The sequence below is a fragment of the Nocardia sp. NPDC060259 genome (assembly GCF_042728775.1).
In the GTDB taxonomy this organism is placed as follows: domain Bacteria; phylum Actinomycetota; class Actinomycetes; order Mycobacteriales; family Mycobacteriaceae; genus Nocardia.
Window position 1 is genome coordinate 1 of record NZ_JBHXAY010000063.1, and the last position, 40857, is coordinate 40857.

Annotated in this window: 45 protein-coding genes; 21 read left to right on the forward strand and 24 right to left on the reverse strand. The window is 69.1% G+C overall.

Annotated elements, in window-relative coordinates; genetic code table 11:
• Positions 1-1320: MFS transporter (locus tag ACFWF2_RS21785; protein WP_379309261.1), on the reverse strand; the 1320-nt coding region annotated here is incomplete at its 3' end.
• Positions 1321-1397: 77 nt separating this feature from the next.
• Between ACFWF2_RS21785 and ACFWF2_RS21790 the strand changes: the two genes are divergently transcribed.
• Positions 1398-2024 (forward strand): helix-turn-helix domain-containing protein, encoded by a 627-nt coding sequence (locus ACFWF2_RS21790; RefSeq protein WP_379309263.1) that lies wholly within the window; start codon positions 1398-1400, stop codon positions 2022-2024.
• A gap of 9 nt (positions 2025-2033) precedes the next feature.
• On the opposite strand, the gene ACFWF2_RS21795 is transcribed toward ACFWF2_RS21790, so the two are convergent.
• The 7 genes from ACFWF2_RS21795 to ACFWF2_RS21825 form a co-directional block, all read right to left on the reverse strand.
• Positions 2034-2654, reverse strand: a complete 621-nt coding sequence (locus ACFWF2_RS21795) for a YitT family protein (RefSeq protein WP_379309264.1) — start codon at positions 2652-2654, stop codon at positions 2034-2036.
• Between the two features lie 88 nt (positions 2655-2742).
• Complete coding sequence (locus tag ACFWF2_RS21800; RefSeq protein WP_379309265.1) at positions 2743-3255, reverse strand: methylated-DNA--[protein]-cysteine S-methyltransferase; 513 nt, start codon at positions 3253-3255, stop codon at positions 2743-2745.
• 25 nt (positions 3256-3280) lie between these two features.
• Complete coding sequence (locus ACFWF2_RS21805) at positions 3281-4915, reverse strand: DNA-3-methyladenine glycosylase 2 family protein (RefSeq protein WP_379309303.1); 1635 nt, start codon at positions 4913-4915, stop codon at positions 3281-3283.
• A gap of 181 nt (positions 4916-5096) precedes the next feature.
• Complete coding sequence (locus tag ACFWF2_RS21810) at positions 5097-5267, reverse strand: YbdD/YjiX family protein (RefSeq protein ID WP_355276576.1); 171 nt, start codon at positions 5265-5267, stop codon at positions 5097-5099.
• A gap of 101 nt (positions 5268-5368) precedes the next feature.
• Positions 5369-7621 (reverse strand): carbon starvation CstA family protein, encoded by a 2253-nt coding sequence (locus tag ACFWF2_RS21815; RefSeq protein ID WP_379309266.1) that lies wholly within the window; start codon positions 7619-7621, stop codon positions 5369-5371.
• A 124-nt stretch (positions 7622-7745) separates the two neighbouring features.
• Entirely contained in the window at positions 7746-8156 is a 411-nt protein-coding gene (locus tag ACFWF2_RS21820; RefSeq protein WP_379309267.1) for a VOC family protein, read from the reverse strand.
• A gap of 4 nt (positions 8157-8160) precedes the next feature.
• Positions 8161-9003, reverse strand: coding sequence for a helix-turn-helix domain-containing protein (locus ACFWF2_RS21825; protein WP_379309268.1), 843 nt, complete (start codon positions 9001-9003; stop codon positions 8161-8163).
• Positions 9004-9378: 375 nt separating this feature from the next.
• Between ACFWF2_RS21825 and ACFWF2_RS21830 the strand changes: the two genes are divergently transcribed.
• From ACFWF2_RS21830 to ACFWF2_RS21845, 4 genes are all read left to right on the forward strand, one after another.
• Positions 9379-10290 (forward strand): zinc-binding alcohol dehydrogenase family protein, encoded by a 912-nt coding sequence (locus ACFWF2_RS21830; protein WP_379309269.1) that lies wholly within the window; start codon positions 9379-9381, stop codon positions 10288-10290.
• Positions 10291-10370: 80 nt separating this feature from the next.
• On the forward strand, positions 10371-11450 hold the full coding sequence (ychF, locus tag ACFWF2_RS21835; protein ID WP_379309270.1) for a redox-regulated ATPase YchF: 1080 nt from the start codon (positions 10371-10373) through the stop codon (positions 11448-11450).
• A 555-nt stretch (positions 11451-12005) separates the two neighbouring features.
• Positions 12006-12218, forward strand: a complete 213-nt coding sequence (locus ACFWF2_RS21840) for a hypothetical protein (RefSeq protein ID WP_379309271.1) — start codon at positions 12006-12008, stop codon at positions 12216-12218.
• A 71-nt stretch (positions 12219-12289) separates the two neighbouring features.
• The gene (locus ACFWF2_RS21845; RefSeq protein ID WP_379309272.1) at positions 12290-12538 is read left to right on the forward strand and encodes a hypothetical protein; all 249 of its coding nucleotides are present in this window, start codon (positions 12290-12292) and stop codon (positions 12536-12538) included.
• Here the strand turns inward: ACFWF2_RS21845 and ACFWF2_RS21850 are convergent.
• A complete protein-coding gene (locus tag ACFWF2_RS21850; RefSeq protein ID WP_379309273.1) occupies positions 12518-13096 on the reverse strand; it encodes a TetR/AcrR family transcriptional regulator in 579 nt (192 codons plus the stop codon). The two genes, ACFWF2_RS21845 and ACFWF2_RS21850, sit on opposite strands and share 21 nt — an antisense overlap.
• Positions 13097-13138: 42 nt before the next feature.
• On the opposite strand from ACFWF2_RS21850, the gene ACFWF2_RS21855 reads away from it, so the two are divergent.
• Positions 13139-13993: a phytanoyl-CoA dioxygenase family protein gene (locus tag ACFWF2_RS21855; protein WP_379309274.1), complete on the forward strand. Its 855-nt coding sequence runs from the start codon at positions 13139-13141 to the stop codon at positions 13991-13993.
• A gap of 25 nt (positions 13994-14018) precedes the next feature.
• On the opposite strand, the gene ACFWF2_RS21860 is transcribed toward ACFWF2_RS21855, so the two are convergent.
• The gene (locus ACFWF2_RS21860; protein WP_379309275.1) at positions 14019-14579 is read right to left on the reverse strand and encodes a TetR/AcrR family transcriptional regulator; all 561 of its coding nucleotides are present in this window, start codon (positions 14577-14579) and stop codon (positions 14019-14021) included.
• A 51-nt stretch (positions 14580-14630) separates the two neighbouring features.
• On the reverse strand, positions 14631-15734 hold the full coding sequence (locus ACFWF2_RS21865) for an agmatine/peptidylarginine deiminase (RefSeq protein WP_379309276.1): 1104 nt from the start codon (positions 15732-15734) through the stop codon (positions 14631-14633).
• A gap of 181 nt (positions 15735-15915) precedes the next feature.
• Between ACFWF2_RS21865 and ACFWF2_RS21870 the strand changes: the two genes are divergently transcribed.
• Positions 15916-16869 (forward strand): alpha/beta fold hydrolase, encoded by a 954-nt coding sequence (locus ACFWF2_RS21870; protein WP_379309277.1) that lies wholly within the window; start codon positions 15916-15918, stop codon positions 16867-16869.
• On the opposite strand, the gene ACFWF2_RS21875 is transcribed toward ACFWF2_RS21870, so the two are convergent.
• Both ACFWF2_RS21875 and ACFWF2_RS21880 read right to left on the reverse strand, forming a co-directional pair.
• Complete coding sequence (locus ACFWF2_RS21875) at positions 16870-18006, reverse strand: zinc-binding dehydrogenase (RefSeq protein WP_379309278.1); 1137 nt, start codon at positions 18004-18006, stop codon at positions 16870-16872.
• Positions 18003-18428, reverse strand: a complete 426-nt coding sequence (locus ACFWF2_RS21880) for a 4-oxalocrotonate tautomerase family protein (protein ID WP_379309279.1) — start codon at positions 18426-18428, stop codon at positions 18003-18005. The genes ACFWF2_RS21875 and ACFWF2_RS21880 overlap by 4 nt, the downstream gene beginning before the upstream one ends.
• An 80-nt stretch (positions 18429-18508) precedes the next feature.
• Between ACFWF2_RS21880 and ACFWF2_RS21885 the strand changes: the two genes are divergently transcribed.
• Positions 18509-19093 carry a TetR/AcrR family transcriptional regulator gene (locus ACFWF2_RS21885; RefSeq protein WP_379309280.1) on the forward strand — a complete coding sequence of 195 codons (585 nt, stop codon included), beginning with the start codon at positions 18509-18511 and terminating at the stop codon, positions 19091-19093.
• 10 nt (positions 19094-19103) lie between these two features.
• Here ACFWF2_RS21885 and ACFWF2_RS21890 read toward each other — a convergent pair whose 3' ends face one another.
• Positions 19104-19712: a class I SAM-dependent methyltransferase gene (locus ACFWF2_RS21890; protein WP_379309281.1), complete on the reverse strand. Its 609-nt coding sequence runs from the start codon at positions 19710-19712 to the stop codon at positions 19104-19106.
• A 146-nt stretch (positions 19713-19858) separates the two neighbouring features.
• Here ACFWF2_RS21890 and ACFWF2_RS21895 point away from each other — a divergent pair, with 146 nt between their 5' ends.
• Positions 19859-20710: a DoxX family membrane protein gene (locus ACFWF2_RS21895; protein WP_379309282.1), complete on the forward strand. Its 852-nt coding sequence runs from the start codon at positions 19859-19861 to the stop codon at positions 20708-20710.
• A gap of 199 nt (positions 20711-20909) precedes the next feature.
• Positions 20910-21200, forward strand: coding sequence for a hypothetical protein (locus ACFWF2_RS21900; RefSeq protein ID WP_379309283.1), 291 nt, complete (start codon positions 20910-20912; stop codon positions 21198-21200).
• Between the two features lie 5 nt (positions 21201-21205).
• Here ACFWF2_RS21900 and ACFWF2_RS21905 read toward each other — a convergent pair whose 3' ends face one another.
• Positions 21206-21529, reverse strand: a complete 324-nt coding sequence (locus tag ACFWF2_RS21905; protein WP_379309284.1) for a hypothetical protein — start codon at positions 21527-21529, stop codon at positions 21206-21208.
• Between the two features lie 19 nt (positions 21530-21548).
• Positions 21549-22034 (reverse strand): MarR family winged helix-turn-helix transcriptional regulator, encoded by a 486-nt coding sequence (locus ACFWF2_RS21910; RefSeq protein WP_379309285.1) that lies wholly within the window; start codon positions 22032-22034, stop codon positions 21549-21551.
• Between the two features lie 74 nt (positions 22035-22108).
• On the opposite strand from ACFWF2_RS21910, the gene ACFWF2_RS21915 reads away from it, so the two are divergent.
• Positions 22109-23539, forward strand: a complete 1431-nt coding sequence (locus ACFWF2_RS21915) for an MFS transporter (RefSeq protein WP_379309286.1) — start codon at positions 22109-22111, stop codon at positions 23537-23539.
• Positions 23540-23546: 7 nt separating this feature from the next.
• Here ACFWF2_RS21915 and ACFWF2_RS21920 read toward each other — a convergent pair whose 3' ends face one another.
• Together ACFWF2_RS21920 and ACFWF2_RS21925 are read right to left on the reverse strand one after the other, a co-directional pair.
• On the reverse strand, positions 23547-24278 hold the full coding sequence (locus ACFWF2_RS21920) for a helix-turn-helix domain-containing protein (RefSeq protein WP_379309287.1): 732 nt from the start codon (positions 24276-24278) through the stop codon (positions 23547-23549).
• A 62-nt stretch (positions 24279-24340) separates the two neighbouring features.
• Positions 24341-25075: a helix-turn-helix domain-containing protein gene (locus tag ACFWF2_RS21925; RefSeq protein ID WP_379309288.1), complete on the reverse strand. Its 735-nt coding sequence runs from the start codon at positions 25073-25075 to the stop codon at positions 24341-24343.
• Positions 25076-25496: 421 nt separating this feature from the next.
• On the opposite strand from ACFWF2_RS21925, the gene ACFWF2_RS21930 reads away from it, so the two are divergent.
• The 3 genes from ACFWF2_RS21930 (at position 25497) to ACFWF2_RS21940 (ending at position 28290) form a co-directional block, all read left to right on the forward strand.
• On the forward strand, positions 25497-26081 hold the full coding sequence (locus ACFWF2_RS21930; protein ID WP_379309289.1) for a CHAP domain-containing protein: 585 nt from the start codon (positions 25497-25499) through the stop codon (positions 26079-26081).
• A 188-nt stretch (positions 26082-26269) separates the two neighbouring features.
• Positions 26270-27418, forward strand: coding sequence for a hypothetical protein (locus ACFWF2_RS21935; RefSeq protein WP_379309290.1), 1149 nt, complete (start codon positions 26270-26272; stop codon positions 27416-27418).
• Between the two features lie 161 nt (positions 27419-27579).
• Positions 27580-28290, forward strand: a complete 711-nt coding sequence (locus ACFWF2_RS21940; RefSeq protein WP_379309291.1) for a DUF1906 domain-containing protein — start codon at positions 27580-27582, stop codon at positions 28288-28290.
• 43 nt (positions 28291-28333) lie between these two features.
• Here ACFWF2_RS21940 and ACFWF2_RS21945 read toward each other — a convergent pair whose 3' ends face one another.
• Positions 28334-28729 (reverse strand): RidA family protein, encoded by a 396-nt coding sequence (locus ACFWF2_RS21945; RefSeq protein WP_379309292.1) that lies wholly within the window; start codon positions 28727-28729, stop codon positions 28334-28336.
• Positions 28730-28820: 91 nt separating this feature from the next.
• Between ACFWF2_RS21945 and ACFWF2_RS21950 the strand changes: the two genes are divergently transcribed.
• Positions 28821-29786, forward strand: coding sequence for a helix-turn-helix transcriptional regulator (locus ACFWF2_RS21950; protein ID WP_379309293.1), 966 nt, complete (start codon positions 28821-28823; stop codon positions 29784-29786).
• Here ACFWF2_RS21950 and ACFWF2_RS21955 read toward each other — a convergent pair.
• Together ACFWF2_RS21955 and ACFWF2_RS21960 are read right to left on the reverse strand one after the other, a co-directional pair.
• Entirely contained in the window at positions 29783-30142 is a 360-nt protein-coding gene (locus tag ACFWF2_RS21955; RefSeq protein WP_379309294.1) for a hypothetical protein, read from the reverse strand. The two genes, ACFWF2_RS21950 and ACFWF2_RS21955, sit on opposite strands and share 4 nt — an antisense overlap.
• Before the next feature lie 103 nt (positions 30143-30245).
• Positions 30246-31025, reverse strand: coding sequence for a hypothetical protein (locus tag ACFWF2_RS21960; RefSeq protein ID WP_379309295.1), 780 nt, complete (start codon positions 31023-31025; stop codon positions 30246-30248).
• Between the two features lie 195 nt (positions 31026-31220).
• Between ACFWF2_RS21960 and ACFWF2_RS21965 the strand changes: the two genes are divergently transcribed.
• Positions 31221-32564, forward strand: a complete 1344-nt coding sequence (locus ACFWF2_RS21965) for a mannosyltransferase (protein ID WP_379309304.1) — start codon at positions 31221-31223, stop codon at positions 32562-32564.
• A 3-nt stretch (positions 32565-32567) separates the two neighbouring features.
• Here the strand turns inward: ACFWF2_RS21965 and ACFWF2_RS21970 are convergent, their stop codons facing one another.
• Complete coding sequence (locus tag ACFWF2_RS21970) at positions 32568-32861, reverse strand: 4a-hydroxytetrahydrobiopterin dehydratase (protein ID WP_379309297.1); 294 nt, start codon at positions 32859-32861, stop codon at positions 32568-32570.
• A 55-nt stretch (positions 32862-32916) separates the two neighbouring features.
• A complete protein-coding gene (locus tag ACFWF2_RS21975; protein WP_302872448.1) occupies positions 32917-33093 on the reverse strand; it encodes a hypothetical protein in 177 nt (58 codons plus the stop codon).
• Between the two features lie 124 nt (positions 33094-33217).
• Between ACFWF2_RS21975 and typA the strand changes: the two genes are divergently transcribed.
• The 4 genes from typA (at position 33218) to ACFWF2_RS21995 (ending at position 38341) form a co-directional block, all read left to right on the forward strand.
• Positions 33218-35122, forward strand: coding sequence for a translational GTPase TypA (gene typA / locus ACFWF2_RS21980; protein WP_379309298.1), 1905 nt, complete (start codon positions 33218-33220; stop codon positions 35120-35122).
• Positions 35123-35265: 143 nt separating this feature from the next.
• The gene (locus tag ACFWF2_RS21985; RefSeq protein ID WP_379309305.1) at positions 35266-36993 is read left to right on the forward strand and encodes an ABC transporter family substrate-binding protein; all 1728 of its coding nucleotides are present in this window, start codon (positions 35266-35268) and stop codon (positions 36991-36993) included.
• Complete coding sequence (mshB, locus tag ACFWF2_RS21990) at positions 36975-37883, forward strand: N-acetyl-1-D-myo-inositol-2-amino-2-deoxy-alpha-D-glucopyranoside deacetylase (RefSeq protein WP_379309299.1); 909 nt, start codon at positions 36975-36977, stop codon at positions 37881-37883. The genes ACFWF2_RS21985 and mshB overlap by 19 nt, the downstream gene beginning before the upstream one ends.
• Before the next feature lie 14 nt (positions 37884-37897).
• Positions 37898-38341, forward strand: coding sequence for a hypothetical protein (locus ACFWF2_RS21995; RefSeq protein ID WP_379309300.1), 444 nt, complete (start codon positions 37898-37900; stop codon positions 38339-38341).
• 1 nt (position 38342) lies between these two features.
• Here the strand turns inward: ACFWF2_RS21995 and ACFWF2_RS22000 are convergent, their stop codons facing one another.
• Positions 38343-39086 (reverse strand): TetR/AcrR family transcriptional regulator, encoded by a 744-nt coding sequence (locus ACFWF2_RS22000; protein WP_379309301.1) that lies wholly within the window; start codon positions 39084-39086, stop codon positions 38343-38345.
• A gap of 137 nt (positions 39087-39223) precedes the next feature.
• Between ACFWF2_RS22000 and ACFWF2_RS22005 the strand changes: the two genes are divergently transcribed.
• Entirely contained in the window at positions 39224-40741 is a 1518-nt protein-coding gene (locus ACFWF2_RS22005) for an MFS transporter (RefSeq protein WP_379309302.1), read from the forward strand.
• Positions 40742-40857: the final 116 nt, after the last annotated feature.

Here is a 40857-nt window from a genome sequence, read left to right on the forward strand (position 1 = left end):
GGCCAGCCCCGTTCGATAGGCGATGTCGGGTGCGGCCGCCGACGATTCGGTCACCTTCTGGGCCAGCAGCAACAGCGCCGTGACACCGATCCCGGACCCGATCCGGCCCGCCGTGTTCACGATCCCGGCCGCGGTGCCCGCCACCGTCGGCCCGACCGCGGTGACGGCGGGCTGGGTGACCCCGACGAACGCCGCGGGCAGTCCGATGCCGAGCAGAATCGCCCCCGGCAGCACATCGACGACATAGCCCGCGTGCTCGGGCATGCGGGTGAACAACAGCATGGCCAGCGCCTGCAGCCCGAGCCCCGCCGCGAGCACCCATCGCGCGCCGAATCGGTCGAGCATCGCGGGCAGGACCGTGCGCGACACGATGATGTTGACCACCGCGACCGGCAGCACCGCGAGCCCGGACAGGGTGGGGCTGTAGTGCTGCGTGTGCTGCAGGTAGAGCGCGAGCAGCGCGAACACCGGCACATGCGCTGCCCCGACCAGGAAGTTGACGACCGCGGACCCGCTCACCTGCCGCACACCGAACATCGACACCGGCATCAACGGATGCGGGCTCCGCAGCTGGATCAGCACGAAAACCACCAGCAGCGCGACGCCCGCGCCGAGCAAGGCGATCGGACGTACACCCTGATCGGGAGCGCCCAGTGCGCCGATCCCGTAGCCGATCAGCAGCAACGACACGGTGCCGGTGACCGCGCCGGGCAGATCGAGCTGCCGTAGGGCGGCTGCCGCACGCTGAGTGTCGTTGGGCAGCAACCGGATTCCGGCGAGCGCGAGCACCCCGACGGGCACATTGATCAGGAAGATCGACGGCCAGCCGAAGACATCGGTGAGTGGTCCGCCGAGCGCGGTACCGAGGGCCGCGCCCGCCGCGCCCATGGCACTCCACATGCCGAACGCCCGGTTGCGGGCGGCCGGTGTGGTGAAAACGGCGGTGAGCAGCGCGAGCTGGGCCGGGATGAGCAGCGCGGCGCCGACCCCCTGCGCGGCGCGGGCGGCGATGAGCACCGCGGCCGACGGCGCCAGCCCGGCCAGCCCCGAGGCCAGCGTGAACAAGCAGAGCCCGAGCGTGAACATGCGCCGCGCGCCGAGCAGGTCGGTGGTGCGGCCGCCGAGCAGCAGGCAGCCGCCGAAGGCGAGCAGATAGGCGTTGGTCACCCAGCCCAGCCCGGACTCGGTCAGGCCGAGCTCGGCGCCGATGGTCGGTAGCGCCACATTGAGCACCGTCGTGTCGAGGAAGACGACGAGTTCGACGGTGGTGATGAGCAGCAGGATCAACCGCTCGCGCGGCGACAGAAGGGAACCTGACATGGCCGAACCTCTCGCTAGAGCAATACTCTAGCGAGAATGTCACTGGAGTGAAGCTCTAGTCAAGTACGATCGAGGACATGACGGAACGCACCGCCGGAGTCCGCGCGGCCAAGACCATCGCCAATCGCGCCCGGATGCTCGCCGCGGCCAAGGAGTTGTTCATCGACCGTGGGTACGCGGCCACCACGATGAAAGCCATCGCCGAGCGGGCGGGGATGGCGGTGCAGACCCTGTACTTCACCTTCGCCACCAAGCGCGCGATCCTGCTCGAGTTGCTCGACACGGAGATCGCGGGCGACGCCGAACCGATCGCGACGATGGACCGCCCGTGGTTCGCCGAGGCGGTCGCCGCGCCGCCCGCCGAGCAGATCCGGCTGCAGGTGGCCGCGGCGGCGCGGATCCACGCCAGGGTCGCGGCCATGCTCGAGGTGGTGCGCTCCGCCGCCGCCACCGATCCGGAACTGGCCGAGATCTGGCAGACCAATCTCGCCCAGCGGCTGACCGTACAGCAGCGGCTCGTGACGGAGCTGGCGGCGAAAATCAGGCTGCGAGAAGGTGTTTCGGTGGATCGCGGTGCCGATATCGCACTCGCGCTCACCGCGCCGGAGACCTACCGGCTACTGGTCGGAGAGCGGGGATGGTCGGCCGAGGAGTGGCAGGAATGGGTCACCGGCGCACTGACCGATCAGCTCATCGGCAGATAGCGGCCGAGGTTACGCGGCGATCGGCTCTGGTTGCGGCTTCGGGGCGAAACCGGGCAACCATCCATCGACGTACGGAATCATCACCTGGATCAGCGGCCCGATGCCGAAGGCGTAGACCAGGGTGCCGATTCCCACACTGCCGCCGAGCAGCCAGCCGGTGATCAGCACCGTGGCCTCGATGCCGGTGCGGACGGACCAGACCGGCCAGCCGGTGCGGGCGACCAGTCCAGTCATCAGTCCATCGCGGGGTCCTGGACCCATGCCCGCACCGATGTAGAGCACGGTCGCGGCGGCATTCACGATCACCGCGACGACCATCGCCAGCACCCGGACCCACAGGGCCTCGGCCGCCGGGATCAGCCACAGGCCCGCGTCGACCGCGATCGCGATCACGACCACATTGCTGACCGTGCCGAGCCCCGGCTTCTGCCGCAACGGAATCCACGCGAGCAGCACGGCGAGGCCGGTCACCGCGGTCACCGCGCCGAAACTCAGTGGCACGTGCGCGGCGACACCCTGATGGAAGACGTCCCACGGATCGAGCCCGAGCCCGGCCCGGATCATCACCGCCATCGACGTCCCGTACAACCACAGACCGGTGTAGAGCGCGATCAGGCGACGAGTGAGCATGGGTATCAGCATCCGGTCCCACTGGACCTCATAAAAGAGCCACTCGCGGGATACTGGCCTGATCTATGCCGACGTCGGCCGCGGACTTTCAGCTCTCGTGCGCGAGCAGCCACCGCTTCGCTTCGAGCCCCCACCGGAACCCGCCCAGCTGACCACCGATCCGCAACACCCGATGGCACGGCACGAACAGCGCCGCCGCATTACGCGCACACGCGTTCGCGGCAGCCCGGGTCGCGGCGGGCCGACCGGACAGCCCGGCGAACTCGGTATACGTGACCGGCTCACCCGCGGGCACCTTGCGCAGGATTTCCCAAGCGTGGGTGAGGAATTCACCCGAGTGCTGACGCACCGGGATCGGGTCGATCGCCGTCAGATCGCCTGCGTGATAGTCGATCACCGCCTGGGTGACCGCACCGAGGGAATCCCGCAGGCGCAGTTCGGTGGGGCGCAACGAGGAGTGGACGACGCGAGTCAGCTCGGTCGGATCGCCGGTCCAGCCCGAGGCGAGCACCGCGCCGTCGGTATCGACGATGGCCGTGAACGGCCCGATCGGCGTCGGCACCGTGGCGACGTCGGCGCGGCGAGTGATGGTGGCAGTCATGATGTTTCGCTTCCGGTCGAAGAATTCACGAGTAGGTGGGCGTCGGCACGGCGCCACGCTGCACGAGTGCCGTTTTCCACAGGTGCATGGACAGATAGGAGCGCCACGGCGCCCATCGGGTGGTGTGCCCGAGATCCACACCCGCCAGCGCCGCACCTTGGCGGACAACAAGATCGGTGCCGAGCAGGACGTCGGGGTCGGCCAGCGATCGCATGGTGACGTAATCGGCCGTCCACGGCCCGACGCCGTCGAGTGCGAGCAGGTCGTGGCGAAGCTCGGCGGCGGTGCGGCCAGAGTGCAAGACCAGATCGCCGTCCGCGATGGCGCGCGCCGCGGACACGATAGCCGCGACGCGACGCGCCGGTCCCGTCAACACTTCGGCACCGCGTTCGGCCACCACGGCAGGCGTCGGGAACAGTCGCGGGACCGGTCCCTCGATGCGCTCGCCGAGCGCATCGACCAGGCGCGCGGTATGCGTCGCCGCCGCCTGTACCGAGATCTGCTGGCCGATCATGGTGCGCAGCAACAATTCCGGGCCGTCCAGGCAGCCTGGCACGCGGATCCCCGGCGTGAATCCGTGCCCCGCGCGGGCGCGGTCGTCATCCCCCGTAGCCGGGGGCGGTGTCAACCCGGCGGGGGCGCGACGGTGGCCGTCGCCCGGCCGGGCGATTCCGTTACCGCCCCCCGGCATGCCCGAATCGACAGCGGTGACCGATGATTCGCCGTCGACGCCGTGGTCGGCGCTGCTGCCGTCACCGATAGTCCGCTGCGCGATCCGCAGCGCGTCATCGATCCCGAGGGGATCGGCATCGAGATCGAGCAGATGCCGCACTCGCGCGACGGTCGGCGCGAGGTCACGCATGTCGCGCAGCGCCAGCTCGGCCCGCACATGTCCCGGCTGGAACGACAGCCGGATCGTCGCGTGCCCGTGCGGTGTGCGCAGACTGCGCGTGTAGACGCCGTCTTCCCACACCTCCATGCCGGGCACGGTGTGCGCCGAGAGGAACCAGGCCAGCCAGCCGGTATCGAGCGGTTCCCGATAAGGCAGCCGCAAGGTCAGCAGACCGGGCGTGGCCGGGGCGACGACATCCGAGCGCGGGGAACGGCGCGATTCGGTCCGCATGGTCGTCGGGCTCACCGCGAAGACCTCGCGCACGGTGTCGTTGAACTGGCGGATACTCGCGAACCCGGCCGCGAAGGCGATATCGGACATCGGCATCTCGGTGGTCTGGATGAGCAGCCGCGCGGTGTGCGCGCGATGCGCCCTGGCCAGCGCGAGCGGCCCCGCGCCGAGCTCGGTGGTGAGCACCCGGGTGAGCTGACGCTGCGAGTAACCCAACGTCGCGGCCAGTGCCGGAACACCACCCCGCTCGATCACGCCGTCCCCGATCAACCGCATGGCCCGCGCGGCCAGATCGGCCCGCACATTCCACAGCGGTGACCCGGGCGCGGCGTCGGGCAGACACCGGCGGCAGGCGCGATAGCCGGCCTGCTGCGCCGCCGCCGCGGTCGGTAAGAACGAGACGTTGGCGCGCTTGGGCGTGATCGCCGGGCACGAGGGCCTGCAGTAGATACCGGTCGTGCGCACCGCCGTGAAGAACTGCCCGTCGAAGCGGGAGTCCCGGGTCGACACCGCTCGGTAGCAGCGCTCGAAGTCCATCGCCGTGATCGTCACGGGTTCCACAATGCCCGCATCCACAGCGGGGTGCTAGCGGGAATCGGCCACTTATCCCCCGGGGCTCCGCTACGGATTTCCGTCGCTGATGAGGTCGCCCGGTTTGCATTGCGGCTCCCGGCGCGGCGCGGTGAGCGTGGGCACGCGAACCGCCCGGCGCCGACTCTCAGCAGCAGCGGGTGGTCGGATTCCGCTCGGCTTCGGCGTAGCGGTCCCGCCAGTACTGGCGCTCGCTCGGCACCGGACATCCGGGGTGCGTGCGCCGCAGGTGATCGACGTAGCGCTGATAGTCCTGACCACCGTTGATCGCGCTGTACCACCGGGCGACCCCGCGCACGCCGCCCCACAGCCGGGCCAGCAGCGCGCGGGCATCGGGGCGGGACGCAGGGGCGCGGACGGCCGATCCGATGAACCGGCCGTCCACATCCCGTGACGCACTCACGACACGTGCGCCGATCCGGGCGCGGTCACCTTGCCCTCGGCGATCAGCACGTCCCACTCCTTCTGCACGTCCTTCTCCGCGGCGGTCGCGAGGAAACCGCTGGGCGCGAAGATCTTCGACGGCTGCTCCTCGGATTCGGTGCTCGACACCGTGCCCGAGCGGATCGCCCGCGCACAGACGATCGCGCCGACCGCGGCGACGATCAGCACCAGCACCGCGAACACGATCGAGAGCGTGCCCTGGATGAAGGTGTTGCGGATCGCGATGTCGACCTGTTCGGGTGTCTTCGCCGTCAAACAGCCCTTCCCCGCGTCCTTGGCCGCCTGGCACAGGCTGTGCTGCTTCCAGTATCCGAGCTTGGGATCCTCGGAGAAGATCTTCTGCCACGACGCGGTCATCGTGACGAGCAGATCCCACGCCAGCGGAACACCGGGAATCCACGCCCACTTCCATTGGCCGCGCTTGACGATGATCGTCAGCACGATCGTCAGCGCGATCGCGGCGAGCAGCTGGTTGGCGATGCCGAACAGCGGGAAGAGCGCGTTGATGCCGCCGAACGGGTCGTTGACGCCCATCAGCAGCACGCCGCCCCAGCCAGCGACGACCAGCAGCGAGCACAGCCACGCGCCGACCCGCCATGACGGATCACGGAACTTCTTGAACCCGCCGCCGAAGTTGCCCAGCGCGTCCGAGACCAGGAACCGCGCGACCCGGGTGCCCGCGTCGATCGTGGTGAGGATGAACAGCGCCTCGAACATGATCGCGAAGTGGTACCAGAACGCCTTCATGGACTCGCCGCCGAGGAACTTGTGGAAGACCTCGGAGATACCGACCGCCAGGGTCGGCGCGCCACCGGTGCGCGAGATAATCGAGTTCTCACCCACGTCGGAGGCCGCGTCGGCGAACAGCTCCGGCGTGGCCGGCGGGCCGGACAGGCCGAGCGTATTCGTGTAAGCCGCAGCCTTTTCCGGGGTGCCGCCGGTGAGGCCGACCGGCGCGTTCATGCCGAAGTACAGGTGCTGATCGATGATCGAGGCCGTGATGATCGCCATCACCGCGACGAACGACTCCATCAGCATGCCGCCGTAGCCGATCATCCTGGCATTGGATTCCTTGGCCAGCAGCTTGGGCGTCGTCCCCGAGGACACCAGGGCGTGGAACCCCGACAGCGCGCCACAGGCGATGGTGATGAACAGGAACGGGAACAGACTGCCCGCGAAGGCCGGACCCGTTCCGCTGTACGCGAATTCGGAGACCGCGGGCGCCTTCAGCACCGGCATCGTGATCAGGATGCCCGCCGCCAGCAGCACGATGGTGCCGACCTTCATGAACGTCGACAGGTAGTCGCGCGGGGCGAGCAGCAGCCACACCGGCAGCACCGAGGCGAAGAAGCCGTAGGCGATCAGGCACCAGGCGATGGTGGTGCGCGAGAGGGTGAACCAGTCGGCGCCCCACTCGGTTTCCGACACCCAGCCACCACCGACGATTGCCGCGAGCAGCAGCACGATGCCGATCGCGGAGACCTCGCCGACCTTGCCAGGGCGCAGGAACCGCAGGTAGACGCCCATGAACAGGGCGATCGGGATGGTCATCGCGATGGAGAACACGCCCCACGGGCTCTCGCCGAGGGCATTGACGACGACCAGCGCGAGCACCGCGAGCAGGATCGTCATGATGGCCAGGATCGCCACGATCGCGGCGACACCGCCGACCGCGCCGAGCTCGTCGCGGGCCATCTGCCCGAGGCTGCGGCCGCGCCTGCGCGTGGATGCCCACAGCACCAGGTAGTCCTGCACCGCGCCGGCGAACACGACGCCGACCACGATCCAGATCGTGCCGGGCAGATAACCCATCTGCGCGGCGAGCACCGGGCCGACCAGCGGCCCGGCGCCCGCGATGGCGGCGAAGTGGTGACCGTAGAGCACCCGCCGGTCCATCGGCATGAAATCTTTGCCGTTGTCGTAGATCTCGGCGGGCGTGGCGACGTCGTCGCGCGGCTTGGTGATCTTCCATTCGATGAACCGCGCGTAGAACCGGTACGCGATGATGTAGGTACAGACCGCCGCGACGACGATCCACACCGCGTTGACCGACTCACCTCGGACGAACGCGATGATCGTCCACGCGATGGCGCCGAGCACGGCGATCCCCGCGAACACGGCCTTCTTGGCGGGCGTGATCGGCGTGCGATCGACGACACCGACCGGAGGTAAGTCCGGGTCGGTCCGCAGATATTCGATGGTCGCCATCAGTCAACTCTCCTGGTATAACGCGCAGAGCCTTGGGTGAAACATCGACAACGTAGCCGATCGGCCCAGCGCGCCGGACAGGATCACCCACCGTCGCGCCCAAGATGAAATTTTGTTCAGCTGGTCATTCGCCGCGGTAGGTGCCGAAGCTCCAGAGGTTGCCTTCGGGGTCGGCGGCGCTGAAACCGCGGGAGCCGTAGTCCTCGTCGCGCAGGCCGCGGATGATGCTGGCGCCCGCCGCGACCGCGCGATCGTGCAGGGCATCGGGTTCGTCGGTGACCAGGTAGAGCGAGGCGACGCCGGCCGGGCGGGAGCCGAAGGGGCTGTCGTCGCGGCCGGTGGAGCCGAACATGATGCCCCCGCCCGCGGGCCAGCGCAGTTCGCCGTGTTCGACGACCGACGCGTCGTCGTCTCTGGCGTAGACCGCCCTTACTTCGAAACCGAAGGCGGTGGTGAGGAATTCGATCATGGCGCGAGCGTCGTCGAAGGCGAGGCAGGGCCACACGGTGGTCTGGGTGTTGGTGGAAGTGTCCATGTCTTCAGCCTTCCGCTGCGGGGGCGTTCGGGTCTTGGACGGATGGAATCTCCTCGGCCAGCCAGGTCGTCGGGGCGCAGCCGGCGAGCTCGGCGAAGTCGCGGTTCAGGTGGGCCTGGTCGTAGTAGCCGCAGGCGGCGGCGACCTGGGCGATGGAGACATAGGACGGTGTGTTCGCGAGCATCCGTCGCGCCCGTTCGAAGCGGATGATCCGGGCGGCCAGTTTCGGGCTCGCGCCGAACTCGGCGGTGAACTTGCGGGTCAGGTGCTGGCGGCTCCAGCCGATCCGCTCGGCCAGCGGGGTGATCTCGCAGGTGCCGCCGGTGCCGACCAGCGTGCGCCACGCCCAGGTGAGTTCGGGGCCCGCGAGGGCTTCGGAGCGCGCGGCCGCGGTCAGCGCGCGATCGCAGGCGGCGAAGCGGCCTGGCCAATCCGGTTGCGACTGCACGGCATCGGCGAGCTGGTCACCTAATGGCCCACTGGCGTCGGCACATTCGATCGACACGTCCCACAGTTCGCTCGCGGGCATCCCGAACAGGACCCGGCTGCCCAGCGGCGTCAGCTCGATCGCGACGCCCTCCTGGAAACCGGTGTGCGCGATCATCGCCGGGCTCGCCTGCAAGCCGCTCAGCACGCAGCGGTAGTTGCCGGGGGCCTGGTGCGGGTCGGTCTGCTCGACGACGTCGATGGTGGGGCCGATGGCGACGATGAAGGTCATGTGCCGCGAGGGCAGGCCCCGGTGCAGGCCGGGTTCGAATCCCACGAGCCGGTAGCCGATATAGCGGTCGATGAACGCCGCGAGAATCGGCGCGGGGGCCGCGGTCACCACCTCCGTGGTCGCCTCCATACGGCAACGCTACGCCGGGAGTCGGGGCTGCGGCCATGGCTGCTGCGAGGATCGCGCAGGCACGGGCTCCGTCAGGGCCTGTTCGAATTCCGCCGCAGTGCTCCGAGTATTCACTGAACGCTCAGATGGTGCCTACGCCCTAGTAGTGGGTGCCGTAGGCCGCGCAGATGACACGGTGGCGGATGCGCCCGGCGCAACCGCAGCGGTGTGGCGTGACGCACGCGTCCGCTGCGCCGTCGCGGGGTAATCCTTTTGTGAAGGTGCTCTCCGTGCCCCGTGCATGGCGGTGAGATTTAGCACTCACAGGTCCGTGAGCTGTGGTTACGCGCACGCGGCCGGTTACCGTTGCGCCTTCGCCCAATCTCAGGAGGTGTCATGCGGCGAGTTCGGTACGAGCGCAGCGGTGGTCCGGAGGTGCTGGAGGTCGTCGCGGCCGAGGTGCCGGTGGCTGGTCCCGGTGAACTGCTGGTCAAGGTCGAGGCCATCGGGGTCACCCTGTCGGCGATCCGGCGGATGAGCGGTCCGCAGCAGTTGCGGGCCGAGGTGGCCGGTGAGGTCGTCGCGGTCGGTGACGGGGTCGACGGGTACGCCCCCGGCTACCGTGTCGTCGGCCTGTGCGCCGACGCCTACGCCGAATACGTCGTGCTGCCCGCCGATCAGGCGTCCGCGATTCCCGACGGCGCCTCCGCGGTCGACGCGGTCGCGTTGATGCGCAGCGGTCTGGTCGCGCTCGGCGCGCTCGACACCGCCGCGCCGCGCGAGGGCGAGACCGCCCTGATCACCGCCGCCGCCGGTGGTGTCGGCCACCTGGCCGTGCAGCTGGCCCGCGTCCGCGGTGCGGGCTGGGTCGTCGCCGCGGTGTCCGACGAGGCCAAGGCCGATTTCGTGCGCGGACTCGGCGCCGACGAGGTCGTCACCTACGACCAGTTGCAGGCCGCCAAGCAGGCCGACTTCGCCCTGGACGGCGTCGGCGGCACCGGTCTGGGCGCCGCGCTCGGTGCGCTCGCCGAGGGTGGACGGGTCGTCACCTACGGCACCGGCGGTGGACTCATCGACACCGAGGACCTGCTGGCGGGCGGCAAGACGCTGTCCGGTTTCCGCATCGGCCGCCTCGCCCAGCGCGACCCCGCCCGCTACGAGGACCTGCGCCAGGAGGTGTGGCAGTTCTACGCCTCCGGCCTGCTGCACCCCGTCGTGCACGCCGAGTTCGCCCTCGACGACGCCGCGGCCGCGCACGCGATCATCGAGCAGCGCGCCAACCTGGGCAAGGTCGTCCTGGTTCCGTGATCACCGTCGGCCCGCCCCGCCTGTGCGGGGCGGGTTCCGGTGGTTCGGCGACAGGCCGCACCGCGTAGACTCTGCTCCTCGTGAGCCTCACCCTCGGAATCGTCGGCCTGCCCAACGTCGGAAAGTCGACGCTGTTCAACGCGCTGACCAAGAACGACGTGCTGGCCGCGAACTACCCGTTCGCGACCATCGAGCCCAACGTCGGCGTGGTCCCGCTGCCCGATCCGCGCCTGGACAAGCTGGCCGAGATCTTCGGTTCCGAGAAGATCGTGCCCGCCGTCGTGTCGTTCGTCGACATCGCGGGCATCGTGAAGGGCGCCTCCGAGGGCGCTGGCCTCGGCAACAAGTTCCTGGCCAACATCCGTGAGGCCGACGCCATCTGCCAGGTGGTGCGCGTGTTCGCCGACGACGACGTGGTGCACGTCGACGGCCGCGTCGACGCCGCCGCCGACATCGAGGTCATCGAGACCGAGCTGATCCTCGCCGACCTGCAGACCCTCGAGAAGGCCATCCCGCGCCTCGAGAAGGAAGCCAAGGTCAAGAAGGACCGCAAGCCCCTGCTCGACGCCGCCAAGACCGCCCAGGAATTCCTCGACGCGGGCACCACCCTGTTCGCCGCGGGCAAGAAGATCGACGCCGACCTGCTGCGCGAACTCTCGCTGCTCACCATCAAGCCGTTCCTCTACGTCTTCAACGCCGACGAATCCGTCCTCACCGACGAGGCCAAGGTCGCCGAGCTGAAGGCCTCCGTAGCCCCCGCCGACGCCGTCTTCCTCGACGCCAAGGTCGAAGCCGAACTCCTGGAACTCGACGACGAATCCGCCCTCGAACTCCTCGAGTCCATCGGCCAGACCGAACCCGGCCTGCACGCCCTGGCCCGCGCCGGCTTCCACACCCTCGGCCTGCAGACCTACCTCACCGCAGGCCCCAAGGAAGCCCGAGCCTGGACCATCCACCAGGGCGACACCGCCCCCAAGGCCGCGGGCGTCATCCACACCGACTTCGAACGCGGCTTCATCAAGGCCGAACTCGTCGCCTACAACGACCTGGTCGACGCGGGTTCCATGGCGGCAGCCAAGGCCGCGGGCAAGGTCCGCATGGAGGGCAAGGATTACGTCATGGCGGACGGCGACGTCGTGGAGTTCCGCTTCAACGTGTAATTCGTTGCGCTGACAACCTGCCACGCAGTCGTGGAGAAATGCCGTGAGGCTTGCGATCGCTCATCGCGGCGATGGAGTGATCTTCCGATCACGTAGTCGGACTCCTTCACGATCTCCAGCGCGACTGCGTGATCCCCACCGACGTTCCGGCCGTGTCTGCAATCATGCGAACCGGCCGGTTCACGAGATCGGGCTATGACAGCAATTGGCGTCCGCGGGGCGCCGCCCTTTCTGCGGTGTGGGACTGGGTCTACCAACGGATGTCTATCAGGACCGGGCCGAAGTCCAGATGAGCGTTTCCGGCGTTGTCGATGTAGTCGATACGCGCTGCACGGAGGGCCTCGGCGGTTCGACTGCTGATGTCAGGGCTCGCGACGAGCAGGCGATGGGCATCGTCTTGACGATCGAGCCGCGAGAGCTGACAGGGTGAGCGCCCCTGGTGTCAGGGGCGACGGAACCTGGGTCTGTGGACTGGGGCGTTGCGGCGCATAGCGTGATCTTGGCTGCTTTCGGAGTAGTTGAGCAGTTCGCAAAAATAGAGCAGAAGGAATTTCGATGAAGCGATCACTCGCCGCGGTCACTCTGGCCGGCGCGCTCATGCTGGCCCCGATGGCCACCGCGAACGCGCAGCCCTCTGCCCCGGCCCCGGCCACCCCCGCCGCAGCCGAACCAGTTGCCCTGCCGCCCGACTTCAACCCCTTCCATGTCCTTCTGGAACTGCTTCATACCGGATCGTCCAGCCTCAGCGGCGGATCGAAGGTGTCCTGAGGCTCTGGGCGAAGTAGGGCCATCCGCGCACAATGGCCGCCGCACCGATCTAGCTGCCGCCAGGTCATGGCGTGGAGATGGACGGGTACTCCGATGCGCTCAGGCAGCTGATCTGCCAGCGGGTGATCGATACGTTCGAACAATCGGCGGGTGGCCTCGGGATCGAGTTCGAGTCGCTGGCTTTGGTTTTTCGTCCGGAACCTGGCGAGATCCAGGGGCCGGAGATCGCGTCGTTGTTCGGGTTCGTAGATCATCGATGGATGACCTGGCGACCTGGCGAAGAAGCATTCGAGTACCTGTCAGGCGATTCCGAGGGCTGAGGCGGTCAGGCGCCATAGGCGGTCGGCTGCTTGCTGCTGGTCGGCGGGGGGCGTCGATCGGAGTTGCTGGGCGATGCCGTGGCGTAGGCCGCCGATGACGTAGGCGCCTGCGCTGGCGGGGTCGAGGGCGGTGGGGAGCTGGCCGAGGGATTGGCCGTGGCGGATGTTGTCGGCGGCCATGGCGCTCATGGTTTCGATGTGGACGGCTTCGAGTTCGGCGAGGTCGGGGTCGAGGGCGGCGCGGGTCAGCAGGATGGGGGCCAGCGGGTCGGCGAAGTGGTAGGCGACGAAGAGCTGGGTGCGTTCGCGTTCGCGGGTGGCCCAGTCGGCGTCGGCGGGGAGGTGGGCGTCGGCGATGGCGTGGCGGAGGCCGTCGTAGAAGCCGTCGTAGATCGCGGCGAGGAGTCCGCTCTTCGAGCCGAAGTGGTGATAGAGCGCACCCGTGCTCAGCTTGGCCCTGCGGGTGAGCGCGCTCAGTTCCAGTACGCCGTTGCCGCGGACCAGTTCCTCGCGTGCGGCGGTGAGAAGTTGTTGACGTCCGATCGGGGCACGTGCCATATTCAGAGCATAACAGAACTCAGTTATGTTCTAGGAGTCGCCGTGAGCAGCGAAGTGTCCTCGTTGACCGATTTGGGTGGCGATCTGGCCGGTACGTACCGGCGGACCGTGAGCAGTGGGACGACGATCGATCCGGCTCTCGCCGAGGCGGACCTGGCCGCGGTGCTGCGCGACGGGTACGTCGTCCTGCCGGACCTGCTCACGCCGGAGCAGCTGGACGAGATCCGCGAATCCGTGGGGCCGCTGCTGGATCGGCACGGGCGCAATCACTTCGAGGGTCACACCACCCAGCGGGTGTACAGCGTGCTGAACAAGACGGCCGGCTGTGATCGCATCGCCGACCATCCGCGAGTGCTGGCGCTGCTCGATCGGCTGTTCCTGCCGAACTATCTGCTGTCGATGCTGCAGGTGATCAACATCCTGCCCGGTGAGCAGGCGCAGATGCTGCACACCGACGACGGCTTCTATCCGATTCCGCGACCGCGGGCCGCGCTCGGCGCGGCCACGATCTGGGCGATCGACGACTTCACCGCCGACAACGGCGCCACCGACATCATCGCGGGCAGTCATCGGTGGGGCGATCGGCTGCCCGCGGAATCCGATCGCGCGCCCGTGGTGATGTCGGCGGGTTCGTGTGTGTTCTTCCTCGGCACCTTGTGGCACGGCGGTGGCGCCAACCGAAGCGATCGGCCGCGCTTGGCCGTGACCGCGCAATACTGCGAGCCGTGGCTGCGCCCGCAGGAGGCGTTCACGCTCTCGACCACCCGGGACACTGCGCGCCGGGTGTCCGAAGACCTTCGGCGCATGCTCGGCTACAGCATCCACCCGCCCTTCATCGGCCAAGTCGACGGCATGCATCCGAAGCGGCTGCTGGAACCCGGCGCCCAGGCGCTGTGATCCGGTGCGCCGGAGGTGGATCGGCCTAACTCAATTCGAGTTCGATTGCGCCGGTGAGAAGTTGGCGGGCTCGGGCCAGGTCGAGGGAGCCGCTGTGCCAGCGTTCACTGAGGCCTTCGACCAGGGCGGTGAGGCGTTCGGCGGTGGCCGTGGCGTCGACTGTCGCGGCGACGGTGCCGAGGTCTTGGGCTTCGCGAATCAAGGATTCCACGTCGGTGTTCCAGGCTTCGGTGGTGGTGCGCAGGGGTTCGCGGAGGTCGGGGTTGAAGGCGGCGCTGGCGCGCAACTCACCCCAGGCGATGCTGGTTTCGCGGACTTCGGGGGTGTCCTGGAGTTCGCGCAGGAGCATGTGTTCGAGCTGGGTGCGTGGGTCGGTGGTCGGGGTGTCGGTGTAGGACTGGGCACGGTGGTTGATGTGTTCGAGGGCGGCGTGCAGGATGCCCGCGCGGTCCTTGAAGTGGTAGTAGATGAGGGCCGTCGACACTTCGGCCGCGGTGGCGAGTTTTTCGACACGCAGGCCGCGTACGCCGTCCTGGGCGATGACGCGGACGGCGGCTTCCAGGATCTGGGTACGGCGTTCCGACACGGTTCCTCACAGTAGGGGCCGGGTGCCCGGCGGCGAATGCGCCGGGGTGGCTCAGTCGACGGGTTCCTGCTGGGTGGTGCAGTGGATGCCGCCGCCACCTGCGGCGATGCCGTCGATGTTGATCTGCACCACTTCGCGGCCGGGGAACAGCCGCGTGAGGGTGGCCGCGGTGGCGCTGTCGGCGGTGGGGTCGCCGAACTCGGGGGCGATGACGGCGCCGTTGCAGACGTAGAAGTTGATGTAGCCCGCGGCGAAGTCGTCGTTCTCGAACCGCTCGCGCACGGTCGACGGGCCGGTCAGCACCTCCACCTGGAGGGGGCGGCCGTGGACGTCGGTGGCCGCGCGCAGGATATCGAGGTGACGCCGGGTGACGTCGTAGTCGAAGGAGTCCGGGTCGTTGTCGAGTCCGGCGACGACCACGCCGGGGCCGGTGAAGCGGGCGTAGAAGTCGGTGTGGCCGTCGGTGATGTCCTGGCCCGCGATGCCGGGTAGCCAGATCACCTTCTTGATGCCGAGCAGGTAGTCGAGTTCCTCCTCGACGTCGCGCTTCTTCCACCCGGGATTGCGATTGTTGTTGAGCACACAGCTCTCGGTGATGATCGCGGTGCCCTCGCCGTCGACCTCGAGAGCGCCGCCTTCGAGCACCAGGTCGGTGTGCCGGGTTTCGACGCCGGCGCGGGCGGTGACGAACTCCGCGACCCTCGCGTCGGCGCGATGCTCCTGCTTGTCGCCCCAGCCGTTGAAGTTGAAATCGACACCGGCCTTGGTGTTTCCGCTGCGCACGAACACCGGGCCGGTGTCACGCATCCACAGGTCGTCGAGGTCGGTGGGGATCAGTTCCACGTTCGCGGTGCCGATCAGGCGCTGGGCCTGCGCCATCTCCCTGGCGCGGACCAGCATGGTGACCGGTTCGAAGCGGGCGATCGTGGTGGCGATGGTGGCCAGATTGCGCTGCACCTCGGGCACCAGGTCCGCGCCCCAGATCCGTTCGTCGGCCGCGAAGGCCATCCAGGTGCGCTGGTGCGGCTGCCCCTCCTCGGGCATGAGCCAGGTCCTTCCGTCGTCGTCGACCGGTGTGCTGGTGTCGTCACAGCCGGCCCACAGGACACTGCTGAGGGCGGCCATCGTGGTCTGGACGAATGTGCGTCGTCGCATCTGTCTGCTCCTTCTGGGCTATCGACCACGGTAGACCCTGACTGAAAATTTAGTCAAGGTGGCACCTTGGTGGGGATTTCGCACACCTTCGGGGGAGCGGGCTCAGCACTCTGGGCCCTGATGGCGGCGTCCGATCCGGCGCAGAGTTGATCCTGTCACCGCACGCCAACCGGAGGTTCCGATGTCGAACATCAGCACCAACGCCCACTCGGCGCAGCGTCGTGTCTCGGTGTCGACCGGTGACGGGGTGCGACTCGCGGTTCGCGAATACGGGCGGCGCGACGCCGACCTGACGATTGTCCTCGTGCACGGGCACTGCCTGCGCACCGCGTCGTGGGCCGCCGTGCGCGCCGCCCTGCTGCGTGACTACCCCGGCGCGCGAGTCGTCTGTTACGACCATCGCGGCCACGGCGACTCGGCCATGGCGTCCAGGCAGACCTACAACCTCGAACAGCTCGGCCACGACCTGCACGACGTGCTCGACGCCGTCGCGCCCACCGGGCCGGTCGTGCTGGTCGGTCATTCGATGGGCGGCATGACCGTGCTGACCTACGTCAGCCGATACCGGCACGAGGTCGGTACCCGCATCGTCGGTGTCGGACTCGTCGCGACCGCGGCGAGCGGCCTCGCCGACGCCGGTTTCGGACGGCTGCTGCGCAACCCGTCCATCTCCGTCTTCCAGACGGCCGTGCGGCGTGCGCCGCGCCTGATGCAGCACGCGAAGGTGGTGGCCTGCAAGGTTTTCGCCCCCGTCGTGCGCGCCGCCGAGTTCGGTGATCGCAAGGTCAGCCCCCAGGTGCTCGCGCTGGCCGAGGCGATGCACAACGCGACATCGATCGTGACGATGGCGAGCTTCCTGAGCGCTTTCAAGGACTTCGACCGCACCGACGCGCTGGCGCTGCTGTCGACGATCCCCACCCTGGTTCTGTGCGGCTCCGCCGACCTGATGACGCCCCCGTCGCATTCGGTCGCCATGGCCGCCGCGGTCGACTACGCGGACTTCGTGATGATCGGCGGCGCCGGCCACTCGGTGATTCTCGAACGGCCCCGGCTGGTCGCCGAGGCCATCGCCCGGCTGGTCGGCCGGGCGAGCGGCGAGCAGGGCGAGATCGCCGGCCTGGCGCTCGCCGCCTGACTAGGCGGTGACGCCAAGTGGTGGCCGATGCAGGACGAGCTTGGTCGTATGGGCGCGGTAGGCCTCGGGGGCGTCGTCCCAGTCGGCCAGCAGGGTCGTGACCGTCTCGGCGGGGAATTCGGTCCCGGCGATGAAGTCGAGCAGGTCCGGTAGATGCGGACGGACATGGGACACACCGATTTTCAGTGTCGCGTCGTTCGCGTACATGTGCATCAGCGGCACCTTGGTGCCCGGCGCGAGGTAGTAGCCGACCGGGGTGCAGATTCCGCCAGGCCGCAGGGCGCGCAGGGCCGCGTCGACACCAGCGGCGGTGGAGGTGCCTTCGACGGCGATGTCGTAGTTCCGTGCCGGCAGGCCGGCGCGGCGGAGTTTGCCCTTGGCGACCGGATGCGCTCGGGCGCCGAGCTTTTCGGCGATCGCGAGTCGTTCTGGCCGGTGGTCTACGTAGTCGACGACCTCGGCGCCGTGCGCGACCGCCAACCCCGCCGCGTAGAGCCCGATGCTCTGCGCCGCACCGCCGAGGACGAGCACGGACCCGCCGGGACGTTCGGCGAGCGGGCCGACGACGCAGCGCCAGGCATCGGTGAGATTGTCACTGGCGGCGGCGATCCGCAGCGGGTCGACCCCGGCGGGCACCCTGACAAGCATGTGGTCGGCGTAGGGGATGCGCAGCAGGTCGGCGACCATGCCGCCCCACGGTCCACTGGCGGGGCCGAACCCGAATGCCGCCAGCGTGCTGGTCCGGGTCGTCGAGCACTTGGCGGTGAGCCCGCGCCCGCATTCGGGGCATTCCCCGCACGAGACCGCCCACGGCACGACCACCACGTCACCGGGGACCAGCCCCGTGACATCGGCACCGACTTCGACGACCTCGGCGATGCATTCGTGGCCGATGCCGAACGGGCCGCGGAACGGGACGTCCCCGCAGATGCTCGCGACGACCGGATCTATGAATCCGGCCCGCAGCCCGGCCTGCATGGCGCGGGACACGTGCCTGTGGATGGGCATGGTGTCGCCGTCGCAGCGTCCGGCGACGAACGGGCGGACGATCGCGTCGCGGGGTTCCGACAGGACCGGGTCGGGTCGTTCGCGCCAGGCCAGGTGGTGGGCGCGGACGAGTTGCAGCTCCCGCGTCACCCGCGTTCTCCGGCCGCGAGCGCCTTCAGTTCGGCGAACCGGATGATGTTGCCCGCGGCGCCCCACGTGCCCTCGGGCTGTTCGTGGATGAGCACCCACACGCGCAGCGCGTCGGCCTCGGTGAGTCCGGCGGCGGCGAGGACATCGTCGGTCACCTGCTTGACCAGGCCCGCCTTGCGGCGTTCGGACAGCGCTCCTTCGGGCACGGTGGCGTCGACCCGGAAGCGCGGCAGGTCGTCTTCGGCGGTGCCGAACGCGCCCGCGGGCACCTCGTGGATCAGGCACCAGGCCTGGGCGCGGAAGAACGCGGTGTCCGGTGCGCCTTCCCAGGTGAGCAAGGTCGTGGCGAGCGTCTTCTGCAACTGCTGCCGGATATCGCCGGTCAGGACGCCTTCGGGCAGCGTGAGCTGGATCATCGGCATGGGGAACACCTCCGTTATAACGACTGTTATAGATTGGCGACGGTACGCTATGACGGTCGTTATGGTCAAGGAGGTGCTGGATGGCGCAGTCGGATGCGCGCGATCGATTGGTGGCCGGTGCGGCCGACATGCTGCGGCGCCGTGGCCTGAACGCGACCAGCGTGCGGGAGCTGGCCAAGCACTCCGGCGCGCCACTCGGCTCGACCTACCACTACTTTCCCGGCGGCAAGTCGCAGCTGGCCGCCGAGGCCGTTCGCCTCGCGGATGCGCTCACGGTGCGCAAGCTGACCGCCGAGTTGCCCTCAGGTCCGGTCGACGGCCTGCGTGCCTTCGTCGCCATGTGGCGAAAGATCGTGGTGGACAGCGACTTCGAGGCCGGATGTCCGGTGCTGGCGGTGTCGGTGGAGGACCAGCCCGCCGACGACGACGAACCACGGCGCGCGGCCGCCGAGGCCTTCGATCATTGGACCGACCTGCTCGCCGGATCTCTGCGTGAGCACGGCGCGACCGCCGACGCCGCCGACCGGACCGCGACCCTGATCGTGGCCTCGATCGAGGGCACCGTCGCGATGTGCCGGGCCCAGCGCAGCATCCTCCCGCTCGACCGGACCGCCGAGGCGTTGGAAGGCGTCGTCCAGGCGGTCATCGCGCCCGTTGTGGACTGACCGAGCCGGGCTACTGCTCGCGTGCGGCCGCGAGCATCGCGTGCGGGCGGACCTCGCCGACGCGCGGGCGTCGCTGCCGTTCGAGTTCGGTGAAACCGGCCGAGCGCAGTAGTTCGGACATTTCGTCGACCGGCCAGCGATAGGCCGATGTCACTTTGTGCGGGAACATTTCCACGTGCTCGGTGCTGTCGAAGAAGCCGATCACCAGGCGTGCGCCCGGTGCGAGAATCCGGCCGAATTCGGCCAGGATGCCGGGTAATTCGGCGGGTGCGAAATGGATCAGTGAGAACCACGCGAGTACGCCGCCGATTGCTGCGGCAGGGGCGTCGATGGCGCGCAGCGAATCGACGCGGAACGGCACGTCGGGGTATCGGGATCGCGCGTGGGCGACGAACTCGGGAACGAGATCGATGCCGGTGACGGACAGGCCTGCCTGGTGCAGGACCTGGGTGAAATGGCCGGGACCGCAGCCCAGGTCGAGGACCGGACCCTCGGCGTCCGCGAGGTGGCGCAGGACGAAGGCGGTGTCGTCGGGGTCGAGGTCGGCGGGACTGCCGAACAGGTCGATGTACAGCTCGTTGATCGCGCTGTAGGCGGTGCGGACGGTGGCATCGGACACGAGGTCGACGGTAGCGCGCCCATCGTCGGGTCAGACACTGGACAGGGCATGCTCCAACCGATGGATCGTTTGTGCCCGCGGGTCCCGGGTAGTCGAATGGGGAGGAGCCGTACGCACTCCCCAGTCGTAGACGAAGGGATCCGACGATGCCGATCAAGCCTGTTCGCCGCGTTGCTCGCACGCTGCTGGCGACGACATTCGTAGCCGGGGGCGTCACCGCGTTGATGAATCCGAAACCCCGTGCCGCGGCGGCGACCGCGCTGGCCGACAAGGGCAGGGCCGACCTGCCCGACTCGCTCGCCGCGCGGGTGCCCGACGATCCGAGCCGCTTCGTGCAGATCAACGCCGCCGCGCAGATCGCGGCCGGGTTGTTGCTGGCCAGCGGGCGGGCGCCACGACCTGCCGCGCTGGTACTGGCGGCGACGGTCGTGCCGGGGACGGTCACCGAGCAGGACTTCTGGGCCGAGTCGGATCCGGACAAGAGGGCGGCCAAGCGGGCGGGATTCCTCAAGGATCTCGGACTGCTCGGCGGTCTGTTGATCACGGCGTCCGACACCGCGGGCAAGCCGTCGCTGGGCTGGCGGGCCAGGAAGGCGCTGGCGCACCGGGAACCGGAGGGCGCGGCCTTCGTCGACGCGGCCAAGGTCCGTGGCGCGCACCTGGCCGAAGTAGCGGGCGAGCAGGGTTCCCATCTGGCCCACGTGGCCCGCGAGCGTGGCCCGCAGCTCGCCGAGGCGGCGCGGGAACGGGGGGCGCATCTGGCCGAGGTCGCCAAGGAGCGTGGTCCCGAGTTGGCCGAGGTCGCGCGGGAACGGGGCGCGCATCTGGCCGAGGTCGCGAAGGAGCGGGGTCCCGAGCTGGCCGAGGCCGCGCGGGAACGGGGTTGGCACCTGCTCGATATCGCCAGGGCGCGCAGCGCGTACGCGGCCGAGATCGCGCGCGAGCGGGCCGAGCGGCTCGAAGCGGCGGCGCGGGAACACCGGCCCGCCGCTCGCTGAGAATTCCACTGCCCCGAGATCCGTGGTCTGTCGAACTCGGCGACCGCGGCGGAGAATAAACACGGGTCGGGCCGTGTCGCCGAAAAATGCCCTCCGAGAACAGCGCAATGGGGTCAATCCCCGCGAATCGGGCTCGGGGGGTAGTTTCGGCATGAATACTGCATATTCGCAGTGCATTTCGGAGAGTGGGATTCATCTGATGTTGTCCGGTCGTGAAACGTCCAAGCCGCATGCCGTTCGAGTCGCCGTGGTCGGCGTCGCGGTGACGATCGGGCTGCTCGGCGCTGCGGCGCCGGCCTCGGCGCTGCCCGGCTCGGGCTCGGGGACCGGGTCCGCCACCGGATCCGCCGATCTGGCAACGGGCTCGGCCTCCGGATCTTCGGCGGCGGGCGCGGCGGGTGCCGCGGGCGCCTACCTGACCTGGCAGTCGGCGCAGTTCATCCAGAAGACGATCCAGCTGCTGCTCGCCGCCCCGCGTAATCAGCTGTAGGACAGCTACTTCCAGGCCCGTTCCCAGCGCTCGGCCGCCCAGTCCCGCACGTCGGGACTGAGCGCGATCGCGGGTAGCAGCAGCGCGAAGCCGATGGCAAGCACGGCCAGCCGCACCCACACGCTGAGTTCGCCGAGGGCGCGGAGCAGCGCGGGCAGCACGCAGATCGCCGCGAGGACGACGAGGACGATCGCCGCGAGATTGCGGCCGGGGCCCGCGATCAGCGCGGCGCAGGTGCCGAAGCACAGGCCCAGGACCAATCCGCCGACGCCGACGAAGTAGTTGTCCCAGGCGAGCCAGCTCGGGCGGGTAGACCGTTGAGTGACCACGCGGCGGAGCTTAGCGCGCTCAGCTCTCCGTGCGCGGAGGTCTGGGCCACGGGTTTTCCTCGATCCGCTCGACCGAGCGATTGAACTTCTGCATGAGCCTGCTCAACTCGCTGACATCCGCGGCGTCCCAGTCGGCGACGACGGCGCCGATGCCCGCGGCACGATGCTTCTGATCCGAAGCCAGCGCGGCCCTGCCCTCGGCCGTGGCGCGCACCTTGCGGGCGACGCCGCCGTCGGGGTCGGGCACCCGTTCCACCAGTTCCTGCTTCAGCATCGCGCCGACCTGGCGGTTGATCGTGGAGATGTCGAGCTGGAACGCCTCCGACAGCTCGCGCAGGCTCAGTGGTTCGCTCAGCTCCAAGCGGGTGAGGATGAGGAACGCGGAGCGGTCGAGCAGGAAGCCGGGTCGGCGTCGCGCCGTGGCGAGGGAGTGGCGCGAAATCAGGTTCAGCTCGAACACCAGGCGGGTGAACGGGGTGTCGTCGACGGGGCCGGAATCGGACATACGCCAACTATGTCGCGTGGATCACCGCGAATCCAAATTGTGTACGATACACATGCTGTGTACGGTGCATATTTGTGTCTGTAACCGCAGCCGACGTCACGCCGGCCACCCCTGAAACCCGCGGCGTCTCGCCTGCCGTGCTCATCGCGGTGCTCAGTACCGTCGGCGTCGTCGTCTCGCTCATGCAGACGCTGGTCATCCCGATCATCCCGTCGCTGCCCGGCCTGCTGAACACCTCGGCGTCCAACGCCTCCTGGGTGGTCACCGCGACGCTGCTGGCCGGCGCGGTCTCCACGCCCATCGCGGGCAAGCTCGGCGACATGTTCGGCAAGCGGCTGGTGCTCGTCGCCAATCTCGGCTTCATGATCGTCGGCTCGGTGATCTGCGCGAGCTTCTCCTCGCTGGTGCCCGAGATCGTCGGCCGCTCGCTGCAGGGCGCCGCGGTGGGCGCGATCCCGCTCGGGATCAGCATCATGCGCGACGAACTGCCCGCCGAGAAGGTCGGTGGCGCGATGGCCGTGATGAGCGCGACCCTCGGCGTCGGCGGCGCGGTCGGCCTGCCGTTCGCGGCCGTGATCGCGCAGAACGCGAACTGGCACATGCTGTTCTGGACCGCCGCCGGGCTCGGCGCGGTGTGCGCGGTGCTGGTGTTCGTCTTCGTGCCGGAATCGCCGGTGCGCACGCCGTCGAAGTTCGACTTCGGTGGCGCGGTCGGGCTGTCCATCGCGCTGCTCACGCTGCTGATCGGCATCACCAAGGGCGCCGACTGGGGCTGGGCCGGCGCCTCGATCCTCGGCCTGTTCGCCGTCTCGCTGGTGAGCTTCCTGCTCTGGGGTTTCTACGAATTGCGGCAGAGCTCGCCGCTGGTCGACCTGCGGGTCTCGGCGCGACCGCGGGTGCTGTTCACCAACCTGGCCTCGATCGCGGTCGGCTTCGCGCTCTACGGCATGTCGCTGACGTTCCCGCAGCTGCTGATGGCGCCCACCGCGACCGGCTACGGCTTCGGCTTGTCGATGGTGGCCGCGGGTCTGGCGATGGCGCCGGGCGGTGTGGTCATGATGCTGCTCTCGCCGGTGTCGGCGCGGCTGTCGGCGAAGAAGGGGCCCAAGCTGACGCTGGCCCTCGGCTCGGCGGTGATCGGCCTCGGCTATCTCTTCGCGGTGCTGCTGATGGACAGTGTCTGGCAGATCGTGGTCGCCGGGATCATCGTCGCCGGTGGTGTCGGCCTGGCCTACGCCGCCATGCCCGCGCTGATCATGGGCGCGGTGCCGATCACCGAGACCGCCGCGGCGAACGGCCTGAACTCGCTGATGCGTTCGGTCGGCACCTCCACCTCGGCCGCGGTGATGGGTGTGGTCCTGGCGCACATGACGATGCAGCTCGGCCCGCACGTGCTGCCCTCGCGCGAGGGTTTTCACGCCGCTTTCTATATCGCGATCGCCGGTGCGGTCGTCGCGATCGTGCTGACCGTCTGCATCCCGATCCGCAAGACCGACCAGCGCTGAATCGCGGTCAGTCGATCTGTTTCGGGGCGTAGACGACCAGCGACCATTCCCGGCGCGGGATGAGCGACGCGCCGAGGGAGTGCACCGTCATGGCTGTCGTCGCGCCGGTTCGCGGGTCGCGGCAGTACATCACCGGGTCGTCGAGGCTGTGCGGCGCGGCCGGATCGCTGGTCCAGAACTTCGTCCACTCGGGCGCGGTGGTGCAGGCTTCGACGATCTCGGCGATCCGCTGCTGAGACGCCAATCCGGGCCCCATGACCCGGAACCCGTAGACGCACATGTGCACCTGCTGTTCCCAGTCGACCAGCGCGGTCTTGGCGCGCGGGTCGAGCAGCATCCACTCGAGCATCGAAATGCCCGTCTCCAGCCCGGGGAAGAACAGTCCCCACGCCGCGTTGGTGGCCACGACATCGAACGTCGGGTGCATCTGCAGGCTGGCCGGGTGCGTGATCCCGTCGAGCAACACCTGGTCGGCGGGTCGCACCAGGGGTGGCGACACGGGGTCGTAGCGGCTGGTGATCGACAGGGAGATCAGGTGGTCACGCATCACCTCGGGGACGGTGAGCGCATCGAACAGCGCGGTCAGCGCTTCGAGCGTCGGCGGGCGGGTGCCCTGCTCGATCTTCTGGATGAGTGCGGGCGAGATGCCGGCCGCGGCGCTGAGCGCGGCACGGGTCAGCCCCGCTGATTCCCGGCGTTCGCGCAGGTAGCGCGCAATCGGCGGATACGGGTTCTCCACGTTCGCACTCCTCGTTCATGACCGATGGGGACACGGGGCGATGGGCAGGGCCGGGAAAGAGACTAGGCGGTCGTCTTCGGCACCAGGACAACCAAGGACCAGTTGCGGCGTGGCAGTGCGAAATCCAGGTTGTGCATCGCCAGCGCTGTCGGCTCGCCGGTGTCGACGTCGCGCACCAGGAGTTCGGGGTCGTCGATGCCATAGGGCGGCTGCGGCTCGGTCGTCCACAGCCGTTCCCACTCCGGGGCGCGGGAGCAGGACGCGACGAGTTCGTCGATCCGTGCCCGCGGCACCAGACCCGGGCTGGTCATCCGGAAACTGAAGACACTCGCGTGGATCTGCCGTTCCCATTCCATGACCACCGAGCGGGCCGCCGGGTCGAGCAGCATCCATTCGAGCAGCGTCGTTCCCGGCGCGAGCCCGGGGAACTGCCGCGCCCAGGCGGCGTTGATCGCCAGGACGTCGAAGGTGGGGAACACCTGCAGGCTGGCCGGATGGGTGATGCTGTCGAGGAGCTTGCGCTCGGTCGCGGGGACGGCCGCGTCGACCGGTGCCGGTTTGTCGTATCGATGCGACAGCGACAGCGACACGAGGTGATCGCGGAACGGGTCGGGGATCGCCAACCCGTCGCACAGCGCGGTCAGTGCCTCCAGCGTGGGGGTGCGGGTGCCCTGCTCGATCTTCTGGATGAGCGCGGGCGAGACGCCGGCGATGGCGCCGAGGGCCGCTCTGGTCAGCCCGGCGGATTCGCGGCGTTCGCGAAGGAAGCGCGCGATCGGTGCATGCGGGTCTTCCACGCCACTCCCTCGTTGGGGTCGCTGGGACAAATTGGGACAGTCGTCTAGCTTGACCGAGGGTAAAGCGTTCGCAAAAATTCTCACAGCCGGGCGGGGGAAAACCGCACGGCTACCAGTTCAGCGCAGCACGGTGATCCAGGCCGACGTCTGCGCTGGTCAGGTCGGTGGGTTCCGGAGCGGTACGTGTTCGAAACCACGTCCGCGCCCCGTGCGTGGACGTCGCCGGAGGGGACGGCACGCACGCTGGATGCGCGCCGAGAGCGCGGTAGCGAGCCGATACCCGGGTGGCGCAGGGGTCCACCCGGTGATCATGCTCCCACCCGGCCCGCTCCGGAGCCCACTATCCCGTGACCCGATCCGGGAACCACGGGCGCCCCCGGTTCGTCTTAGAGAGCAGAAGACAGAACGAAAGCGGGGGGCGATGACGCAAGTACAGGCCGGATCTACCGGCCGCACAGCGCGCTGGTTGCTCGGGATCTCCGGGCTGCTCGCGGTGACGGCCGTGGTGGTCGTCGGACTCGTGTGGTGGCAGCACGATTGGGGCGAGCCGTTCCCCACCCTGGACAGCGAACACCTCGACGAACAGCAACTCGCTCTGGTCGAGGTGCTGCGCCGCGAATACGAGCACCCCGGCGACGGACCGAAATACGCCGAGGGCGTCGAGGAGGCCTGGTGCGCCGACTTCGTCAGCTGGACGATGCGCGCGGCGGGCAGGCCGCTGGCCAACCCGAACTCCGGTTCGTGGCGTATTCCCGGCGTCTACACGCTGGAGGAGTACTACCAGAACGTCGGCCGATTCACGCCGGGCGACGTCGGCTACCGCCCCCGTCTCGGCGATGTGGTGCTCTACGGCCCGTCGAGCCCGCTGGGTCAGCACACCAACATCGTGCTGAAGGCCGACGGCGATTCGATCACCACCATCGGCGGCAACGAAATGGGCTCGGTGCGGGTCCGGACGATCGAACTCGCCGAAACCACCGATCTGGTGGGCTACGGCCGTTTCTGAAATCGATTGTCGCTCAAGACAACTGCCCTTATCCGGAACGGCGGCACTCTGTGGGTACCCGTACGATGGAATCGGTGGCGCCCGGCAGCGCCCCGGCCGACCCCTCCGTCCTGCTTCCCCCTCATCGGCAGGACGGGGGAGTTGTGCCACCAACCGGGGGTTTCCCTTCGTCACGTACCGTGTCCGATGTGCGCGAGAAGGTGGCCGGGGAGGCACGGCGAGACCCGATGTGGATCGAGTATGCCGATTTCGGCGAGCGTTTCGTCACCTACGCGGTGACCGAGGAGCGCATCGCGGCGGCCGTCGCGGGCATGACCGGCCGTGGCGTGACGATCGGACCGTTCTCGCTCGGCCCCGCCGGACTGGCGGGTTTCGTCGCCGAAGGCACGCTCGGGACACCCGTCGTCACCCGCAATCCCGGTGACGCGCTGACCTTCGGCGTGCGGGTGCCGCTGACGCTGGCCGTCAACCTCGTGCTCGGTGGCCGCAAACTGGGCCTGGCCGCCGTCGTCGAGATCGGGCTGACGCTGCACGCGCGCACCGCCCAACCGCTGCTGGTGGTGATCGACGTAGCCCCGGTGACAGCCAGGGACGTGAGCTTCACGCTGCGCGCCGAGGCCATCGACACCGCCTGGGAAATGCTGCTCGACCCGATCGCGGGCCTGGTGCAGCGCGAGGTCGCGAACCGGGTCAACGCCATCGTCGGCGATCCGAAGGTCCGTTCCGAGCGGGTGTTCGACATCGAGGCGATCCTCGACGGCTACCGCTCGCCGCATCGCCACGACACCGTCTTCGAGTGGATCGACTTCCGCGAGTTCGGCCTGCGGTTCTTCGCCGACATCGTCACCAGGGACCGGGTGCACGACGTGGTCGGGCAGATGGCGGGCAGCCAGATCGCGATCGGCCCGCTGTCCGAGGGCCCGCGTGGCGCGGCCACGGTGACCGTGCGCGGCGCGATCGAGCAGCCGCGCGTCATCGACCGCGGGGTGGCGGAGCCGGGTGCCGCGCGCGTGTTCGACATGACGCTGCCGGTGGGGCTCGACATCACCGTCGACGTGCTCAAGGCCAACCACTATCGCGCCGACCTGGAGATTCCGCTGGTCCTCACGGCCAGGGCCGCCGAGCCGCTGCAGATCGTCATCGACGTGCCGCCGCCCGCGCTCGAGGACATCTCGATGGAGTTCACGGCGAAGGGGCTGCGCGCGGCCACCCTGGCCCGGCTGGCCGGGATCAAGCGGCAGGTGGTTGCCCAGGTCGTCGCCGTGGTCAGCACCGAGCTGGCCGACCCGACGGGCCGCACCATCGACGTGGGCGCGGCCATCGACAGCGCCACCTGACCCGTGTGACTGCTGGGACGAAAGTGACCTTTGGTTCTGGCGGTTCCCCTGGGGTTGTGGTGAAATGAGTGAACGTTCGAGGCTCCCGGCGCGCGGGATACGGGGAAGGCGCGCCGGGCACGCTGCCGGTGGAAGGTCGGGTTGCGCGAAGGAGTCCTGCGATGCGTTCTGTTCCGGTGACCCGGCGTGAGTTCTTCGGATTCACCGCCGCCGCGGCCGCTGTCGGTCTCGGTGTGTCCGCCGCGCCCGCCGCGGCCCGATCCTTCGGCACCCTCGTCGACTACGCCGCGGGCGTGCCGTCCGCCGAGTCGATCAGGGCCGCCGGGCACATCGGCGTGATCCGCTATGTCTCCGACCGCAGGCCGGGCGCGGAGTGGATGGAAGGCAAGCCCCTGCTGGCCGCCGAGGTCGAGGATCTGCGGTCCGCGGGGATGTCGATCGTGTCGAACTACCAGTTCGGCAAGGGCCCGACGGCCGACTGGCGTGGCGGGCTGGAGGCGGGCAAACAGCACGCCGAACGCGGCTGGGCACTGCATACCGCGGCGGGCGGCCCCGACACCGCGCCGATCTACGCCTCCATCGACGACAACCCGTCCGAAGCGGAATTCGACGAGATGATCGCGCCCTATATCGAAGGGTGGCAGTCGGTGCTCGGCGCCGAACTCGTCGGCATCTACGCCAACACCCCGACCATCGACCGCGCGCTCGACGCAGGCCTGGGTTCCTGGTTCTGGCAGCACAATTGGGGCACCCCGAAGGGCTACGTGCACCCCGGTGCGCAGCTGCATCAGTTCGAGATCGACAAGCGCGCTATCGACGGCGTCGGCGTCGATCTGAATCGGGTGCTCGCCGAGGATTACGGCCAGTGGTGAACTCGCCGCCCCCGCCGGTGCGACCGGAGGCGGCGAGGTGGCGTCAGTCGACGGCGGTTCCCTCGAGCTCGATCAGCTGGCCGGGAATCGCCAGCCGGGTGACCCCGAGCATCGTGGTCGCCGGCGCCACTCCGGCAGCGCCCAATCGTGCGGCCAGTACGCCGTAGTGCTGGAACAGCAGATCGACGTCGGTGGTGTAGACGTTGAGCCGCACGAGGTTCGCCAGCGTCATGCCCGCCTCTTTGAGCACACCCTCCACGTTGTCGATGCTCAGCGCCAGCTGCGCTGCCATGTCACCGTCGTGCTCGGGCGTGCCCTCGCCGCTCATCGCGGTCTGCCCGGAGCAGTACAGGGTCCGGGTGTGCCCGGAGACGAGCTCACCCTGGTTGAATCCCCGCTCCACCGACCACGTCACCGGGTTGACTGCCGTTCGTTCCACTGCCAGCTCCATTCGATTCGTTCGAAGTACGTGGTAAGCCTCGCAACGAATCACGACATCCTGTGTCGTGTATTCCCGGTAGATTTTTCGTATGCGTGCGGACCGGTTGGTGTCGCTGGTGCTGCTGCTGCGCCAGCGGGGCAGGCACACGGCGACCGAGCTGGCCGAGGAGCTGGAGGTGTCCACCCGCACCGTGTTGCGCGATATCGAGGCGCTGTCCGCGGCCGGTGTCCCGGTCTTCGCCGAACGCGGCAGGCACGGCGGTTTCGCGTTGCTCCCCGGGTTCCGGACCGAGCTCACCGGGCTGAACCACGACGAGGCGCTGGCCCTGCTGGTCGCCGGATCACGGCGCGGCGCACAGGCATTCGGCCTCGGCTCGGCGCTGGCTTCGGCGATGCTCAAGGTCGTCGACGCGCTCCCCGCCAGCTATCGGGACACCGCGGCCGATGTGGCCGAGCGCTTGCTCATCGACCCCGAGACCGATCTGCTCTCGCGTCGCCTGGTCGCCGAGGAAGTGCCGGGCACCATCTTGGCCGAGGTTCGCCGCGCGGTGTTCGCCGGAAACAAGCTGCGCATCCACTACGCGGCCGTCGACCAGGACCCGACGTGGCGCACGGTGGACCCGATCGGGCTGGTCGTCGTTCGCGACCAGGGTTATCTGCTGGCCACGAGATCCGGCGCGGACCGCACCTACCGGCTGTCGCGGGTGCTGGCTGCCGAGGAACTCGCCGAACCGGCACAGCGGCCGGACCGGGTCGATCTGGATCTGGCCTGGCAGGAACGCAGCACACGGTTCCGGACCGGTGGCGACCAGATCGCCGTGCTGGTACGGATGAACCCGGCGCGGCGGGAGGATCTGGTGAGCACCGCGCTGGCTGTGCGCACCGAGGAACCCGACACGGACGGGTGGCTGCGGCTCGAGGTGAGTTTCCAAGACGCGCGTCACGCCGAATGGGCGCTGTGGCAGCTCGGCACCGACGCCGAAGCCCTGGCCCCGCAGTCGTTGCGCGCTGCTCTGCGCGACCGCGCCGCCGCGATCGCGACCCGCTACGCCTAGGTCTGACAGTGGCAGGTCGGCGCGAGCCGCAGTTCCGGCTCGTCGTCGGGGACAACGCGCAGCGTCGGCCTGCCTTCGGGCGCGGCATGCACGCCGAGCCATGACAGCAGCGACCAGCGCGACAGGCCCGACAGCGCCGAGCCCAGGCTCACGAACGAGCCGGAGGAGATGGCCGACCCGAACGAGCCGACCGAGCCGATGGACAACACCGAACCGACGCTGCCGATCGACAGCACGGAATAGGCCGAACCGATCGACAGGATCGAACCCTCGGATCGGTACGACAGGATGGAGCGGCTCGAGCGCCGACTCCGAATCGACCGAGCATCGCGGGATGAAACTCGTGTGGTCGCCATGGTTCTCGGTCTACCACATCGGGATGCCCGCGGGAACCCGTTGACAACGACAGAGCCCGGCCGGTTCCCGAGGGGAACGGACCGGGCTCGGTGCGTCGATGACCTAGACGGTGAAGAAGCCCAGGGTCGGCAGGAAATTGCAGGTGCGGGGAGCGGCGCCCTCGGCCTGCGTGGTCAGTGAACCGGAGACGACGGCGACGACACGGCCGTGGCCGGTGCTCGCGATGGCCGACAGGGTGGCCGGGCCGCCCGGGTTGATCTTGGCCTCGTCGGTCAGTGTCTGCACCGCGGACTGACGGGTGTCGAGGTTGAGCCACTGCACCGTCATCGGCGGGTTCTGCTCGGCGGTCGGCGCCTTGGTGCCGAGCGCGGTGAACACGAAACCGGCCTGACCGGCGGCGACGCCGGGCGGGGGCAGCTGAGCGGGACCGGCGACGGCCAGCGCGGTGCCGACCGAGTCCGCGCCGTCACCGATGCAGCCCTTGCCGATCGTCGGGTACAGGAACTGCGCGATGACCGGGCCGTCCTGCGGGATGTCGGGACCGCCGCCGCCGCTGCCGTCGAGGAAGGTGATGATCCGCTCGAGCGTGGCCTTGATGGCGGGCGGCAGGTTCAGGGTGGCCAGCAGGGCGCGCGCCTGGTCGAGCAGGGCGGTCTGCGGGCTGGCGACGTCGGCGGGGCCCGCGATCAGGCCCGCGACGGCGGGGGCGAAGGCGGCGAGCGCGTCGACCGGGACGCCCTCGGGCACCATCGGAACGCTGATCGGCGCGGCCTGCGCGGCAGGCGCGGGAGCGGCGATGGTCGACGCAGGCGCGGCGAGCATGGCGCTGGCCGCAATGGCGAATGCGGTCGTTGCGATCCGCGATCCTCGGCTACGAAGCACTTGTCCAGCCGTCCTTACCTCGGTGTTGCGATGGGGCGAGGGTGTCGAGCCCTTCGATGTCGGGGTCACTCTAAGGACATGGCTGCCGTGTTGTACAGCCGCCTGGCCCGTGGCGGCGCATCGACCGAAACCCGTGTTCATCGACGCTAGCCCCCACCGCTGTTACGGCTGGGGATGTTGATGCAAATGTTACCGATGGTGTCGCGCGCCTACGCGTCACCCGTGCGCGTGGCCGCCCACGCTCGCACGGTTAAGGTGATCGAAGCAACGCGACGCGGCGCCGACGCCACCCATACGACCGAAAGCCTGGCATTGAACCGACACCTCCGATGGGCTCTCGCGCTGCTCGGATTGTCCGTGCTCGCCAGGCTGTGCTGGATGTTGTTCGCCGAGAACGGGCTCAATGTCGTCGATCTGCACGTCTATGTCGACGGGTCGGCCGCGCTGCTCACCGATCGGCTCTACGACTTCACCTACGCGGAGAAGACGCCCGACTTCCCGCTGCCGTTCACCTATCCGCCGTTCGCCGCGCTGGTCTTCTTCCCCCTGCACTACCTGCCGTTCGCCGCGGTCGCGGTCGGCTGGATGCTGGCCACGGTCGCCGCGCTCTACGGCGTCATCCGGATCAGTTTCGAACTGCTGCTCGGCGCCGAACGGGCCAGGCAGACGCGCTGGATCACCGCGGCGGTCGGGTGGACGGCGCTGGGCGTCTGGCTCGAGCCGGTGCGGACCACCATCGACTACGGCCAGGTCAACGTGTTCCTGGTGTTCGGCGCGATGCTGGCGGTGCGCAGTGCGCGCTGGTGGATCTCGGGCACGCTGGTCGGCGTGATCGCGGGCATCAAGCTGACGCCCGCCATCACCGGCCTGTACTTCGTCGCCCGCCGCCGCTGGGTGACGGTGCTGTGGTCGGCGGCGGCGTTCGGGCTGACCGTCGCTGTGAGTTTTCTCATCAACGCGCACGAGGCGCGACGCTACTTCGGCACGCTGCTCGGCGACGCCGACCGGATCGGGCCGGTGGGCTCGGTATGGAATCAGTCGCTGCGCGGCACGCTGAGCCGGATCCTCGGCTACGACGTGCAGTCGGGGCCGTGGTGGATCGCGGCGGTGCTGGTCACTGCGGTGCTGGCGTTCCTCGCCTGGCGCACGCTCGGCCCGGACGACCGGCTCGGCACCCTGGTGCTGGTGCAGCTGTTCGGGGTGATGATCTCGCCGATCTCCTGGTCGCACCACTGGGTCTGGCTGATCCCGACCGTGCTGTGGCTGCTCTACGGTCCGCTGCGCGCCGAGCGCACCGCGCGGATCATCGCCGGGTTCTGGGTGCTGACGATGCTGATCGGCGTGCCGTGGGTGCTCTCGTTCGCGCAGCCGACCATCTGGACGATCCCGCGGCCGTGGCCGCTGGCCTGGCTGGGCGCGGTCGACGTCATCGGGGTGTTCGTGCTGCTCGGCTGGCTGGTCTGGCACGGCCGCGACACCCTGCGTACACAGGCGCGCGCCATCGCCCGTCGGCCCGCGGTCGAAGTTCCGGCGGGCTGAGGCTCAGCCGCCGACGATCTCGTCGATGGTGTGCGCGAGCGCGGTGTCGTTCGCGGTCAGGCCACCCACCGAGTGTGTGCTCAGGGTGAAGCGCAGTGTGCGCCACCGGATATCGATGTCGGGATGATGGTCGGCCGCCTCGGCCGCCGTGGCGACCCGGCGGACCAGATCGATGCCGGCCGGGAAAGAGGAAGCCTTGAATGTGCGGGTGATCGCGTCGCCGTCGCGCGACCACTCCGGCAGCGTGGCCAGGGCGATGGTGATCTCGGGGTCGGAGAGCAATGCCGGTTTACCCATACCAGCAGTTCTACGCCTCGTTCGGGCAGCACGCATCGCCCGCCGTCGACCAGCCTCAGGCCGCGCGCGCCTTCTTCAACGCCTTTTTGAGATCTTTACCGCACACTCCGGCGGCCTCGGCCTTCTTCATCCGCATGATGACGACGGGGCATTTGAAGCAGCGCGTCTTCTTCCTGCAGCACTTTTTCTTAGGCTTGAGGCTGGAAACCTTCTTCGCCTTCACCTTGCCCATGCGGGTTAGCGTATCCTAAGTACAAAGCCTGACACGTGCGTGCCACTCCCGTACCGGTACGGTGTAACAGGCCGCGATGCCAGATGAATGCGCGCCAATACACCAACAGCAGGAGGATTGAGGCGTGTCGTCTACACGCGATTTTCGCAACGTCGCCATCGTGGCCCACGTCGACCACGGCAAGACGACGCTGGTCGACGCCATGCTTCGTCAGTCGGGCGCGTTCGCTGAGCGAGCCGAACTGGTCGACCGGGTCATGGACTCCGGAGATCTCGAGCGCGAGAAGGGCATCACCATTCTCGCCAAGAACACCGCGGTGCACCGGCACCACCCCGACGGTTCCGTCACCGTCATCAACGTGATCGACACCCCCGGCCACGCCGACTTCGGTGGCGAGGTCGAGCGCGGCCTGTCCATGGTCGACGGTGTCGTGCTGCTCGTCGACGCCTCCGAGGGACCGCTGCCGCAGACCCGGTTCGTGCTGCGCAAGGCGCTCGCGGCCAAGCTGCCGGTGATCCTGGTCGTCAACAAGACCGACCGCCCCGACGCCCGGATCTCCGAGGTCGTCGAGGAGTCGCACGACCTGCTGCTCGACCTGGCCTCCGACCTCGACGACGAGGCCGCCGAAGCCGCCGAGCTGGCGCTCGACCTGCCGGTCCTCTACGCCTCCGGCCGTGAGGGCAAGGCCTCCAAGGAGCAGCCCGAGAACGGTTCGGCGCCCGACGCCGAGAACCTCGACGCCCTGTTCGACGTGCTCATGGAGAACATCCCGGCGCCCAAGGGCAACCCGGAAGCTCCGCTGCAGGCCCACGTCACCAACCTCGACGCCTCGGCGTTCCTCGGCCGTCTCGCCCTGGTCCGCGTGCACAACGGCGAGCTGCGCAAGGGTCAGAACGTCACCTGGATCAACGCCGACGGCGCCAAGCAGGTCAAGATCACCGAGCTGCTGCAGACCATCGGTGTCGAGCGTCAGCCGGGCGAGGTCGCCGTCGCCGGTGACATCGTCGCGATCGCCGGTATCCCGGACATCATGATCGGCGACACCCTCGCCGACGTCGACAACCCGGTCGCGCTGCCGCGCATCTCCGTCGACGAGCCCGCCATCTCGGTGGTCATCGGCACCAACACCTCGCCGCTGGTCGGCCGGGTGCAGGGCCACAAGCTGACCGCCCGCATGGTGAAGTCGCGCCTCGACCAGGAACTGATCGGCAACGTGTCGCTGCGGGTGCTCGACATCGGCCGTCCCGACGCCTGGGAGGTGCAGGGCCGTGGTGAGCTGGCGCTGGCCATCCTGGTCGAGCAGATGCGCCGCGAGGGCTTCGAGCTGACCGTCGGCAAGCCGCAGGTGGTCACCAAGACCGTCGACGGCAAGGTGCACGAGCCGTTCGAAGAGCTGACCATCGACTGCCCCGACGAGTACCTGGGCGCGATCACCCAGCTGCTGGCCGCCCGCAAGGGCAAGATGGTGCAGATGAGCAACCACGCCGCCGGCTGGGTGCGCATGGAGTTCATCGTCCCGTCGCGTGGCCTGATCGGCTTCCGCACCGTGTTCCTCACCGAGACCCGCGGCACCGGCATCGCCAACGCCGTCTCCCACGGCTACGCGCCGTGGGCCGGTGAGATCCGCGCCCGCCACACCGGTTCGCTGGTGTCGGACCGCGCGGGCACCGTCACCCCGTTCGCGATGATCCAGCTGGCCGACCGCGGTCAGTTCTTCGTGGAGCCGGGCTCGGACACCTACGAGGGCATGGTCGTCGGCATCAACCCGCGTGCCGAGGATCTCGACATCAACGTCACCCGCGAGAAGAAGCTGACCAACATGCGCAGCGCGACCGCGGACACGTTCGAGACCATGGCCAAGCCGCTCCAGCTCGACCTCGAGCTGGCGATGGAGTTCTGCGCGGGCGACGAGTGCGTCGAGGTCACCCCCGAGGTGGTTCGCGTGCGCAAGGTGGTGCTCGGCGCCAACGAGCGTGCTCGCGACCTGTCGCGCCGCAAGGCCCGCGACCGCGCGGTGAGCAACTCCTGATCGAGTTCTGACAGTGGGACGGTACTTCGGTACCGTCCCACTGTCGTTTTCGCAGAGACCGGTGCCATGATCCGGACAGATGGGCGAGGTAGGGTGCCAGAGTGAGTTCGGGGGTCAGACGCGCAAGGTGGCGCGTGGCGGTGATGGTGATGGCGGCCTCGACGGCGGTCGTCGCCGGTTGCACCGCGAATCCACCGCCGCCGATCGAGAGCACCGATTCGCCCAAGACCACCCAGGCCAAGCCGGGGAAGAACACCGTCGTGGTGGCGATCGACGACATCGGCATCGGCTTCAATCCGCATCTGCGCTCGGATCAGTCGCCCGCGACGAACGCGGTGAGCTCGATGGTGCTGCCGAGCCCGTTCCGGCCGGTGCCTAATCCGTCGCTGCCGGGCGTGGTCGACCGGGTGCCCGACGCCTCGCTCATCGAGTCGGCGGATGTGACGGCCCAGGAGCCGTTCACCATCACCTACACGCTGCGCAATCAGGCCAACTGGTCCGACGGCGCCCCGATCGCGGCCGAGGACTTCCGGTTCCTGTGGCAGCAGATGACCACCCAGCCCGGCGTGGTCGATCCGGCGGGCTACCGGCTGATCTCGGACGTGGCGTCCTCCGGTGGCGGCAAGACGGTCACCGTGACGTTGACCCAGCCGTATCCGGCCTGGCGCGAACTGTTCTCGAACCTGCTGCCCTCGCACCTGGTGAAGGATTCCCCTGGCGGGTTCACCAGCGGCCTGGTCGACCGGATTCCGGTCTCCGGCGGCAATTTCACGATCAAGTCGGTCGACCGCGGTCGTGACGAGATCCTGCTCGAGCGCAACGACCGCTTCTGGGGTACCCCGGCAGCGCCCGACCAGATCCTGTTCCGCCGCGGTGGAACTCCCTCGCAGCTGGCCGAATCGCTGCGCACCGGTGACGCGCAGATGGCGCTGGTGCACGGCGGGGTGGCGACCCAGGCGCAGCTCGCGGCGATCCCCTCGGTGCGGACCAACATCATGCCGCAGGCCCGTGAACTGCAGCTGGCGCTCAACGGCCGTTCCGGCGACCTGACCGACGTGCGGGTGCGCAAGGCGGTGCTCGCCCTGCTCGACCCGGCGCTGCTGGCCACCGTCGGCGCGCAGACCGGCGGGTGGGTGGAACCCGCGCGCGCACAGGTACTTCCGCCGTCGAGCCCCGGCTACACCCCGACCGCGCCGCCGCGCCCGAGCACCGAGGAGGCGTTCGCGCTGCTGGCCGAGGCCGGTTTCGGGCGCGCGCCGGAGACACCGCAGACCGGTTCGCCGACCTCGCCCGCGCCGCGGCCGCGGTCGGTGGCCCGCAACGGCAAGGGGCTCTCGGTGCGGATCGGCGCCGTCATCGAGGACGCGCAGGCACTGGCCGTCGCGAACACCGCCGCCGACCAATTGCGCAGTGCCGGTATCGAAGCCACGGTCCGCGGCCTGCCCGCCGACGAGCTGTACGGCAAGGAACTCACCGAGTCGGGGATCGACGCGATCGTGGGCTGGGAGCTGGCAGGCGACGATCCGGCGACCGTGCTCGCCTCGCGCTACGGCTGCCCGCCGGTGGAGGTGGCCGGCGCGGACAGCAGGTCGCTGGCCGCCGCCGAGGCATACCGCAAGGCGCCGAGCAATATCGGTGGCGTGTGCGATCCGGGCCAGCAACCCTCGATCGACGAGGCGCTGCGCGGTATCGACGTGCCGCGCATCCTGACCGAGGCCGAACCCCGGCTGTGGGAACTGTCGACCGTGCTGCCGATCGTGCAGGACAATGTCGTCGCCGCGGCGGGCCCGCGGGTGGACGGTGTGTCGCTGTCCGGGGCGATCCAGGTCGGCATCTTCGGAGATACGGCGCAATGGCGGAGGCTCCCGTGACGCAATCCCACCGTGGCACCGGCGGTCTGCTGCTGGTGCACGCCCACCCCGACGACGAAACCCTCACCACCGGTGGCACGATCGCGCATTACCGCCGCCGCGGCGTTCCGGTCACCGTGGTGACCTGCACGCTCGGCGAGGAGGGCGAGGTCATCGGCGAGCGCTGGGCGGGCTTGATCGCCGGCGAGGCCGACCAGCTCGGCGGGTACCGCATCGCCGAACTCACCGCCGCGCTGGCCGCACTGGACGCCGGCGAGCCGTGGTTCCTCGGCGGCGCCGGCCGGTGGCGCGATTCCGGCATGGCGGGCACGCCGTCGGCCGAGCATCCGCGGGCCTTCGTGAACTCCGGTGACGCCGCGGTCGAGGCGCTCGTCGCGGTCCTGCTGGAACTGCGCCCGCGCGTGGTCGTCACCTACGACCCACGCGGCGGCTACGGCCACCCCGACCACATCCGCGCTCACCAGATCACCACCGCCGCCGTCGCCGCGGCCGCCGAGCGGGGCTGGGACGTCCCCAAGTTCTACTGGACCGTCACCGACGGCGACCTGCTGCGCCAGCACACCGCCGCCCTGGCCCGCCGCACCGTCGACGAGCTGCCCGGCGCGCTGCCCGCCGGCTGGCGGTTGCCGATCGAAGCCGAGCTGGCCGCGATGTCGACCAGCGGCGTGACCACCGTGGTCGACGTGTCCGACGCGGTCTCGGCCAAGCGGGCCGCGATGCGCGCCCACGCCACCCAGGTCACCGTCGCGCCAAGTGGCCGGGAGTTCGCCCTGTCCAACAATATCGCGCTGCCTGTCCTGCCGGAGGAACACTTCACCCTGGTGCGCGGCACGCGTGGCCAGGTCGGGGCGGACGGGTTCGAACACGATCTGTTCGCCGGTCTCGAGTGAATAGACTCGCCGCCATGGTGACCGACTCCGATCAGCCCGCAGGCACCCCCACCGCCGTGCTGCGGTCCGTGCGCCTGCCCGCCCGGCTCGACCCGGTGATCTCGGGTCTGATCGTCGTACTGCTGCTCGTCGACGCGCTGATCACCCTGGCACTCGAGGTGCTGTTCCTGCCGCTCTATCTCGGCACCCTCGCGTTTCCGGTGGCCGCGCTGCTGGCGGCGCCGATCAATGTGGCTCTGGTCTACGGCATGGAATCGGTGACCGACCGGCTCGGCTTCACCTTCGCCCCGATCGTGGTGTGGGTCTTCGGATTCCTCGTCGCCTCCTCGCGCGGGCCCGGTGGTGACGTGCTGCTCGGCAGCGACGGACGCACCCTGCTCCTGCTGGCCTGCGGGGTGCTCGCGCCGCTCGCCTACCTCTACTACCGCGCGAATTTCGGTCTGTTCCGGTCGAGCTGAGTCAGCCGCGCCGGGTTTCGGCGCCGTCCAGGATCAGATCGATGGCCTGGGTGAACCTGCTGACCACCCCGGCCGCCGCTTCGGCCACGACCTGCGGACGCTGGTCGACGTAGCGCCGGTGCAGGCGTGGGTACTGCGTCGACGCCGCGGCGCTGGCGGCCATCACCCGGTCGACCCACTGCTGGGTGGGCAGCCCGCTGCGGGCGACGGTCATCACCATGGCCGCTTCGTTGGCGCTGGAGCCGACGATGAACTGGAAGACCGTGTTGGTGGTGACGTCGACGACCTCGTCGTCGAAGCCGCCCGCCTCCACGATGGCGAGCATCGAGTCGGTCAGCCGCATCATGTTGGGCCCCAGGTAGGTCAGGGCCGCGTTGCTCAGCACGATCGTGATCCACGGGTGCGTCAGCAGGGTCGCGCGCAGGGCGTCGGCCTGCTCGTGCATCGGTGCGCGCCAGTCCTGCGGGTCGGGCCGTGGGACCTTGACCTCGCCGATGACCTGGTCGACGACCAGTTCCAGTAGTTCGTCCTTGTTCGCGACGTGGGTGTAGAGCGAGGTCGCGCCCGCGCCGAGCCGCGCGCCGAGCTTGCGCATGCTCAGTGCGTCGAAGCCCTCGGCGTCGAGCAGGCTGATCGCCTCGGCCACGATCTGGTCCCGGCTGAGCGCGGGCTGGTCGCGCCGTTCGCGGGTGGGCCTGGTCCAGACCGATGCGATCTCGTTCGAGTTCGTGCTGGCCGCGGCCATCGCGTGCCTCCTCCGGTGGGTGATCACGTGCACTGTACGGACATCGTACAACGTTCCCCTTGCGAACATCGTACGCGTAGCCGTACAGTGTTCGACATGCCCGCACGGCGTGCGGAGAACTTCGAGAGGAGAGCATGATGCTCACAACGACTTCCGCGGACGAGAGGGTCCGCAATCCCCGCCGCTGGCTGATCCTGATCGTGCTGTGCCTGAGCTCGCTGGTGCTGATCGTGGACAACATGGTCCTCACCGTCGCCATCCCGCAGATCGCCACCGACCTCGGCGCGAGTTCCCAGCAGATCCAGTGGATCATCGACGCCTACCTGCTGGTGTTCGCCGGCCTGCTGCTCACCTCGGGCAGCCTGTCGGACCGGTTCGGCCGCAAGCTGGTGATGGTGATCGGCCTGGTGCTCTTCGGCGGCGCGTCACTGCTGGCCGCCTATGCGGGCAGCGCCGAGCTGCTGATCGCGGGCCGTGCGCTGATGGGCATCGGCGGTGTGCTGATCATGCCGAGCACGCTGTCGATCCTGATCACCGTCTTCGACGACGACGAGCGGCCCAAGGCCATCGGCGCGTGGAGCGCGGTCGCGACCGTCGGGATGGTCGGCGGTCCGGTCGTCGGCGGTGTGCTGCTCGATCACTTCTGGTGGGGTTCGGTGTTCGTGATGAACGTGCCGATCGCCGCGGTCGCCATCGTGGCCGCGCTGGCGCTGATGCCGGAATCGAAGGGCCCGTGGCGCAAGCCCGACTTCCCCGGCATGCTGACCTCGATCATCGGTATGACCGCGCTGGTGTGGACCATCATCTCGGTGCCGCACGCGGGCTGGACCGACCGCGGTGTGCTGACCGGCTTCGCCGTGACCGTGCTCGCCCTCGGCGCCTTCGTGATTCGTGAACTGCGCACCGACTCGCCGATGGTCCCGCTGCAGCTGTTCCGCAACCGCACCTTCACCGGCTCCAGTTTCTCGCTGGTGCTGGTGACCTTCGCCAACGGCGGCCTGGTGCTCGTGCTCACCCAGTACCTGCAGTTCGTGCTCGACTACTCGCCGATGGAGACCGCCCTGGCCTTCACGCCGATGGCGATCACCCTGCTCGTCGCCAACGGCATCGGCGCGGTGCTGGTCGGCAAGCTGGGCGCGCGGATCGTCACCATCGCGGGTCTGGTCGTCGTCGCCGCGGGCTTCGCGGTGCTCGCGACGCTGGACGCCGGTGCGAGCTTCACCCTGCCCGCCGTCGCGATGGCGCTGCTCGGCGCCGGTGGCGGCCTGGCGATGCCCGCCGCGATCGGTGCGCTGATGAGCGCGGTGCCCGAGGATCACGCCGGCGTCGGGTCGGCGCTCAACGACACCATCCAGCAGGCGGGCGCCGCCCTCGGTGTCGCGGTGCTCGGCGCCGTGCTGGCCGGTACCTTCGCCGGCGCCATGCCGGATTCGGCGCCCGCCGCGGCCAAGGAGTCGATCGCGGGCGCGGTCGGCACCGGCGACGACACCGTCATCGGGCTGGCCAGGGACGCCTTCTGCACCGCCATGCAGGTCACCTTCGGTGTCGGCGCCCTCGCCTCGCTGGCCGCCGCGGTACTCGCGGTCATCCTGATGCGCGATACGAAAGTTGTCGCGGGTCAGGAAGAAACGTCGAAGGAAGCCGTCGCGGTCTAATTACCGCGGTAGCGGCAACGGCCGGGGGTGATTGTCTCCCGGCCGGTGGGCCGCGGCGGGGGGGGGAAGGGGGGGGGGGGGGGTTTTAACCAAAAAAGCGGGCGACGCAAATGGGG

Bases quoted from the DNA above. Each gene is read 5' to 3' on its own strand.
- ACFWF2_RS21790 (WP_379309263.1), top strand. From the start codon at position 1,398: ATGACGGAACGCACCGCCGGAGTCCGCGCGGCCAAGACCATCGCCAAT.
- ACFWF2_RS21795 (WP_379309264.1), bottom strand. From the start codon at position 2,654: ATGCTCACTCGTCGCCTGATCGCGCTCTACACCGGTCTGTGGTTGTAC.
- ACFWF2_RS21800 (WP_379309265.1), bottom strand. From the start codon at position 3,255: ATGACTGCCACCATCACTCGCCGCGCCGACGTCGCCACGGTGCCGACG.
- ACFWF2_RS21805 (WP_379309303.1), bottom strand. From the start codon at position 4,915: ATGGACTTCGAGCGCTGCTACCGAGCGGTGTCGACCCGGGACTCCCGC.
- ACFWF2_RS21815 (WP_379309266.1), bottom strand. From the start codon at position 7,621: ATGGCGACCATCGAATATCTGCGGACCGACCCGGACTTACCTCCGGTC.
- ACFWF2_RS21820 (WP_379309267.1), bottom strand. From the start codon at position 8,156: ATGGACACTTCCACCAACACCCAGACCACCGTGTGGCCCTGCCTCGCC.
- ACFWF2_RS21825 (WP_379309268.1), bottom strand. From the start codon at position 9,003: ATGGAGGCGACCACGGAGGTGGTGACCGCGGCCCCCGCGCCGATTCTC.
- ACFWF2_RS21830 (WP_379309269.1), top strand. From the start codon at position 9,379: ATGCGGCGAGTTCGGTACGAGCGCAGCGGTGGTCCGGAGGTGCTGGAG.
- ACFWF2_RS21840 (WP_379309271.1), top strand. From the start codon at position 12,006: ATGAAGCGATCACTCGCCGCGGTCACTCTGGCCGGCGCGCTCATGCTG.
- ACFWF2_RS21850 (WP_379309273.1), bottom strand. From the start codon at position 13,096: ATGGCACGTGCCCCGATCGGACGTCAACAACTTCTCACCGCCGCACGC.
- ACFWF2_RS21865 (WP_379309276.1), bottom strand. From the start codon at position 15,734: ATGCGACGACGCACATTCGTCCAGACCACGATGGCCGCCCTCAGCAGT.
- ACFWF2_RS21870 (WP_379309277.1), top strand. From the start codon at position 15,916: ATGTCGAACATCAGCACCAACGCCCACTCGGCGCAGCGTCGTGTCTCG.
- ACFWF2_RS21880 (WP_379309279.1), bottom strand. From the start codon at position 18,428: ATGCCGATGATCCAGCTCACGCTGCCCGAAGGCGTCCTGACCGGCGAT.
- ACFWF2_RS21885 (WP_379309280.1), top strand. From the start codon at position 18,509: ATGGCGCAGTCGGATGCGCGCGATCGATTGGTGGCCGGTGCGGCCGAC.
- ACFWF2_RS21895 (WP_379309282.1), top strand. From the start codon at position 19,859: ATGCCGATCAAGCCTGTTCGCCGCGTTGCTCGCACGCTGCTGGCGACG.
- ACFWF2_RS21900 (WP_379309283.1), top strand. From the start codon at position 20,910: ATGTTGTCCGGTCGTGAAACGTCCAAGCCGCATGCCGTTCGAGTCGCC.
- ACFWF2_RS21910 (WP_379309285.1), bottom strand. From the start codon at position 22,034: ATGTCCGATTCCGGCCCCGTCGACGACACCCCGTTCACCCGCCTGGTG.
- ACFWF2_RS21930 (WP_379309289.1), top strand. From the start codon at position 25,497: ATGACGCAAGTACAGGCCGGATCTACCGGCCGCACAGCGCGCTGGTTG.
- ACFWF2_RS21940 (WP_379309291.1), top strand. From the start codon at position 27,580: ATGCGTTCTGTTCCGGTGACCCGGCGTGAGTTCTTCGGATTCACCGCC.
- ACFWF2_RS21950 (WP_379309293.1), top strand. From the start codon at position 28,821: ATGCGTGCGGACCGGTTGGTGTCGCTGGTGCTGCTGCTGCGCCAGCGG.
- ACFWF2_RS21955 (WP_379309294.1), bottom strand. From the start codon at position 30,142: ATGGCGACCACACGAGTTTCATCCCGCGATGCTCGGTCGATTCGGAGT.
- ACFWF2_RS21965 (WP_379309304.1), top strand. From the start codon at position 31,221: ATGGTGTCGCGCGCCTACGCGTCACCCGTGCGCGTGGCCGCCCACGCT.
- ACFWF2_RS21970 (WP_379309297.1), bottom strand. From the start codon at position 32,861: ATGGGTAAACCGGCATTGCTCTCCGACCCCGAGATCACCATCGCCCTG.
- ACFWF2_RS21975 (WP_302872448.1), bottom strand. From the start codon at position 33,093: ATGGGCAAGGTGAAGGCGAAGAAGGTTTCCAGCCTCAAGCCTAAGAAA.
- ACFWF2_RS21985 (WP_379309305.1), top strand. From the start codon at position 35,266: ATGGTGATGGCGGCCTCGACGGCGGTCGTCGCCGGTTGCACCGCGAAT.
- mshB (WP_379309299.1), top strand. From the start codon at position 36,975: ATGGCGGAGGCTCCCGTGACGCAATCCCACCGTGGCACCGGCGGTCTG.
- ACFWF2_RS21995 (WP_379309300.1), top strand. From the start codon at position 37,898: ATGGTGACCGACTCCGATCAGCCCGCAGGCACCCCCACCGCCGTGCTG.
- ACFWF2_RS22000 (WP_379309301.1), bottom strand. From the start codon at position 39,086: ATGGCCGCGGCCAGCACGAACTCGAACGAGATCGCATCGGTCTGGACC.
- ACFWF2_RS22005 (WP_379309302.1), top strand. From the start codon at position 39,224: ATGCTCACAACGACTTCCGCGGACGAGAGGGTCCGCAATCCCCGCCGC.